This is a genomic window from Curtobacterium sp. Leaf261 (assembly GCF_001422205.1).
Classification (GTDB): Bacteria; Actinomycetota; Actinomycetes; order Actinomycetales; family Microbacteriaceae; genus Curtobacterium.
The window spans coordinates 402,079-459,749 of record NZ_LMMJ01000001.1; the positions used below are offsets into that span (position 1 = coordinate 402,079).

The 57,671-nt window shown below is 69.9% G+C and carries 53 protein-coding genes (2 of these 53 only partly in view); 23 read left to right on the forward strand and 30 right to left on the reverse strand.

The annotated features are described in order from the left end of the window. The 6 genes from ASF23_RS01770 to ASF23_RS01795 form a co-directional block, all read right to left on the reverse strand. Nucleotides 1-23: the beginning of a flagellar basal body rod protein FlgB gene (locus ASF23_RS01770; protein ID WP_055948031.1), read on the reverse strand. The gene continues 319 nt to the left of window position 1, outside the view; the window shows 23 of its 342 coding nt (coding positions 1-23); it begins with the start codon at nt 21-23; its stop codon lies off the left edge, out of view. Nucleotides 24-292: 269 nt separating this feature from the next. Beyond that, nucleotides 293-682 carry a hypothetical protein gene (locus tag ASF23_RS01775; RefSeq protein WP_156364039.1) on the reverse strand — a complete coding sequence of 130 codons (390 nt, stop codon included), beginning with the start codon at nt 680-682 and terminating at the stop codon, nt 293-295. Beyond that, entirely contained in the window at nt 672-1,172 is a 501-nt protein-coding gene (locus ASF23_RS01780; protein ID WP_055948037.1) for a flagellar export chaperone FliS, read from the reverse strand. The genes ASF23_RS01775 and ASF23_RS01780 overlap by 11 nt, the downstream gene beginning before the upstream one ends. An 11-nt stretch (nt 1,173-1,183) precedes the next feature. Next, complete coding sequence (gene fliD, locus ASF23_RS01785; RefSeq protein ID WP_055948039.1) at nt 1,184-2,584, reverse strand: flagellar filament capping protein FliD; 1,401 nt, start codon at nt 2,582-2,584, stop codon at nt 1,184-1,186. A gap of 174 nt (nt 2,585-2,758) precedes the next feature. After that, nucleotides 2,759-3,973 carry a flagellin N-terminal helical domain-containing protein gene (locus tag ASF23_RS01790; RefSeq protein WP_055948042.1) on the reverse strand — a complete coding sequence of 405 codons (1,215 nt, stop codon included), beginning with the start codon at nt 3,971-3,973 and terminating at the stop codon, nt 2,759-2,761. 130 nt (nt 3,974-4,103) lie between these two features. After that, the gene (locus ASF23_RS01795) at nt 4,104-4,925 is read right to left on the reverse strand and encodes a sigma-70 family RNA polymerase sigma factor (RefSeq protein WP_055949083.1); all 822 of its coding nucleotides are present in this window, start codon (nt 4,923-4,925) and stop codon (nt 4,104-4,106) included. A 506-nt stretch (nt 4,926-5,431) separates the two neighbouring features. On the opposite strand from ASF23_RS01795, the gene ASF23_RS01800 reads away from it, so the two are divergent. The 7 genes from ASF23_RS01800 (at nt 5,432) to ASF23_RS01830 (ending at nt 11,040) form a co-directional block, all read left to right on the forward strand. Beyond that, the gene (locus ASF23_RS01800) at nt 5,432-5,917 is read left to right on the forward strand and encodes a flagellar protein FlgN (RefSeq protein ID WP_055948045.1); all 486 of its coding nucleotides are present in this window, start codon (nt 5,432-5,434) and stop codon (nt 5,915-5,917) included. 3 nt (nt 5,918-5,920) lie between these two features. Then, entirely contained in the window at nt 5,921-7,351 is a 1,431-nt protein-coding gene (gene flgK / locus ASF23_RS01805; RefSeq protein ID WP_055948048.1) for a flagellar hook-associated protein FlgK, read from the forward strand. Nucleotides 7,352-7,353: 2 nt separating this feature from the next. After that, nucleotides 7,354-8,238 (forward strand): flagellar hook-associated protein FlgL, encoded by an 885-nt coding sequence (gene flgL, locus ASF23_RS01810; protein WP_055948051.1) that lies wholly within the window; start codon nt 7,354-7,356, stop codon nt 8,236-8,238. Further along, entirely contained in the window at nt 8,235-8,627 is a 393-nt protein-coding gene (locus ASF23_RS01815) for a flagellar assembly protein FliW (RefSeq protein ID WP_055948053.1), read from the forward strand. Before flgL ends, ASF23_RS01815 begins: the two co-directional genes overlap by 4 nt. Before the next feature lie 218 nt (nt 8,628-8,845). Continuing rightward, entirely contained in the window at nt 8,846-9,373 is a 528-nt protein-coding gene (locus ASF23_RS01820; RefSeq protein ID WP_055948056.1) for a hypothetical protein, read from the forward strand. 116 nt (nt 9,374-9,489) lie between these two features. Further along, nucleotides 9,490-10,443, forward strand: a complete 954-nt coding sequence (locus ASF23_RS01825) for a hypothetical protein (RefSeq protein ID WP_200919281.1) — start codon at nt 9,490-9,492, stop codon at nt 10,441-10,443. 3 nt (nt 10,444-10,446) lie between these two features. After that, nucleotides 10,447-11,040, forward strand: coding sequence for a TetR/AcrR family transcriptional regulator (locus tag ASF23_RS01830; RefSeq protein ID WP_055948059.1), 594 nt, complete (start codon nt 10,447-10,449; stop codon nt 11,038-11,040). A 50-nt stretch (nt 11,041-11,090) separates the two neighbouring features. On the opposite strand, the gene ASF23_RS01835 is transcribed toward ASF23_RS01830, so the two are convergent. Continuing rightward, nucleotides 11,091-12,053, reverse strand: coding sequence for a beta-ketoacyl-ACP synthase 3 (locus ASF23_RS01835; protein WP_082473704.1), 963 nt, complete (start codon nt 12,051-12,053; stop codon nt 11,091-11,093). A 127-nt stretch (nt 12,054-12,180) separates the two neighbouring features. Between ASF23_RS01835 and ASF23_RS01840 the strand changes: the two genes are divergently transcribed. Next, nucleotides 12,181-13,152: an aldo/keto reductase gene (locus ASF23_RS01840; protein ID WP_055948061.1), complete on the forward strand. Its 972-nt coding sequence runs from the start codon at nt 12,181-12,183 to the stop codon at nt 13,150-13,152. 612 nt (nt 13,153-13,764) lie between these two features. On the opposite strand, the gene ASF23_RS18080 is transcribed toward ASF23_RS01840, so the two are convergent. From ASF23_RS18080 to zapE, 7 genes are all read right to left on the reverse strand, one after another. Continuing rightward, nucleotides 13,765-14,163 (reverse strand): hypothetical protein, encoded by a 399-nt coding sequence (locus ASF23_RS18080; RefSeq protein ID WP_156364041.1) that lies wholly within the window; start codon nt 14,161-14,163, stop codon nt 13,765-13,767. Beyond that, on the reverse strand, nt 14,150-14,527 hold the full coding sequence (locus tag ASF23_RS19050) for a contact-dependent growth inhibition system immunity protein (protein ID WP_162236675.1): 378 nt from the start codon (nt 14,525-14,527) through the stop codon (nt 14,150-14,152). Before ASF23_RS19050 ends, ASF23_RS18080 begins: the two co-directional genes overlap by 14 nt. 888 nt (nt 14,528-15,415) lie before the next feature. Next, entirely contained in the window at nt 15,416-15,805 is a 390-nt protein-coding gene (locus ASF23_RS01845; RefSeq protein ID WP_055948064.1) for a hypothetical protein, read from the reverse strand. 7 nt (nt 15,806-15,812) lie between these two features. Further along, on the reverse strand, nt 15,813-16,013 hold the full coding sequence (locus ASF23_RS01850; RefSeq protein WP_055948066.1) for a hypothetical protein: 201 nt from the start codon (nt 16,011-16,013) through the stop codon (nt 15,813-15,815). Nucleotides 16,014-16,104: 91 nt separating this feature from the next. Next, nucleotides 16,105-16,770, reverse strand: coding sequence for a tyrosine-protein phosphatase (locus tag ASF23_RS01855; protein ID WP_055948069.1), 666 nt, complete (start codon nt 16,768-16,770; stop codon nt 16,105-16,107). A 131-nt stretch (nt 16,771-16,901) separates the two neighbouring features. Next, nucleotides 16,902-18,182, reverse strand: a complete 1,281-nt coding sequence (locus ASF23_RS01860) for an ammonium transporter (protein WP_082473775.1) — start codon at nt 18,180-18,182, stop codon at nt 16,902-16,904. 235 nt (nt 18,183-18,417) lie between these two features. Then, entirely contained in the window at nt 18,418-19,482 is a 1,065-nt protein-coding gene (zapE, locus tag ASF23_RS01865) for a cell division protein ZapE (RefSeq protein ID WP_055948074.1), read from the reverse strand. Between the two features lie 224 nt (nt 19,483-19,706). On the opposite strand from zapE, the gene ASF23_RS01870 reads away from it, so the two are divergent. Continuing rightward, nucleotides 19,707-20,663, forward strand: coding sequence for a sulfurtransferase (locus ASF23_RS01870; protein ID WP_055948077.1), 957 nt, complete (start codon nt 19,707-19,709; stop codon nt 20,661-20,663). Further along, nucleotides 20,660-21,130, forward strand: coding sequence for a SufE family protein (locus tag ASF23_RS01875; RefSeq protein WP_055949089.1), 471 nt, complete (start codon nt 20,660-20,662; stop codon nt 21,128-21,130). The genes ASF23_RS01870 and ASF23_RS01875 overlap by 4 nt, the downstream gene beginning before the upstream one ends. Before the next feature lie 191 nt (nt 21,131-21,321). Here ASF23_RS01875 and ASF23_RS01880 read toward each other — a convergent pair whose 3' ends face one another. Next, on the reverse strand, nt 21,322-22,497 hold the full coding sequence (locus ASF23_RS01880) for an alpha/beta hydrolase family protein (RefSeq protein WP_055948079.1): 1,176 nt from the start codon (nt 22,495-22,497) through the stop codon (nt 21,322-21,324). A gap of 133 nt (nt 22,498-22,630) precedes the next feature. Here ASF23_RS01880 and ASF23_RS01885 point away from each other — a divergent pair, with 133 nt between their 5' ends. The 4 genes from ASF23_RS01885 (at nt 22,631) to ASF23_RS01900 (ending at nt 28,175) form a co-directional block, all read left to right on the forward strand. Further along, a complete protein-coding gene (locus tag ASF23_RS01885) occupies nt 22,631-23,227 on the forward strand; it encodes a DUF3000 domain-containing protein (RefSeq protein ID WP_055948082.1) in 597 nt (198 codons plus the stop codon). 157 nt (nt 23,228-23,384) lie between these two features. After that, on the forward strand, nt 23,385-24,704 hold the full coding sequence (locus ASF23_RS01890) for an HRDC domain-containing protein (RefSeq protein WP_082473776.1): 1,320 nt from the start codon (nt 23,385-23,387) through the stop codon (nt 24,702-24,704). Between the two features lie 76 nt (nt 24,705-24,780). Beyond that, a complete protein-coding gene (locus ASF23_RS01895) occupies nt 24,781-26,028 on the forward strand; it encodes a thiolase family protein (protein WP_055948085.1) in 1,248 nt (415 codons plus the stop codon). Nucleotides 26,029-26,030: 2 nt separating this feature from the next. Continuing rightward, nucleotides 26,031-28,175, forward strand: a complete 2,145-nt coding sequence (locus tag ASF23_RS01900) for a 3-hydroxyacyl-CoA dehydrogenase NAD-binding domain-containing protein (RefSeq protein ID WP_055948088.1) — start codon at nt 26,031-26,033, stop codon at nt 28,173-28,175. A 166-nt stretch (nt 28,176-28,341) separates the two neighbouring features. On the opposite strand, the gene ASF23_RS01905 is transcribed toward ASF23_RS01900, so the two are convergent. From ASF23_RS01905 to dut, 8 genes are all read right to left on the reverse strand, one after another. After that, nucleotides 28,342-29,454, reverse strand: coding sequence for a hypothetical protein (locus ASF23_RS01905; RefSeq protein WP_055948091.1), 1,113 nt, complete (start codon nt 29,452-29,454; stop codon nt 28,342-28,344). Further along, on the reverse strand, nt 29,451-29,711 hold the full coding sequence (locus tag ASF23_RS01910) for a type II toxin-antitoxin system RelE family toxin (protein ID WP_055948094.1): 261 nt from the start codon (nt 29,709-29,711) through the stop codon (nt 29,451-29,453). Before ASF23_RS01910 ends, ASF23_RS01905 begins: the two co-directional genes overlap by 4 nt. After that, entirely contained in the window at nt 29,708-29,965 is a 258-nt protein-coding gene (locus ASF23_RS01915) for a type II toxin-antitoxin system Phd/YefM family antitoxin (RefSeq protein WP_055948097.1), read from the reverse strand. Before ASF23_RS01915 ends, ASF23_RS01910 begins: the two co-directional genes overlap by 4 nt. A gap of 232 nt (nt 29,966-30,197) precedes the next feature. Continuing rightward, nucleotides 30,198-32,186 (reverse strand): 1-deoxy-D-xylulose-5-phosphate synthase, encoded by a 1,989-nt coding sequence (gene dxs / locus ASF23_RS01920; protein WP_082473705.1) that lies wholly within the window; start codon nt 32,184-32,186, stop codon nt 30,198-30,200. Nucleotides 32,187-32,359: 173 nt separating this feature from the next. Further along, nucleotides 32,360-35,224 (reverse strand): aconitate hydratase AcnA, encoded by a 2,865-nt coding sequence (acnA, locus tag ASF23_RS01925; protein WP_055948101.1) that lies wholly within the window; start codon nt 35,222-35,224, stop codon nt 32,360-32,362. Nucleotides 35,225-35,351: 127 nt separating this feature from the next. Next, nucleotides 35,352-36,209 (reverse strand): DUF3159 domain-containing protein, encoded by an 858-nt coding sequence (locus ASF23_RS01930; protein WP_235510737.1) that lies wholly within the window; start codon nt 36,207-36,209, stop codon nt 35,352-35,354. A gap of 20 nt (nt 36,210-36,229) precedes the next feature. Further along, complete coding sequence (locus ASF23_RS01935; RefSeq protein ID WP_082473706.1) at nt 36,230-36,937, reverse strand: DUF3710 domain-containing protein; 708 nt, start codon at nt 36,935-36,937, stop codon at nt 36,230-36,232. Beyond that, a complete protein-coding gene (gene dut / locus ASF23_RS01940) occupies nt 36,934-37,446 on the reverse strand; it encodes a dUTP diphosphatase (RefSeq protein ID WP_082473707.1) in 513 nt (170 codons plus the stop codon). Before dut ends, ASF23_RS01935 begins: the two co-directional genes overlap by 4 nt. Before the next feature lie 93 nt (nt 37,447-37,539). Here dut and ASF23_RS01945 point away from each other — a divergent pair, with 93 nt between their 5' ends. Then, nucleotides 37,540-37,971, forward strand: a complete 432-nt coding sequence (locus ASF23_RS01945; protein WP_055948103.1) for a DUF3093 domain-containing protein — start codon at nt 37,540-37,542, stop codon at nt 37,969-37,971. A gap of 108 nt (nt 37,972-38,079) precedes the next feature. On the opposite strand, the gene ASF23_RS01950 is transcribed toward ASF23_RS01945, so the two are convergent. Further along, complete coding sequence (locus tag ASF23_RS01950; RefSeq protein WP_055949098.1) at nt 38,080-38,379, reverse strand: DUF4193 domain-containing protein; 300 nt, start codon at nt 38,377-38,379, stop codon at nt 38,080-38,082. Between the two features lie 257 nt (nt 38,380-38,636). Between ASF23_RS01950 and sepH the strand changes: the two genes are divergently transcribed. Further along, on the forward strand, nt 38,637-39,764 hold the full coding sequence (gene sepH / locus ASF23_RS01955; protein WP_082473708.1) for a septation protein SepH: 1,128 nt from the start codon (nt 38,637-38,639) through the stop codon (nt 39,762-39,764). Nucleotides 39,765-39,792: 28 nt separating this feature from the next. Here sepH and ASF23_RS01960 read toward each other — a convergent pair whose 3' ends face one another. Further along, nucleotides 39,793-40,938 carry an alkaline phosphatase family protein gene (locus ASF23_RS01960; RefSeq protein ID WP_055948108.1) on the reverse strand — a complete coding sequence of 382 codons (1,146 nt, stop codon included), beginning with the start codon at nt 40,936-40,938 and terminating at the stop codon, nt 39,793-39,795. A gap of 26 nt (nt 40,939-40,964) precedes the next feature. On the opposite strand from ASF23_RS01960, the gene ASF23_RS01965 reads away from it, so the two are divergent. Then, nucleotides 40,965-43,499 (forward strand): DNA gyrase/topoisomerase IV subunit A, encoded by a 2,535-nt coding sequence (locus ASF23_RS01965; RefSeq protein WP_055948111.1) that lies wholly within the window; start codon nt 40,965-40,967, stop codon nt 43,497-43,499. Between the two features lie 162 nt (nt 43,500-43,661). On the opposite strand, the gene ASF23_RS01970 is transcribed toward ASF23_RS01965, so the two are convergent. Beyond that, nucleotides 43,662-45,914, reverse strand: coding sequence for a DNA gyrase/topoisomerase IV subunit B (locus ASF23_RS01970; protein ID WP_055948114.1), 2,253 nt, complete (start codon nt 45,912-45,914; stop codon nt 43,662-43,664). Between the two features lie 258 nt (nt 45,915-46,172). Here ASF23_RS01970 and ASF23_RS01975 point away from each other — a divergent pair, with 258 nt between their 5' ends. Further along, the gene (locus ASF23_RS01975) at nt 46,173-46,400 is read left to right on the forward strand and encodes a DUF7455 domain-containing protein (protein WP_055948117.1); all 228 of its coding nucleotides are present in this window, start codon (nt 46,173-46,175) and stop codon (nt 46,398-46,400) included. A 195-nt stretch (nt 46,401-46,595) separates the two neighbouring features. Here the strand turns inward: ASF23_RS01975 and ASF23_RS01980 are convergent, their stop codons facing one another. The 4 genes from ASF23_RS01980 to ASF23_RS01995 form a co-directional block, all read right to left on the reverse strand. Further along, nucleotides 46,596-47,363: a type 1 glutamine amidotransferase gene (locus ASF23_RS01980; RefSeq protein WP_055948120.1), complete on the reverse strand. Its 768-nt coding sequence runs from the start codon at nt 47,361-47,363 to the stop codon at nt 46,596-46,598. Next, a complete protein-coding gene (locus ASF23_RS01985) occupies nt 47,360-48,640 on the reverse strand; it encodes a MurT ligase domain-containing protein (protein WP_055948123.1) in 1,281 nt (426 codons plus the stop codon). Before ASF23_RS01985 ends, ASF23_RS01980 begins: the two co-directional genes overlap by 4 nt. A 6-nt stretch (nt 48,641-48,646) precedes the next feature. Continuing rightward, nucleotides 48,647-49,981, reverse strand: coding sequence for an RNA polymerase sigma factor (locus ASF23_RS01990; protein WP_055948126.1), 1,335 nt, complete (start codon nt 49,979-49,981; stop codon nt 48,647-48,649). Nucleotides 49,982-50,479: 498 nt separating this feature from the next. Beyond that, nucleotides 50,480-51,394, reverse strand: coding sequence for a proteasome assembly chaperone family protein (locus tag ASF23_RS01995; protein WP_055948129.1), 915 nt, complete (start codon nt 51,392-51,394; stop codon nt 50,480-50,482). 84 nt (nt 51,395-51,478) lie between these two features. Here ASF23_RS01995 and ASF23_RS02000 point away from each other — a divergent pair, with 84 nt between their 5' ends. The 5 genes from ASF23_RS02000 to ASF23_RS02020 form a co-directional block, all read left to right on the forward strand. Next, nucleotides 51,479-53,080 carry a leucyl aminopeptidase gene (locus tag ASF23_RS02000; RefSeq protein ID WP_055948131.1) on the forward strand — a complete coding sequence of 534 codons (1,602 nt, stop codon included), beginning with the start codon at nt 51,479-51,481 and terminating at the stop codon, nt 53,078-53,080. Between the two features lie 168 nt (nt 53,081-53,248). Beyond that, on the forward strand, nt 53,249-54,622 hold the full coding sequence (gene lpdA / locus ASF23_RS02005) for a dihydrolipoyl dehydrogenase (protein WP_055948137.1): 1,374 nt from the start codon (nt 53,249-53,251) through the stop codon (nt 54,620-54,622). Between the two features lie 87 nt (nt 54,623-54,709). After that, entirely contained in the window at nt 54,710-56,248 is a 1,539-nt protein-coding gene (sucB, locus tag ASF23_RS02010; protein ID WP_055948139.1) for a 2-oxoglutarate dehydrogenase, E2 component, dihydrolipoamide succinyltransferase, read from the forward strand. Between the two features lie 124 nt (nt 56,249-56,372). Then, on the forward strand, nt 56,373-57,422 hold the full coding sequence (locus tag ASF23_RS02015) for a hypothetical protein (RefSeq protein ID WP_055948142.1): 1,050 nt from the start codon (nt 56,373-56,375) through the stop codon (nt 57,420-57,422). A gap of 68 nt (nt 57,423-57,490) precedes the next feature. Next, on the forward strand, nt 57,491-57,671 hold the start of the coding sequence (locus ASF23_RS02020) for a DUF4191 domain-containing protein (RefSeq protein WP_055948145.1). Its footprint extends 533 nt past the window's final position; only the first 181 of its 714 coding nucleotides appear in the window; the start codon lies at nt 57,491-57,493; its stop codon lies off the right edge, out of view.

The window sequence follows — 57,671 nt, forward strand, 5'->3', positions numbered from 1 at the left end:
GCGGTCGTCACGGATTCGAGCATGGCCAGCCGTTTCCACGTACCGACGACCGGTTCCGCGCCGCTGTCGAGCGGGGCGTGGTGGTCGCCTGGGGCGAGGGCCGATCCGTGGCCGATGACGAGCGATCCGTGCTCAGAGTGCGCTATCGGCCGGTCGTCAGGGGCTCGTTAGCGGTCGCCCCGAAGTGGGGACAGGTGCCGCGCGGACCGGTTCTGTGCCAGCGAGCGTCAACTGGCCGAGGGACTCCCTGGCGCAGTTGACGCTCCCTGGGGCACAACCGGATCGGCACTGGTCAGCCCGTGACGTCGAGGTACACCGAGCGCGACGGCTCGCGGGACTCCTCGACGCGGCCGAGTGCGCCGAGGTGTCCGAGCACGGCCCGGCGGGCCTCGTCGACGCGGGCGATCGCGTCGCGCTGGACCGCCAGGAGCCGCTCGACCCGTCCGGCGAGCGAGGACGGGAGCGGACCGAGATCGGTGGGTGTGGACCACCGGACTGGAGGGACGGGAGACGCCGCACCGGGCCTCCCGTCCGATGCGTCACCGGACTGCAGGCTGCCACCGTCGCTCCCCACGTTCGCGACGGCGTCCCGCGCCGCCTTCGGTGCGATCCCCGCCGCTGCCTCGAGCTCCGCGAGTGCCGCCTGCCAGGCGGCGAGGGTCTCCCCCGGCTCACGCGACACCGAGAGCTCCACCCTGCTGGCGGCGCTGGTCGAGGTCCGAGGCCTGGTGGCCCGGTGCGGGGATGGCCGCAGCGGCGTCGTGCCAGGCCTGCCGGAGCGGCTCCAGGATCCGGATCGTGTCACGGGTCGCGTTGACGTCGTGGTGCACGTTCGCGGTGACGAGCGACGTCGAGGCGTAGTTGTAGATGGCGAGGAGGCCCTCGCCGCCGTCCCAGAGGTCGATGCGGAGCGTGCTCGAGAGCTCGCCGACGATCGCCTGGGCGTGCATGAGCTGGTCGCGCGCGGCGGGCCAGTCGCTCCCCTCCTGCGCGGCGACGGCGCGGTGCAGGTCGAGCATGAGCCGGTCGTACAGCATGGTGACGAGCTGCGCGGGGGTCGCGGACAGCACGGCCTCGGCGTTGTACTGGGCGCGGCGCTGCGCGGTCGCGGCGGACGGTGCTGCTGCTGCGCTCCGGAACGCGGCGGCGCTCGCGAGGTCGAATGCGTTCATCGTCTCGTTCCTCAACTGCTCGTGGACAGGCCGGACAGTGCGCTGGTGAGCCAGCTGGACTGCGACTTCAGGGCGCTGAGACTGGTCTCGAGGTTCGCGTAGAGGGTCTGCAACGACGCCTTCCGCGCGGCGAGCCGGGTGTCCCAGTCGGAGATCTGTGTGCTGAGGTCCGAGACGACGGACTGCTGCCCGGTGATCGCCGTGGTGATCGAACCGGTGTACTTGTCCGACATCGCGGATGCCTTGTCGGAGACGTTCTGCGCGATCCCGGACAGCATCGACTGGACACCGGCGGGGTCGGCGGCCAGGGCCGTCTGGAACGCGTCCGAGTCGAACGTGAACGTGCCGTCCTTCTGGATCGACAGGCCGATCGACGACGGCGACCTGCCGTTCACCGGCGTGGACATCGCGGTACCGAGCTGCTGCATCGCGGACCGTGTCGTCGCGTCACCGGTCAGGGTGCCGCTCTGCGTCGACGTGACGCCCGTCGTCGAGTCCGTCGATGACGTCACCGCCGTGGCCGTGGCGAAGTAGGAGGCGACGGCGTTGAACTGGGAGACGAGGCCCGAGGCGACCGCCGCTGCGCCGCTGGTGTCGCGGGCGACGGAGACGGTCACCGGGTCGCTGCTCGTGGACTTGACGGTGACGTCGAGTCCGGGCAGCAGGTCGGCGAAGGTGTTCGACTTGCTGGTGACGACCTGCTCGGCACCCGTGCCGGCCCAGAGCGTCACCGACGCGTCGGTGCCCTTCGTGACGATGGCGGCTCCGGGTGCCGTGAGGACGTTCGTCGCGGTCCCGGCGTCCACGTCGTCCGCGGTGCCCTGGTAGACGGAGACCGCGCCGGCGGCGCCGGTCGTGGTCGAGGTGAGCTGCAGCCGGTACTGCTTCGTGCCGTCGGACGCAGTCCCCGCGGCGACCTTGACCGCGGTGACGCCGGCGGTCTTCGCGCCGTTGATCGCGCTGACGACGTCGTCGAGCGAGGTGGAGGCCGGGGTGATCGCGGTCTTCGTGCCGTCCGCACCGACGATCGTGATCGCGGGCTGCTGCGTGGCGTCCGCGTTCGCCGGCCAGGCGCTCATCGCGCTCGTGACGCCGATCTGTGCGGCGGCGGTCGAACCGACGGTGAAGGACACCGAACCGGCTGCGGCCGAGGCCTTCGCCGTCGCGGTGACGGCGGCGGAGCTGCTCGAGGCGGTGAAGAGGTTGAGCGAGGTGCTCTTGGACGCCGCCGCGGCCTTCGTGGCGAGGTTCTGGATCTGGCCGTTGATCGTCTGGAGCGACGAGATGAACGACTGGGTCGTCGTGACCTTGTTCTTGAGCAGCGTCTGCGGCTGCTGCTCGATGGTCATGAGCGAGGAGATGAGGCTCGTCGTGTCGAGTCCGCTGACGAGGCCGTCGATGGCGAGCGACATCGGGGGTTCCTGTCGGATCGGGGACGGGCGGGTGGCACGGCGCACCGCAGTGGTGCGCGCGCACAGGGGAGGTCGCCGCCGCCGGGGACACCCGAACGGTTCCCGGCGGCGACGACCGCGATGGTGCTGCGTCGTGCGGCGGGGCCGCCACGGCTGTGGCGGACCCCGGACCGACTAGCGGAGCAGCGAGAGGACGCCCTGCGTGCTCTGGTTCGCCTGCGCGAGCATCGACGTGCCGGCCTGGCTGAGGATGTTGTCGCGCGTGTACTTGACCATCTCCTCCGCCATGTCGACGTCGGTGATGCGCGAGCTGGCCGCGGTGAGGTTCTCCTTGGCCACGTTCGTCACGTTGATGGCGTGGTCGAAGCGGTTCTGGATCGCACCGAGGTTGGAGCGAGCCGACGACACGTTCTTGATCTGCTGGTCGATCGCACGGATGGCCGCCTGAGCGTGGTCCGCGCTGTCGAACTGCAGACCCGTGGTGGTGTCCCCAGGTGTGCCCGTGAGGGTGCCGGTGGTGTCCCCTGCGCCGAGCGGGCTGTCGGTGCCGACCGCGCCGCCGTTGAGCGCACGGACCGAGAAGCCCGTGGTCGCGCCGTTCGCGTCCTTCGTCGCCGTGGCGGTGAAGTTCTTCGAGAAGCTGGCGTCGGCGTTGAGCGAGGTGACGACGTCGTCCACCGAGGTGAACGTGCCGCCCGTGCCCGACCCGGTCAGCGCACCGGTGGTGATCGTCGAGCTGTCGACGACGGCGTTCCCGGCAGCGTTGCTCACGTCGGACGTGAACGTGAGCGACTTGCCCTTGAGCGCCGTGTTGATGTCGGTGCCGGCCTTGATGGTGAAGCCGGTGCCGGAGGACTGCGTCGCCCCGAGGGCGTCGACGACCTTCGACACGTTCGCACCGGACAGGTCGACAGCGATCTGGCTGTTGCTGTCACCGTTGGCGCCGACCTGGAACTTCAGGGTGCTGTTGTTGTTCAGCAGCGACGTGCCGTTGAAGTTGGTCGAGCTCGCGATGCGGCCGAGCTCCTTCTGCAGCTGGCCGACCTCGGTGGTGATGGCGGTGCGCGAGTCGGCGTTGTTCGAGTCGTTGCCGGCCTGGACGGCGAGGTCACGCATGCGCTGGAGGATCGAGTGGGTCTCGGTGAGGCCACCTTCAGCGGTCTGCACGACGGAGATGCCGTCCTGCGCGTTGCGGGCCGCGACCGTGAGGCCACCGACCTGCGACTTGAGCCCCTCGGAGATCGACAGACCGGCCGCGTCGTCGGCAGCACGGTTGATGCGGAGGCCGCTCGAGAGCTTCTCGAGGGACTTCGACAGGTCGTTCTGCGTGGAGTTGAGGTTCCGGTACGTGTTGAGTGCCGAGAGGTTGGTGTTGATGGACATACCCATGATGAATTCCTCCGTGAAATGTGGGTGTGGTGCGTCTGCCCGTCCATGGGCTGACACTGAGGACTCTCGACCGGGGGGCCGAGATCGTTAGGACTGTTGTGAAGTTTTTTCCAGCCGGCGCTGACGCCGGTCAGCCCGCGGCCGCGGCGGTGCGCGCCGTCGGCTCGTGCATCGCCTTCGCGATCCCGACCGCGGCGTTCGCGGCGACCCGGGCCAGGTAGGCGCTCCGGCGTGCCGGGGTCGTCCGCGACTGCGGCTCGACCACGGCGTCGACGTCGTCGGCGTAGTGCGTCGCGAGTCCGTCCCGGAGCAGCCGCATCGCCTCGGAGCGCTGCTGGGACACCGCGGAGTGGGTGATGCCGAGCTGCTCGGCGACCTCGGTGACGCTCGAGTCCCCGAAGTACACCGCCTCGACGATGAACCGCTGGCGCTCGGGCAGGGCGGCGACGGCCGCGCGGAGGTACCGGACACGCTCGGCGGCGATCAGGTCGTCGCCGGGGAGTGCGATCTCGGCGGCGAGCGAGTCGTGCACGACGTCGTCGATGGACCCGACCGAGCGCGCGGCGTCGGTCAGTGCGTCCGCGGCCGTCTGGCGGTCGACGCCCATGGTGTCGGCGACCTCCTGCACGGACGCGGTCCGGCCGAGCTGGGACGTCAGCGTCTCCTGCACGGCGAGCGTCTCCTTGATGCGCTTGCGGGTGCCGCGGCTGGCCCAGTCTCCGGCGCGCATGTCGTCTGCGAACGCACCCATGATGCGGGTCCTGGCGTACGCACCGAAGGGGACGCCGAGGTCGGGATCGAACGCGTCCGCCGCGGTGACGAGGGCGACGGCGCCGACCGACGCGAGGTCGTCGCGCGACAGGTGGGTGGCCCGTGCGCACACCTCGGCGACGAGGTAGCCGACGAGTGGGAGGTTCTCCACCACCATCTGGTTCCGTGCCCTGCGCTCCATGTGCTTCCCCTGGTCTGTCCGGTCGATCGACACCGGGTGCTTCCGGTGTCGTGCTCGCCCGTCCGTGGGCGCGACGGATCACCGGCGCGACTGCACGCCGAGGAGACCCCTCGAGGACCGCCCGATTCCCTCCGGGCGGTGCTTGGGCTGACCGGAACTGCGAGTCCGGGCCCGGCGGAGGGTGTCCCCCGCCTGCACAAGAAACCTATCGAGACGCTGTGCCCCGTACACCCCCCGGACCGTCCCCAGTCCGGGGGTTTCCGGGGGGTCCGGAGGGGTCCGCAGCCCCCGAGCGAGGGTCCCCCCTTCGGAGGACACCGACCCGTTTGTGCCCCGGACTGGAGGCACGGAGCACCTGGTGCGGGCGCGCTGCGTTCAGTAGGCGGTCAGGTTGGTGCGGGTGCGGCCGCTCGCACTAACGGCCACGGGGTGCCGTCCGATAGTGCTGCTCGAACGACACGACTGCAGACGCGGCAACCGCAGCGTCGACGTGGAGGGAGGAGACCTTGGGCGTGAACGAACTGTCTGCCGTGCTGTGGCGGGAGCGCGAACTGCTCGAGCTCCTGACCTTCAAGCTCGAGGAGGAGCAGCTGCTCCTCACCGCTGGGCGCTCGCGCTGGATCGACCACGCCAGCCGCGAGGTCGAGCAGGTCCTCCAGCGACTCCGGGCCGTCGGCCTCGAGCGCTCCATGGAGAGCGCCGCCGTCGCCTCGGAGTGGGGCACGCCCTCGGACGCGCCGCTCCGCGAGATCGTCGCCGCGGCCCCGGCCGGACCGTGGGGCGACATCCTCGCCGCGCACCTCGGCGCCATGCTCGAACTCACCACCCAGATCGCCGGGCTCCGCGACGAGAACGAGCGCTTCCTCCGCGCCGCCGCCCGGGCGACCCAGGAGACGCTCGCCGGCTCCGTCGGGGACACCGCGACGTACGACGGACGCGGTGCCGCGGGCCCGGCGCTCGCGGGTGCGCGCATCTTCGACGGGAACCTCTAGACCATGGTCAGCACCTTCGGCAGCCTCGCCACCGCCGCCTCGGGCCTCGGTGCCGCGCGCGCCGGACTCGACGTCGTCGGCCAGAACATCGCGAACGCCGGGACCACCGGGTACACGCGGCAGCGCGTCACGCAGTCGTCGATCCCCCCGGTCGCGCAGACCGGCTGGCTGCACGGCACCAACGCGCTCGTCGGCCAGGGCGTCTCGGTGGACGGCATCGCCCGCCTCGGGAACATGACCCTCGATGCGCAGGTGCGGGCCTCGTCCGCCGCCTCCGGGTACGCGACCGCACGGTCGACCGCCCTCTCGAACCTCGAGACCTCCCTCAATGAACCGGGCACCAACGGTCTGTCCGCGCGACTGGACACGATGTGGTCGGCCTGGACGGGCCTCCAGAACGATCCCGCCGATCCGGCGTCGGCCGGTGTCGTGCTCAGCACGGCCGCCCAGGTCGCGACCACCCTGCAGACCGGGTCGCAGGCGATCGACACGCAGTGGACGTCCGCCAGGCAGTCCGTGGACGCCTCGGTCGCCGAGCTGAACAGCAGTGCCGCGCAGGTCGCCGACCTCAACGCGCAGATCCGCACCACCAGGGCCGCCGGCGGTTCGGTGAACGAGCTGACCGACAAGCGCGACCTGCTCGCGCAGCGGATCTCGACGCTGTCCGGTGCGACGGTCCGCGGCAACGACGACGGCACCATCGACGTCGTCGTCGGCGGGAACGCGCTCGTCAGCGGGATCTCCGCCCGGTCGATCGCCGTCTCCGGCGCGAACCGCCTGCAGGACGCCGCCGGCTCCCCCGTCGCGCTGTCCTGGGTCGGCGGATCCGGCTCGGCCGTGTCCCTCGACGGGGGCAGCATCGCCGGGACCCTGTCGATGATCGCCCCCGCGAACGCCAGCGGCACGGGCGGGGCACTGGCCGAGGCGTCGGCGGGGTACGACCGCGTCGCGACCACCCTCGCGGCGCAGGTGAACGCCCTGCACCAGACCGGCTACACCTCCACGGGTGCGACCGGCGTCGACTTCTTCGGGTTCACCCCCGGCGTCCCCGCGGCACAGGGCCTCACGGTGCTCGCCACCGACGCGTCCGGGCTCGCGACACGGGACGCGGCCGGCAACTACTCCGGGAAGGTGGCGGACGCCATCGGGCAGCTCACCACGAGCACGACCGGCGCGGACACTGCCTGGTCGAACCTCGTCACCGGGGTCGGCACCATCGCGAAGGCCTCGGCGAACGCGACGACGCTCACCGGGCTCGCGGCGTCGAGCGCCGCGACGCAGCAGCAGTCCGGCGCGGGTGTCGACCTCGACGAGGAGAACGTCAACCTGCTCACCTACCAGCACGCGTACCAGGGCGCCGCACGGGTGCTCACCGCCGTCGACGAGATGCTCGACACGCTCATCAACCACGTCGGACTCGTCGGGAGGGGCTGACCATGATCACCAGGGTGACCACGCAGATGACCATGTCCGCGGCCCAGACGCGGCTGCAGGCGGGCGCGGCGAAGCTCGCGCAGCTCACCGACCAGGCGACGTCGCTGAAGAACATCACGGTGCCGTCGGACGACCCGGTCGGCACCGGTCGGGCGATCGCGGTCCGCGGCGAGCAGGCGCAGAACGCGCAGTACGCCAGGAACACCGACAGCGGTGCCGGGTGGCTCGACACCACCGACTCGACGCTCGCCGGCGTCTACTCGGTCATGAACACCTTCCGCGACCTCACCGTCCAGGGCGCGAACGACGGGACACTCGGCCCGACGGACCGCGACGCCATCGTCACGCAGCTCCAGGGACTCAAGCAGAGCCTCCTGCAGGACGCGAACACGTCGTACGCCGGACGGCCGGTGTTCGCGGGCAGCACCAACGCCTCGGCCGCCTACGCGGACGACTTCACCTGGAACGGCACCGCTGACTCGACCGTGACGCGGCGGATCGCCTCCGGCACCACCGTGCGGGTCGACACCGACGGCAGCGCGGTGTTCGGCACGGGCGCCGACTCGGTGTTCTCCCTCATCGACAACGTCGTCAGCGACCTCCAGAAGGGTGTGAACGTGAACCCGAGGATCACCGAGATCGACAGTCGGCTCGGAGCCATCCGCGGCGTCCAGGCAGACGTCGGGACCCGGCACGCGGCCGTCCTCTCGGCCAAGCAGACGCTCGCGTCGCAGAAGGTCGACCTCGAGGGGCAGCGCTCCCAGATCGAGGACAAGGACGTCGCGAGTGCGATCCTGGACCTGCAGATCCAACAGACCAACTACCAGGCAGCACTCGCCGTCACGGCGAAGACGCTGCAGCCGACCCTGATGGACTACCTCCGATGAGCATCGACCTCGCGTTCGCGATCGCCCCGTTCGGCCTCGAGCCGATCGCGCAGTTCACCCTGGCCGAGGTCCCGGGTGCCTCGGGGCTCTTCTCCCTCGCGGGAACCGGCACGACGGCCTCCGGCACCACCGACCCGCGGCTGTTCGTGCTCGACGCCGCCGAGCACCTGCCCGACTACGCTCCCGTGGTGTCCGACGAGCAGACCACGCTCCTCGACCTGCGGGACGCCTCCGAGGCGATGCTGCTCGTCGTGGCGAACCCCGCGGAGTCCGGCACGACGGTGAACCTGCTCGCGCCGATCGTCGTGAACGCGCGTACCGGCGTCGGCGCGCAGCTGATCCTCGAGGACCAGGACTTCCCGCTCCGGGCCGTGCTCGCCCGGAGCTGACGGGGCGCGGTGCCCGGCGCCGCGCTGCGCCCGGCGCCGCGCCCGCCCGACGCTGGTCCTCGGGGTGAGAAGTGTCCATCTGTCGGGTGCCGGCCCGCACCCGACAGTTCGGCACGTCTCACCCGCGAGGACGACGCCCGCCCGCACCGCACCGCGTCCACGAGCGTCCCGTCCACGAGCATCCCGTCTGCGAGCATCCCGTCTGCGACACTGGCGGGATGAGCGACTCCGAGGTCCTGTTCATCGGCGGCCGGTCCGGGGTCGGCAAGACCTCGGCCGCTGCCGCGCTGCACGTGCTGCTCACGTCGCTCGACGTCCGCCACGCCGTGATCGAGGGTGACACCCTCGACCTCGCACACCCCGCCCCGTGGGCCGAGGGCCATGCGCTCGCAGAGCAGAACCTCGCCGCGATCTGGGCGAACTACCGGGCGCTCGGGTACCGCCGGCTCGTCTACACGAACACCGTGTCCGTCCTGGAGGCCCGGCACCTGTCCGCCGCGATGGGTGACGACCCGAGGGTGGTCGCGGTGCTGCTGCACGCGGACGACACGACCACGGCGGCACGACTGGCCGGTCGGGAGCACGGACCGGAGCTCGAACGCTCGATCGCGAAGAGCGCTGCCGCGGCCCGGCACCTGGAGTCCGCGGCGGACGGGGACGTCGACCGGCTCGACACCGCCGGTCGGACACCGGAGCAGGTCGCCGAGGCCCTCCTGGCCCGTGCGGGCTGGACCGAGCGTCCCTGACGGACCCGAGGACGAACGCGACGACGGACACGCGGACAGACGCGAGCACGGACGCGACGATGGACGCACCGCGCACGACGCATGTCGCTCGCATCCCCCCGGCGTATGGTGCACGAATGGCGAAACGCGGCAAGTCCGACGACGGCCGGGCGATCATCCCGCTCCCTCAGCAGCCCGTCGTCCTCCCGTCCACCGATGGCAGCTACCCCGGCAACGGGTCCGGCGACCCCGGCCGACAGGCCCAGACCCGGAACGACGACGGCACCCCCGACAAGCTCCCCGGATGGGCAGGCGCCCTCGACCGGGTCATCGGTGTGCAGCGTCCGGCGGTCGTCGCGAACGTGAACCGCCTTCGCCGAGCACACCCGGACGCCTCCCCGGCGGACATCATCCGCATCCTCGAGCGGCACTACCTGACCGCGGTCTCGTCAGGCGGGGCGGCCGTCGGAGCGAGCGCCGTCATCCCCGGTGTGGGCTTCGCCACGAGTCTCGGCCTGACCGGGGTCGAGACGATCGGCTTCCTCGAGACGAGTGCCCTGTTCGCGCAGTCCGTGACCGAGGTCCACGGCATCGCGGTCACCGACCCCGACCGCGCCCGCACCCTCGTGATGGCGATGATCCTCGGCGCCCCGGGGACCTCGCTCGTCAAGCAGCTCGCAGCACAGGCCGGCGGAGGGCCCGGTCGCAGTGCGTTCTGGGGCGAGATGGTCACCTCGAGCATTCCTCGCTCGGCGATGAGCGGGATCACGAGCAAGCTCCGCGACACCTTCATCAAGCGCTTCGCGGCCCGCCAGGGGGCGAGCGTCCTCGGCCGTGCAGTGCCGTTCGGCATCGGCGCGGTGATCGGCGGTATCGGCAACCACGCCCTCGGCCGGAAGATCATCGACGCATCGCGGACCGCCTTCGGACCCCCGCCCGGCGCCTTCCCGTTCCCCGTCGAGCCGAAGCAGACACGGGCACAGAAGCGCATCGAGCAGCACGACACCGACGCACAGGCACCTAAGCGCCGCGCACTCCCCTGGCGTCGGTCCCGCGAGGACGGCGGGACCGACGACACGCAGGGCGCGTGATCGATGCCCAAGCTCGTCGACCATGACGCCCGCCGCCAGGAGATCATCGACGCGACCTGGCGCCTCGTCGCCCGGAACGGCATCCGCGCGACGACGATGCGCGAGATCGCGCGCGAGTCGGGCGTCGGCAACGGGAGCCTGACGCCGTACTTCGCGAACAAGGAGGAGATCCTCACCGCGACGTTCCAGTACGTGTTCACGCTCGCCGACGGACACATCAGCGAGCTCGTGGGCGACAAGACCGGGCTCGCCGCGCTCGGTGCGACGTTCATGGCGCAGTCCGTCCGGACCGAGGAACAGATGCGGATCGCGCGGATCATCGTGCCGTTCTTCGACATGGCGACGAACGACCCCGCCCTCGCAGCGCTGCACCAGGAGATGCTCGTACCGTGGCGCCGCGCCTACTCCGAGCACCTCCGCACGGCGATGGACAGCGGCGAGGCACGAGCGGACCTCGACGTCGAGGGGGTCGTCGACGAACTGATCGTCCTCGTCACGGGCATCCAGGTTCTCGCGCTGCTGCGGTCGTACCCGGACGCCCAGGAGCGTCACGACCGGGTCCTCGACCAGATCATCGGGCGGTTGCGCGCCGCCTGACCGAGGACGGTGTCAGCTGGCACCGTGCCTCCAGTCCGGATGCGGTCGCGTCAGCGACGCGTCGGCGTCGTCACCACCTGGCCGGCGTGCGTGAACCCGCCGCCGAAGCCGAAGAGCAGGGCCGGTACACCCTCGGGCAGGTCACCCCGGGCCCACGCCTTGGACAGGCCGAGCGGGACGCTCGCGGCCGAGGTGTTCCCCGACTCGACGACGTCGGCGAGCACGAACCGGTCCCCCGCACCGAGCGCTTTGGCGAGGGGCTCGACGATGCGGAGGTTCGCCTGGTGGAACGCGAACACCTGGATGTCGTCCATCGTCAGCCCGGCCTTCTCGACGACGGCACGGGCATGTCCCTCGGCCTCTGTGATCGCCCAGCGGTAGATCGACCGGCCCTCCTGCGAGAACCGCTCCGGGTCCCCCTCGACCAGGACGGCGTTCAGCAGGTGCGGGACGCTCCCCCACGACACGGGTCCGATCTCGGGCGTCTCGCTCCGCTGGATGACCGCTGCGCCGGCACCGTCGCCGATCAGGACGCAGGTCGAACGGTCCGTCCAGTCGACGATCCCGGAGATCAGTTCGGATCCGATCACCAGGCTCGTGGTGGCGGAGCCGGTGCGGATCGACATGTCGGCGAGTGCGACCGCGGACTCGAAGCCACTGCACGCGGTGTTGACGTCGATCGGCATGGGCGTCCGCATGTCGAGTCCGACCGCGACGCGACCGGCCGAGTACGGTGCGCGATCGCGGTGGCTCGTCGACGCGACGATGACCTGGTCGACCTCGCCCGGGTCGACCCCGGCGTCCGCGAGGGCCGCCCGGCCCGCCTCGATCGCCATGCTCGTGACGCTGTCCGACTCGCTGCCGATGTGGCGCGTGCGGATGCCGGTACGGGTCCGGATCCACTCGTCGTTCGTGTCGACGATCTCTGCGAGGTCGTCGTTCGTCATCACGCGCTCTGGCTGGTGATGCCCGAACCCGATGATGCGGCTGCCCGGGGCTCCCTGGATCTTCACCCGAGCGACGTTACCGGCTGACCGGGAACCGCATCCTCACGACCCCTCCAACGATGACCATGGCAACTTGTCGAGTCTGTTGCCATCGCCTGAGCGGGTGCCCTCGGGCGAGGCGTAGACCGGAGGCATGGAATACACACACCTCGGCAGGACAGGGCTGTCCGTCTCCCGCGCGGTCCTCGGCACGATGAACTTCGGGCCCCAGACCAGTGAGGACGACTCGCACGCGATCATGGACCGGGCGCACGAGCTCGGGGTCAACTTCTTCGACACCGCGAACGGCTACGGCGGATCGGTCGGCAAGGGCGCGACCGAGGAGATCATCGGACGCTGGTTCGCCAAGGGCGGTGGACGTCGTGAGAAGACCGTCCTCGCCACGAAGGTCTACGGCGACATGCTCGACTGGCCGAACGGCGGCAAGTTGTCCGCGGTCAACATCCGCCAGTCGCTCGACGCATCCCTCCGTCGCCTCCAGACCGACCACATCGACCTGTACCAGATGCACCACGTCGACCGGGACACCCCCTGGGACGAGATCTGGCAGGCCATGGAGCTCGCCGTCCAGCAGGGCAAGATCCTCTATGTCGGTTCCTCGAACTTCGCCGGGTGGCACATCGCCCAGGCGCAGGAGGCAGCGCGCAGCCGCCACTTCCTCGGGCTCGTCAGCGAGCAGTCGATCTACAACCTCGTCGTCCGTGACGTCGAGCGCGAGGTCCTGCCTTCCGCGCAGCACTACGGCCTCGGCATGATCCCGTGGTCGCCGCTGCAGGGCGGACTCCTCGGCGGCATCATCGAGAAGACCGAGGAAGGTTCGCGCCGACTCGAGGGCCGGAGCGCGGAGTACGTCGACAGCCACCGCGACCAGCTGACCGCGTACGAGGGGTTCGCGAAGGAGCTCGGGCACACCCCGGGCGAGCTCGCCCTCGCATGGCTGCTGCACCAGCCGGGTGTCACGGGGCCGATCACCGGGCCGCGGACGATGGAGCAGTGGGAGTCCGCCGTTCGCTCGGTCGACATCCACCTCGAGCAGTCCGCACTCGACAAGCTCGACGAGATCTTCCCGGGGCACAAGACCTCGCCGGAGGACTTCGCCTGGTAGGTCCGGGCGGGGTCTGACTCTCCCGACCCGCTTGACCTGCTGCTGAACCCGTTCTGCCCCTGCGAGCGACAACACCCCGACGGACTCCCTGTCGCAGTTGTCGCTCGTAGGGGCAGAACTCATTGGCTGCGGGCGGCACCCCGGTCCGCCGAGAACATCAGGAGTCGGATGCGTCTGCGGCCAGCCAGTTCGCAGCGATCACGCTGTGAGCACGGAGCCACGCGGATCTCATCGATTCATCGACGACGAGCCCAGATGGGGTGAACGCATCCGGACCGGCGATCCTCACGAGAACGGAGTTGGGCGGGCGGCGTTGGCTGGGTATCCGGTTCCCAACCGCGAAGCGCAGCTGAATGGTGTCCGGCCGAAATTCTTGCTCGAGGTCGATGTGATGACCCCAGGCCGGGTCCGGCTCACCCAGGTGCCTGGACACGCTCCGCCGGACGAGTACTTCGAGTTGGCTGGCGTTCAACGCCGTCACGTCCGTCCGGTCGCTCCTGTTCCACCAGACTGCGCCGAACGGGTGACCGATTCGGGAGGGCCCGTCGATCCTACGAGCCCCAAACAGACGCGATTACGTGATGCGCGCGTCGCCAGTGATCCACCAATTGCTCATCGAACACTGTCGCCGGTCAGGAGCACGCTGTTCGAAGCCGCTCGTCGACTCGCCACTGTCGAGCCCGCCGACACCTGTAGCTCGACCGAAAGAGCATCTGACTGAGACACCGCGAGAACACGGTACCCCCACCCTGGATCCGCCTGCCCACTGACCCTGACCATGTTCTGCGACACAATTCCTGTCAACGTATCGAGCGACGGTGTCTTGGTGACACCATCGCCACACACGTACTTCCAGTCCCCCGAGAACGGCTCCCCGATCGACCGGAGTTCCGATACGGTCTGGAGGAGTCTCGTGGCGATCTGGTACGGATTCTCGGCTTCGGGCCCCCAGTCGATTCGTATGCTCGAATCCGTGACCGGCACGCCAAGCCTCGTTTCAATGAAATTCATCTGGCACGTCGTTGTCCTTCGAAAACGGTATGCCCCCGTGCTCGGACGACCGCTCGGTATCTGCCGCTCTCCTACGTGCGACCCGCATCGCTCCACATGCCACTTCGCGAACATGTTCCAGCCACTGTCGGTCCGTCAAACCGAGACGAACTGGACTCACGTTGGAGTGGGTGACAGCGATCAAATTTCGTAACCCGAATTCATCTCGGGACGACAAGACCCCAACGATGTCAGTGTCAAGTTGCGCGATCGCACCGGGAGACGAGCCTGAGACCCACTCATCGAGGACCGACTCGGCCGTTGGGTAGTCTTCTTCCCAGAGTTGATAATAGGCGTCGAGCAAATCCGCGAGAGCCGGTATCATAGAGTAAATCGAGATAAATCAACATTACAACAGTGGCCATCAGCCTACGAGCGACCTACGACCGCGCCAGCGTCCAGGGAGAGCCGCGACGGGATGCGACGAAACCACCGAGGAGTATTTACGATTCCTTGAGAGCCCCGACCAACCTGAGGTCTTCGGCTACGGAAGAAATTCGCGTCCACTCAAAGGAGGGGGAGTCCTGGCCATTCACAGTCAGGATCACTCCGTGCCTCCAGCTGGACACAGTCAAATCTGCTGGTTCCTTCAACGAGCTCTCATCCAGCTGTTCACGACGCAGGAGTGTCACAGCCCCGATTTTGGGATAGGGCGATCGCCGACCCTGAGCGTTTGATGCGGACCGCGAATAAATTCCGCCGTCGCGAGCATCGAGCTCGTCGCCGAGCTTCCGCAAAATCTCACCACCTCGAGCACCCAGAGTGTCATCGAGACGGCACTCGCCCGCGAAGTCAACGTCCTCGACCGATACCACGATCGAATTCGGGACAGCCTTTGACGGGTGCTGCTGACCAAGATGCATCTGGATCCGAGCACGAGAACGCCCCACGAACGGACCCACCAGGTGAACACGGAAACCCAACGCTTGGAGCGCCGATCCGTCCTCATTCTTCGAGACGTGCGGTTGAATGAGTTCCCGAATGGCTTCGTCTGTGATCACGGGCATGTCCAGCCGCACAGGCTCAGAATCGTCCTCTGACAGTATCGACCACGGACTGGAGAATATACCGCCGAGCGCGCCCACATTTCGAAGGACCTCGCGGAAGTCCCGCGCTGATACATCCTGGTCCGGAAGAGCTGGTCCGAGTCGAATTCTCAAGAACGCGTCACCAGACACCCAAAAATATCCTGCACCCACTGCCCTACCCTTTCTCAGTCAGGCATTGTCCGGATGAACACATCGACTGGCAGATCATTCTCGTCGACGTAGACTTCCACAAATTTGGCAAACCGGGGGTCTGTCACCACCCACTCTAACCGACCACCCCCGAGTTTTTCGATGACGGCGAGCTGGCGGTTCATCTGGTCCTGCATCTTCAACAGCACCTGAGAATCCTTCTGAGCGAGCCGCTCGATTGACCATCCGTGGAACTTGTACCAGATGGACTGATTCCCCTTCACCTCCGTGAAAACTGACTCCCCACGTTCGACGCGATACCCGTCAAATTCGGCCGCCGTTCCATCGTCGGCTCGGACGATGAGTTCCGGTACTAGCCCGTCCGGAAGACGTTCAATACCCGTGAAGTGCTGCTGCTCCGCCATTCCCGCATCACCTCGGGCCCGTAGCTCCCACACGGCCGTCGCTTGCGTGGTGGACGCGACTGACCGCGGCGGCCTCCCGGAGCAGGCCGGCGCGGGGCGTCGACCAGTCCACGACGGCGGCGTCGGTCTCACTCACGACGAACCCCGCACCGTGCGCGTGCACGAGCGGGTGCTCGACAACACCCGCGTCCCCCGACGACTCACCCATGCCGCAACGGTAGTGGCCCGCCGTGCCCGGAAGCGATCGCGGGCGCGATGCCACGGAGGGGAGCGCGATGCCGGAGAAGGCGACGCTGCAGCTAGAGCCGGTCGACCTCGCGGTCACTGAGCCCGATCCAGCGGAGGTAGCCGCGGACGGAGCCGTACCGCTCCTCGACCTGCTCGACCACGTGCACGGCGACCTCGGGCACGCACCGCTGCATGAGCAGGGTGAACGCAGCGTCCTCGGCGCTCGACTGCTCGGCGACGGCACGCTCGCGCTCGAACCGCTCCGCGAGGGCGGGCGCGGTGGCCGCGTAGTCCGCACCGATGCGCGCGAGGTCCGCACCCCAGAGCCGCGCGAGCAGTGCACTCACCACGCCGGTGCGGTCCTTGCCGGCCGAACAGCAGACGAGCACGTCGCCGTGGGTCTCGGAGAGCGCTCGGAACACGCGGGCGATAGTGTTGCGGTGTCGGACGAGCCAGTCGAGGTACTGCTCCTCGAGGGGCACCGTGAAGTCGGCCGTCTCGACCTGCGTCGGGTCGAACAGCGGCACGGAGTGGTAGCCGTCGACGCCGCGGAGCGGGTGTGGGACGGCCTCGATCTCGTCGTCACGGCGCAGGTCCACGACGGTCTCGACTGATCCCGGGTACGCGCTCGCCTCGACCTCGGGCTCGGTGTTCGAGCGGAACACCGTCCGCGGCCGATCGGCCTGGAACCCGGTGCCCCCGACCTCGCGGAGGTTCGTCAACGTCGACGTCGTCATGCGGCTCAGTCTCCCACCGTGCACGCCCGGACAGCGAAACACCGCCCTGCCGACGAGACACCGCCCATGAGGACGGTGTGTCGTGCGGAGAGCGGTGTTCCGCGGAACGGGGCCGGGCCCGAGCCCGGAGACTAGCGCCGCGCGCCAGCCCCGACCGGGGAGTTGTCGGCCTCCTCGAAGAGGACGTAGCCCTCCTCGCCGTGGACGGCGGTGTCGATGCCGGCGACCTCGTCCTCGGTCTTCACGCGGAAGCCCATGGTCTTCTCGATGGCGAACCCGATCACGAAGGCCAGGACGAACGAGTAGACGAGGACGGTCACCGCAGCGAGTGCCTGCACGCCGAGCTGGCGGAAGCCGGCGCCGTAGATGAGGCCCGTGTCGTTGGCGAAGAACCCGAGGAACAATGTTCCGGTGATGCCGCCGACCAAGTGGACACCGACGACGTCCAGCGAGTCGTCGAACCCGAGACGGTACTTCCAGTCGATCGCGAAGCAGCAGAGGATCCCGGCAACGAACCCGAGGAGGATGCCCCACCCGGGCGTCAGGTTGGCGCACGCGGGGGTGATCGCGACGAGCCCGGTGACGGCACCCGACGCGGCACCTATCGAGGTGGCCTTGCCGTCACGGATCTTCTCGATGAGCAGCCAGCCGAGGATCGCGGCCGCCGGAGCAGCGAGCGTGTTCACCCAGGCGATCGATGCGATGCCGTCGGCGTTCCCCTCGGATCCGGCGTTGAACCCGAACCAGCCGAACCAGAGGATGCCGGCACCGAGGAGCACGAAGGGCGGGTTGTGCGGCTTGTGCGCACCCTTGGCGAACCCGACGCGTCGACCGAGGACGATGGCCAGTGCGAGCCCCGCGGCCCCGGCATTGATGTGGACGGCTGTACCACCGGCGAAGTCGATGACCCCGAGCTTGACGATCCAGCCATCGGTGAGGTTGAAGACCCACGACGCGACCGGGAAGTAGCAGACCGTCACCCAGATGCCCGCGAAGACCATCCACGCACCGAACTTGGCACGGTCGGCGATGGCGCCGGAGATGAGGGCGACCGTGATGATCGCGAACGTCGCCTGGAACCCGGCGAACGCCATGAGCGGGTAGGAGGCGTCGAGCGTGCTCGCCCGGGCCTGCTCGAACAGCTGCCCGAGACCGATGAGGTTCCAGTCGATGCTGAACAGGCCGGTCTTGCCGACGATGTTCGTCCCGTCGCCGGCCGTAGCGAACGAGATCGCGTACCCGTAGAGCACCCAGAGGACGCTGACGAGCCCGATCGCGCCGAAGGACATCATCATCATGCTGATGACGCTCTTCGCCTTGACGAGTCCGCCGTAGAAGAAGGCGAGGCCCGGGGTCATGAACAGCACCAGGGCCGCCATGATCAGTATGAATGCGGTCTGACCGTGATCGATCATCTGTACACCTCTCGGTAGCGCTGCTGAGGACACGTCGGGCGGCGCTGCTGCGTGCGACTCTGGACGCGTCCCGCCTCGGGTGCACCCAGTGTTGCGAGGTGACGTTTCGCTCCGGCACTCGGGAGGTTTCGGCGATGTAACACGATTCGTCCGGATGTAAACGTCGTGTTTCGTCAGTTCGCCAAACGCCTGCGGAAGCGCTCCGCAGCGCCAGTCCGCGCGTGTGAGGGTGTCAGTCCGCGCGCGTGAGGGCGACGACGCGGCTCGCGGCACGGAGGTACTTCTTCCGGTACCCCCCGGACAGCATGGACTCGGGGTACACCTGGTCGAGCGGCGTCCCCGAGGCGACGATCCGCACCTGTCCGTCGTAGAGCCGGTCCACGAGCGCGACCCAGCGGAGCGCGTCGGTCTGGTCGGTGAACGCCGCCACGTCGTCGAGCCCGACCGCGTCGAGGCCCTCGACGACGGCGACGTAGCGCGACGGGTGCACCGTCGCCAGGTGGTCGATGACGGACCGGAAGCCATCGCGCGTGACGTGTGCCGTGCCTCCAGGCCGATCCGCGCTGTCCGGCGAGCCGGACGTGACCCCGGTCGCGACCACCGTCTCGAGGACCGCCCCGACGTCGTCGACCGTCACCGCGGACTCCTCCGTCGACCGACGGCGGAAGTCGAGCCCGTCGATCCGCATCGTGTCGAAGCGGTCGGACATCGCCTGGATCTCGCGCAGGAAGTCCTGCGCCGCGAAGCGCCCCTCGCCGAGTGCGCCGGGCGGGGTGTTCGACGTCGCCGCGAACCGGGTGCCCCCGTCCGACAGCTCCTTGATGAGCCGTGTCATCATCATCGTGTCGCCCGGGTCGTCGAGCTCGAACTCGTCGATGCACACCAGCGCGGTCCCGCGGAGCAGGTCGACGGCCCCGGCGAACCCGAGTGCCCCGACGAGCGCGGTGTACTCGATGAAGGTGCCGAACGTCCTCCGTCCCGATGCCGCGTGGTACGCCGCGGCGAGCAGGTGGGTCTTGCCGACACCGAACCCGCCGTCGAGGTACACGCCGGACGTGGCCGACGCGTCCGGGGCCTTCCGCCGCCCGAACAGCCCGCGCTTGGCGGCAGGACGGGCCGCGACGAACGCCGCGACGGCGTCCCGCACCTCGGCCTGCGACGGGAAGTCCGGATCTGGGCGGTACGACGCGAACGACGCGCCCTCGAACTGGCGGGGCGGGACGAGCGCCGCCGCCATCTGCTCGGGGGTGACGCTCGGGTCCCGGTCGACGAGGTGCGGGAACGTGGCGTCGGTCATCCGGGCGGCCTTCGTGATCGGGAGTGCAGAGCGAGCGGGAACGGGACAGCGAGCGGTGGGAACACGGACGCGGTGGGTCACGTTGCAGCGGGCACACGGTGCGTCCGCGTACCGTTGCCATGGCGCCGCAGAGGATCGTCGTGCAGCACGGGTCCGCGTGACCCGGCAACCGCGTCCTCGGCAACTCTAGACGTGCGCCGACGTCATCCCAGCAGGAGGTACCCATGACCGCCCCGGTCGACCCGTCCGACAAGTTCGCCGCGTACGCACACCCCGAACGCCTCGTCTCCACCGAGTGGCTCGCCGAGCAGATCGACGCCGGTGCCACCGCGCCCGCCGACGGTGCCGCCACCCCGCGGATCGTCGTGGTCGAGTCCGACGAGGACGTCCTGCTCTACGAGACTGGTCACATCCCGGGCAGCGTGAAGATCGACTGGCACACCGACCTCAACGACCCGGTGCAGCGCGACTACATCGACGGCGAGGCGTTCGCCCGACTGCTCGGCGGCAAGGGCATCGGCCGCGACACCACCGTCGTCGTGTACGGGGACAAGAACAACTGGTGGGCCGCGTACGCGCTCTGGGTGTTCTCGCTGTTCGGCCACGAGGACGTCCGACTCCTCGACGGCGGCCGCGCCAAGTGGGTCGCCGAGGACCGTGCGTTCACGACGGACGCCAGCAGCGTCGTCCCGGTCGAGTACCCGGTGGTCGAGCGCGTCGACACCGCCATCCGGGCCTTCAAGGAGGACGTCGTCGCCGGGCTCGGCTCCGCCCCGCTCATCGACGTCCGGAGCGCCCCGGAGTACTCGGGCGAGCGCACCACAGCACCGGACTACCCGGAGGAGGGTGCGCTCCGCGCCGGGCACATCCCGACCGCGGTGAACATCCCGTGGGCGACCGCTGCGGCACCGGACGGCACGTTCAAGTCGCGGGCCGAGCTCGACGCGATCTACCGCGAGGGCGCCGGCATCGCCGACGACGACGCGGTCGTGGCGTACTGCCGGATCGGCGAGCGGTCGAGTCACACGTGGTTCGTGCTGCAGCACCTGCTCGGCCTCGGCGACGTCAAGAACTACGACGGCTCGTGGACCGAGTGGGGATCCGCGGTGCGGGTGCCGATCGCGACGGGCACGGAACCCGGTGCGGCGCCGGGAACCGCATCGACCTCTGCGGCTCGATGACCGAGTCCCAGCCCGAGACCCAGCCACAGGCGCTGCCCGGGTCCCTCGCCGAGTTCCGCGACGACTTCCTCGCGCTCGGTGTGCCGGACCGGCTGCAGCTGCTCCTCGAGTTCTCGAACGAGCTCCCAGCGCTGCCGACGGAGTACGCCGACCACCCGGACCTCCTCGAACGGGTCGAGGAGTGCCAGTCCCCCGTGTTCATCTTCGTGACGGTCGGCGCAGACGGCGACGCACCCGACGTCGTCCGGATGCACGCGACCGCACCCCGGGAGTCGCCGACCACGCGCGGGTTCGCGAGCATCCTCGCGCAGGGCCTGAGCGGCCTCACCGTCACCGAGGTCCTCGGCGTGCCGTCCGACTACCCGCTGACGCTGGGGCTGAGCGAGGCGGTCAGCCCCCTCCGCATCCGCGGCATGGTGGGCATGCTCGGCCGGGTGCAGCGGCAGGTGCGCGCGAAGACGGCCTGACGGCCCACGGCCCACCGGACTGGAGGGACGGTGCCAGCTGGCACCGTCCCTCCAGTCCGTCCCCTGCCTGCCTGCCTGCCCAGCCCCCGGCTGTGTCGGTTTCCGGCCAGACCGACCGATTCGCGCGCGTTCCGCCCGCATCTCGTCGGTTTGCGGCCGAACCGACAGCCGGGAGCGCACACGAGTGCCGCTCAGCGGCGCACGCGCGGCCGCACCACCTCGTTCAGCCACGCCGTGATCTTGGCGTCGAACCACCCGGCATCGTGGTTCCAGAGCTTGGTGTGTCTGGCGTCGGTGGCGACCTCGAGACGGACGATGTCCGGTCGGGCGGTCGCCAGGTCGTGCGAGGCCGAGCTCGGCACGAACCCGTCGTCGTCGCTGTGCAGGACGAGGACCGGGACGTGGAGTTCACCCGCGCGGGCAACCATGTCGAGCTCGCGCAGGTCGATCATCCGGCGCGCACCGGACACCCGGTGCAGCACCGGCGTCCGCAGCAGCCGCTCGACGGCCGGCCGGACGAACCGCGGGAGGCGGAGCACCTCGCTCTGCGACCGGAGCACGGCGTCCCAGTCGACCACGGGCGACTCGAGCACGACACCGTCGACCACGTCGACGAACGCCGAGCGGACCATGGTCTGCAGGACGACCGCGCCCCCCATCGACCAGCCCATCAGGACCACACTCGTCGCCCCCTGCCCCACGACCCAGCGGAGGGCGGCGTCGGTGTCCTCCCACTCGGTCGTCCCGAGGCCGTAGCGCCCGTCGTCGGTTCGCGGGGCGACGCCGTCGTTCCGCCACGACGACAGCAGCACCGAGTACCCGGCGGCCCGGAAGACCGGGAGCGCTCGGATCGTCTCGGCGCGCGTGACCCCGCGACCGTGCACGAGGACCGCCCAGGGCGCACCGGGGTCGTCGGCACGGACGACCCAGGCGGGCGCCGGACCGATCGGCGTGGGGATGTCGACGTCCTCGACCGGGACACCCAGCTCGTCCGGCGTCAGGTAGAACCAGCCACCCCAGCGACCGCGGACGGCGCCGCGCGGGTCGCCCCGATCGATCCCGATGATGCGCCGTGTGACCGTCCGCTCGGTCATGCCGAGGACGTCACCCACGCGCATGTGCCCGGAACCGGCGCCGAACCAGAGGCTGTACCGGCCGTCGAGCTCGGTGTCCGCCGAGCGCTGCAGCGTCACCGTCGCCGCATCGACGTCCACGGCCTGGATCCGGACCCGCTCGACCCTGCGGTGGTCCGGGGTGACGACGACCCTGGCCATGGCGGTGACGAGTCCGCCGACCGCGGCACCGCCGACCGCGATGACGCCGACCCCGATCCCGGTGAGCAGACGGGCGGTGGTGGATCGGTGCATGGGCTCCCCAGGGACGGCGGGTCTGTCGTCCGGCTCGTGCCGGTGGTCCGGCTCGTGATGGTGTGGTCCGGCTCTTGGCGGTGGTCGGCGTGCCGCCCGTCCGCACAGATCGGTCGGAGCCTAGTCTGCAATCGTGTCCGACACCCAAGAAGCGAGCCAGGAGCCCGAGGCGTTCGCCCGACTCCGTGCGTTCGTGTCCGAGGCGGCGACCCGACCGGAGACCACCGTCACCGAGATCCCGTCCCCGAGCCGCATCGCACCGTTCTCGCTCGCGCTGGCGGCGGACGTCTCCGGTGTCGCGCACGGCGTCGACTCGGACCTGGGCACCGGACGGTTCATCGCCCTCTACGACCCGGAGGAACCCGACGAGTGGAACGGGCCGTTCCGCATCGTGACGTTCGCCCAGGCTCCGCTCGAGCCGGAGATCGGCGTCGACGAGTTCGTCGCCGATGTCACGTGGAGCTGGCTCGTGGACGCCCTCGCGGCGCACGGTGCGACCTACTCGCACGCGTCCGGCACGGCCACCAAGATCATCTCCCGCGGCTACGGCGAGCTGAGCGCACAGGGCGACGGTGCCCAGCTCGAACTCCGTGCGTCGTGGACCCCGACCGACGACGACCTGACGGCACACGTCGAGGCCTGGCAGGACATCGTCGCGATGCTCGCCGGTCTCCCGCCCGCTGCCGACGGCGTCACGCTCCTCGCGCCCCGGAGGCTCGCCCGTGACTGACCCGAACACCACGCCCACCTCGGCCACCTCGGCCACCTCGGCGGAGCAGGCCGACGGCCGTCCGGCACGGTCCCGCTCCCGGCGTGTGAGCCGCGCTGCCGGACCGGGCACCCAGGGACGACCGGGCAACCCGGCCAAGGTCGCCGAGCCGTCGCCGATGACCGCTGACGGCCATCCCCGCGTCGCTCCACCGGCCCGTCCCGACCCGACGCCCGAGCCGGCCGCGGAGCCGGGGGTCGAGGACACCCACGTCACGGTCGGGGCGATCGAGGACCGCGAGGCCTACCTCACCGCCGTCGCAGCGATCGCAGCGGGTCACGGTCCGGTCGCCGTCGACGCCGAGCGCGCGAGCGGCTACCGGTACTCGCAGCGCGCCTACCTCATCCAGGTCTTCCGGCGCGGCGCCGGTGTGTTCCTCTTCGACCCGATCGCCCTCACGGCGGCGACCCCGTCCGGGGAGCCGGCGGACGCGTTCGTCGAACTGCAGGACGCGATCGGCGACGAGGAGTGGGTGTTCCACGCCGCGAGCCAGGACCTTGCGTGCCTCGATGAGCTCGGCCTCGTCCCGGACCGGATCTTCGACACCGAGCTCGGCGCACGGATCGCCGGGCTCCCCCGGGTCGGCCTCGGCGCGGTCGTCGAGGAGCTGCTCGGGGTCCACCTCGCCAAGGAGCACTCCGCCGCCGACTGGTCGACGCGGCCGCTCCCCCAGGCGTGGCTCGTGTACGCCGCACTCGACGTGGAACTGCTCATCGACCTCCGCGACGCGATGGCCGCGCGGCTCGACGCCGCCGGCAAGAACCGGATGGCGTCCGAGGAGTTCGATGCCGTCCTGCACCGCGCACCGAAGCCCCCGAAGGCCGAGCCGTGGCGCCGACTCTCCGGCATGCACACGCTCCGCGGCCAGCGCGCGCTGGCGATCGCCCGGTCGATGTGGTTCGCCAGGGACGCGTTCGCGCAGGAGACCGACATCGCACCGGGGCGCACCGTCCCGGACGCTGCGATCGTCGCCGCTGCCGCCGCGAACCCCGCGTCGCGCAAGGAGCTCTCGAGCATCAAGTCGTTCACCGGCCGGGCGAGCCGCTCCGAGATCGACCGCTGGTGGGCTGCGCTCGAGGAGGGGCGCCAGACCACCGACCTGCCGAGCCTCCGCAGCACCGGTGAGCCGACCCTGCCGCCGCCACGCGCCTGGATCGACCGCAACCCACCCGCCGACCGTCGGTACAAGGCGGCCCGGGCGGCGATCGCGACGCGCGCCGACGAGATCGACGTGCCGGTCGAGAACCTCCTGACGCCGGACACCCTGCGGACCGTCTCGTGGGACCCGCCGACCGAGCTGACGGACGAGGCCGTGGCCGCGGCCCTGACCGCGCTCGGCGCCCGTCCGTGGCAGGTCGAGGAGACGTCATCGAGGATCGCGGCGGCGTTTGTCGCAGCGGAACAGCCGGACGCGCCGGAGCCCGAGCAGACGTCGTAGGTTCCCTGCAACCGATTGCTGCCGTCCAGCCGCCGTCGATAGCGTCACCCGTGATCGAGGAAGATCTGGAGGCACTGTGACCAAGGCATCAGACGTCGTTTTCGTTGACGGCGTACGCACCCCGTTCGGACGAGCCGGCGAGAAGGGGGTGTTCTGGAACACCCGGGCCGACGACCTCGCCACGCATGCGATGCGCGGCCTGCTGGACCGGAACGCGTCGCTCGACGGTGCCGCCGTGGACGACGTCGCCGTCGCCGCGACGACGCAGCAGGGTGACCAGGGTCTGACGCTCGGCCGGACCGTGGGGATGCTCGCGGGCCTCCCGTCATCGGTGCCCGGGTACGCGATCGACCGGATGTGCGCCGGTGCCATGACGAGCGTCACCACGCTCGCAGGCGCGATCGCCTTCGGTGCGGCCGACGTCGCCATCGCCGGCGGTGTCGAGCACATGGGGCGTCACCCGATGGGGTTCGGCGCCGACCCGAACCCGCGGTTCCTCGCCGAGCGCATGGTCGCCGGCGACGCCCTCGTGATGGGCAACACCGCCGAGCGCCTCCACGACCGCTTCCCCGCGATCACGAAGGACCGCACCGACGCCTTCGCCGTCCGGTCACAGCAGCGGTACCAGGCGGCGTGGGAGGCCGGCAAGCACCAGCCGGACATCATCCCGGTCGCGACCGCGACGGACAGCGGATGGGACGTCATCGACAGCGACGAACCACCGCGACCCGGCACCACCCTGGAGGGCCTGGCTGCGTTGAAGACGCCGTTCCGGTCCCATGGACGGGTCACCGCCGGCAACGCAGCGGGACTCAACGACGGGTCGACGATGGCGCTGCTCGCGTCGACGGCCGGGGCCGCGCAGCACGGACTCGGTGTCAAGATGCGGATGGTGTCGTTCGCGTTCGCGGGCGTCGACCCGGAGGTCATGGGCGTCGGCCCGGTGCCGGCGACCGACAAGGCCCTCGCGAAGGCGGGGCTGACGATCGACGACATCGGGCTGTTCGAGATCAACGAGGCGTTCGCGGTGCAGGTGCTCGCGTTCCTCGACAACTACGGCATCCCCGAGGACTCCACGGACGTCAACCCGTGGGGTGGCGCGATCGCCGTCGGGCACCCGCTCGCCTCGTCCGGGGTCCGACTCATGTCGCAGCTCGCGGCGGAGTTCGCCGAGCGTCCCGACGTGGAGTACGGCATCACGACGATGTGCATCGGCCTCGGCCAGGGCGGCACCGTCATCTGGGAGAACCCCCACTACTCACGGAGTGCAGCACGCGCCGCGCGTTCCGTGCGTCCGGCACGTTCGTCGCGGAAGGCGGCTTGACCATGACCGACACCACCACCACGGCGTCCGATCGCCTCGAGGAGCTCTCCGCCGACGAGGTCGTCACGAACGCCTTCGTCAAGCACGTCCCGCTCCCGTCCGGCGGCTCGCTCGCGCTCATCACCCTCGACAACGGCAAGGACTACAAGCGCCCGAACACCCTCGGTCCGCGATCGCTCCGCGCCCTGTCGGACGCTCTGGACGAGGTCCGGGCCGCGGCGTCGCGTGGCGAGATCCGCGCGGCGGCGATCACCGGCAAGCAGTACTGCTTGGCGGCCGGTGCCGACCTCTCCCAGGCGTCGCAGGTCCCCGACCGTGACACCGCACTGGCACTGGCTCGGCTCGGCCACGCGACGCTCCGCAAGCTCGGTGACCTGGGCGTGCCGTCGTTCGCGTTCGTGAACGGCATGGCGCTCGGCGGCGGGCTCGAGGTGGCGCTGCACTGCACCTACCGGGCCTTCTCGTCCGCGGCCGCGGGGATCGGCCTCCCCGAGGTGTTCCTCGGGATCATCCCTGGTTGGGGCGGTGCGACGCTGCTCCCCCGGCTGATCGGACCGGAACGCGCGCTCAAGGTCATCGTGGAGAACCCGTTGAAGAACAACCGCCTGATGACCGGGCCGCAGGCGGTGGAGCTCGGAGTGGGCGACGAGCTGATCGCGTCGGCGATGTTCATCCCTGACGCCGTCAAGTGGGCCGACCGTGTCCTCGGCGGTGCGACGACGGTCAAGCGACCGTACGAGCCCGGCATCGCGCAGAAGGCCACCTGGTCCACGGTCGTCAAGGTCGCCAGGTCGCAGGTCACCGACAAGATCGGCACCGTCCCGAAGTCACCGTTCCGCGCTCTCGACCTCGTCGCCGGCGCACGCTCCGGGTCGCTCGACGACCGGTTCGCCGACGAGGACGAGGCCCTCGCGGACCTCATCACGGGCGACCAGTTCGCCGCGTCGATGTACGCGTTCGACCTCGTGCAGAAGCGCGCGAAGCGACCCGTCGGTGCGCCGGATGTCGAGCCGCGGAAGATCACCAAGGTCGGTGTCCTCGGTGCCGGGCTCATGGCCTCGCAGTTCGCGGAGCTCTTCGCTCGGCGGCTCGGCGTCCCCGTGGTGATCACCGACCTCGACCAGGACCGCGTCGACGCCGGGGTCGCGCGCATCCACGCCTCGATCGACGCCCTGCTCGCCAAGGGCCGGACGAACCCGGACGACGCGAACCGCTTCAAGGCGCTCGTGTCCGGGTCCGTGTCGCTCGAACCGTTCGCCGACGCCGACTGGGTGATCGAGGCGGTGTTCGAGGAGCTCTCCGTCAAGCGGGAGGTCCTGGCCCGCGTCGAGAAGGTGATCGCGCCGGACGCGATCCTCGCGACGAACACCTCGTCACTGTCCGTCGATGCGATGGCATCCGCGCTGACCTCGCCCGAACGGCTGGTCGGGTTCCACTTCTTCAACCCGGTGGCCGTGATGCCCTTGGTCGAGGTGGTGCGTGGCGCGGCGACCTCGGACGAGGCCGTGTCGACCGCGCTCTCCGTCGCGAAGCTCCTGAAGAAGACCGCGATCATCACCGCCGACCGTCCGGGCTTCGTCGTGAACCGGGTGCTCGCCCGGGTCCTCGGCGAGGCGATGCGGGGCGTCGAGGAGGGCACGCCGTTCGAGGTCGTCGCCGAGGGTGCGGCCCCGCTCGGCCTGCCGATGTCCCCGTTCGAGCTGCTCGAGCTCGTCGGGCTCCCTGTCGGCGCGCACGTCCTGGACTCGCACCACGAGGCGTTCCCGGACCGCTACCACCCGGGCGACGGGCTGAAGCGGCTCGCGTCGTTCGGACACATCCTGACGCGCGACAAGAAGGGCCGGGCCACGGGCTACGACCCCGCCGCAGTGAAGCTCGTCGCACCCCCGAAGAAGGACGCCGCACCGGTCGATGCTGCCGAGATCCAGCGCCGCTTCGAGGACGGCCTCGCCGACGAGCTCCGACGGATGCTCGACGAGGGAGTCGTCTCCGCGGTCGAGGACATCGACCTCGGGATGATCCTCGGCGCGGGCTACCCGTTCCACTCCGGCGGGATCAGCCCCTACCTCGACCGCACGGGAGCGTCCGAGCGCGCCGCAGGCGGCCCGTTCCACGACCCGAGGGTGGTCGGCCCCGAGTCGCGCTGACGCGCTCCCGTCGAGAAGTGCCCATCTGTCGGGTCGAGCGAGCCACCCGACAGATGGGCACTTCTCGTCGGTCTGAAGGCCCGCCCCGCGCCCGCCCCACCGGCCAGCGCCTGAGCAGCATCAGCCCCGTCGGCTTTCGGAAGGACGACAGGGACGAACGCGACTGCTATCTCCGAGCACCCGGGGCGGACCGTGCACAACAGGGACACCGTACGGTCTCGACCTCAGCCGTCAGACACGCCAACTTCACCTGAACATCGCGGTAGATTTTGTCAGCTCGCCCGGCGTTCGCAGCGTTGATGATCGTAGCGATCCGGAGTGCCAATGGCGACGCCGAGGCCGACACAAGCCATCGCACGCGACTTCCAGCCAAGATGACTGGAATACCCACCGCGGACAGGCAGGCCGAGGCGACCGCGCCCCGATCGGCGCTGAACTCGGTCGCACTCAGCAGCACGCCCAGCAGGACGCACGGGGCGCACAGGATCGCGCAGACCGTGCCCCAGCGACCGCACATCAACCGCGCCAACACCACGGTTCCGACGCCAACGAAGGACAAGGTGGACATCATTGCCAGTGCGACAGCAATCCTCCACCAGCTCGAGACGGGGATGAGTGGCGCATCGAACGCGGCGACGGCAATCGAGATGAGTATCGGTGTCAACACGCACACGACCTCCCAAGCCCCAGCTCGGAGGCCGAGCCACCCTCTGAGCGATCTGATCCGAATGGATCGTTCCTGTGCTCGAGATATCGAACGCCGAGCCTCTGCGAGTCGATCCGAGAGACGAACAAGGGAGTACGAACCCAGCTGAACGGTGAGCCCGAAGGCGAGGGCTAGCTCAGGCACGACGATGAACAGCCTCGACGCATCCTGGCCACACAGAACCGTTTCAACCAGAATGGTGCTGCCCAACGCCATGACCACTGATGTCGACAACTGGGCAATCAAGCCCAGCAGGACACGAACTTGCGCGACCTCGTCAGACGTTCCTGAGATCTGCCGCCCGACAACTGCCACGTAGAATCCGGTCAGCATCGCGATGTGGGTGCCGATCAGCGCGTCGAAACTCGTCGCCGTGGCTTGCCCCACCGACGCGATTGCAGGCAGATTCGGCACTGCCCGCGCCATGAGGTCTTCGGGCTCGACTATCGTGGTCGTTCTCAGCATGCCGGTAACCGCGTAGATGAGCAGCGCGGCGCCCACGGTGGCAACGAGCACCTCGGTCACGACGACGCCCATCCGACGGCGCTCCTCGGTCAGGCCGTCATCCGTCACCGGTACACCTCCCGCCGATGCGCGACGCGGATGACCGTGACGATCATAACGGCATCAGCGACGTCGTAGATGACGCGGTGGTCGCCGACGCAGAGCCGCCAGGCGGATCGGGTGCCCACGAGCTTCTTCGCTCCATGGGGGTGTGGGTCGGTGGAGAGCAGTTCGATGGCGTCGAGCAAGTGAGTCCGGAGGGTCTTCGGGAGCTTCCGGATCTCTCTCGCTGCAGCAGAGGTGAACTCGACGGAGTAGCTGCTCACTCCTCGCTTCGGAGGTCGGCGAGGCTGATGCGGGAACCGTCATCGGCGGCCTTGCCAGCGTTGTACGCGGCGAGGTCAGCGGCGTTCTCGAGCCGTTCCAGCAGCTCGAGGTCTTCTGTACCGATGACGACGGCCGCGACCTTGCCGTTCCGCGTGACGGCGATGCGCTCGTGTCCGAAGCCCGCGCGGCCCATGACGCTCGCGAGGTCGGCTCGGAGCTCTCGCGTGGAGACACTCGCACTGATGCTGTTCATGTGTACACAGTAGCGCGTTGGTACCTTTTCCGTCCGTAGCCGCCCAGCATCGGCCTTCGCGCTGCGCATGAGAAGTGCCCATCTGTCGAGTGGTGCAGGCCACCCGACAGATGGGCACTTCTCGTTCGGAGAGGCGGAGGCAGCGTTAGCTCGCACGGACGCCGACAGACCGGTTCGGGACATCGGGGCAGTGAACGAATCGGGACCGGTGTCCCGAACCGGTCGGTGCTGGTCAGCCCCGCTGCGCGTTCGACGACGCGCGAGCAGCGTCACCACCCGCACCACCCGCACCACCCGCAGCACCGGACGGCGCCGGCTTCGCCTTCGGCAACTTCGTCCCGACGACCTGGTCGATGACGTCGCGGGCGATCGCCTGCGCAGACAGCCCGACGTCCGCGAGGATCTGGGACCGCGACGCGTGGTCGATGAACTCGTCGGGGAGCCCGAGCTCGTTCACTCCGGTGTCCACACCCGCCGCGCGGAGGTCCTGCCGCAGCCGGGTCCCGATGCCACCGACGCGGACACCGTCCTCGATCGTGATGACGAGCCGGTGGTCGCGAGCAAGGTCGACGAGGGACGCCGCGATCGGCACCACCCAGCGGGGGTCGACGACGGTCGCGCTGATCCCCTGCGCGTCGAGCAGGGTCGCGACCTCGAGCGCCGTCGGGACCATCGACCCGACGGCGACGATGAGGACGTCACCCGCGCCGGACGCATCGACGGCGTCGCGGAGCACGTCCACACCGTCGTCGAGTCGTCGCACGGCGTCGATGTCCGGGCCGACCGACCCCTTCGAGTAGCGGAGCACGGTCGGTCCGTCGTCGACGGCCACGGCCTCGGCGAGCTCTTCGCGGAGCGTCGCAGCATCGCGGGGCGCGGCCAGCCGGATCCCGGGCACGACCTGCAGGATCGCGAGGTCCCACATCCCGTGGTGGGACGGTCCGTCGGGCCCGGTCACCCCGGCACGGTCGAGCACGAACGTGACACCGGCTCTGTGCAGCGCGACGTCCATGAGCACCTGGTCGAAGGCACGGTTGACGAAGGTCGCGTACAGCGCCACGACGGGGTGCAGGCCACCGAACGCCAGGCCCGCGGCGGTCGTCACGGCGTGTTGCTCGGCGATCCCGACGTCGTAGACACGCTCCGGGTGCCGCTCCTGGAACCGGTGCAGACCGGTCGGCCGGAGCATGGCCGCTGTGATCGCCACGATCCGCTCGTCGGCATCCCCGAGGGTCGCGAGCGCCTCCGCGAACACCCCGGTCCACGTCGGGCCGCCGGACGCGTCGAGCGACTCGCCCGTCTCCGGGTCGATGTGCCCGACGGCGTGGAACATGTCGGCCGTGTCGCGGAGCGCCGGCTCGAAGCCGTGGCCCTTCTCCGTGATCACATGCACGATCGTCGGCGCGCCGTAGTCCTTGGCCTGACGGAACGCGGCTTCGAGGGCCCTCTCGTCGTGGCCGTCGACCGGTCCGATGTACTTGATGTCGAGGTTCGAGTACAGCGCCTCGTTGTTCGTGAAGCGGGACAGGAACCCGTGCATCCCCCCGCGGAGACCGCGGTAGACCGCACGCCCCGGATGCCCGAAGTGGTTCGCGAAGGCCTGCGTCCGCTCGAACATCTCGCGGTACTCCCGGCGGGTCCGTACCTGGTTCAGGAACCGTGCCATGCCACCGATCGTCGGCGCGTACGAGCGCCCGTTGTCGTTCACGACGATGACGAGGCGTCGGTCGTTGTCGTCGGAGATGTTGTTGAGCGCCTCCCACGTCATCCCGCCGGTGAGTGCCCCGTCCCCGACGACCGCGACGACGGTCCGGTCGGCCTGCCCGGTGAGCTGGTAGGCACGCGAGATGCCGTCAGCCCAGGAGAGGGAGGACGACGCGTGCGAGGACTCGACGATGTCGTGCTCGGACTCACGCCGCTGCGGGTAGCCGGCGAGACCACCGCGCTCCCGGAGGTGCGAGAAGTCCTGCCGTCCGGTGACGAGCTTGTGCACGTAGGACTGGTGTCCGGTGTCGAACACGAAGGGGTCCCGCGGCGAGTCGAACACACGGTGCATCGCGAGCGTCAGCTCGACGACACCGAGGTTCGGACCGAGGTGTCCGCCCGTCTTGGCGACCGAGGCGACCAGGAACCGGCGGATCTCCGCGGCCAGTTCGGTCATCTGCGCGTCCGAGAGACGCTTGAGGTCATGCGGCGACCGGATGTTCGAGAGCAGACTCACGGACGCTCCTTTCGTGCTGCCGGAAGGTTCAGTGTATGCGCGCAACCGACGCGCAGGCCGGAGGCGCCGTCCGGCCCGCCACGCGTGTTGCGGACCGGGACGAGATGACGGACGGGAGGCACGGTGCCAGCTGGCACCGTGCCTCCCGTCCGTCAGATGGGGACGTCAGTCACTCACACCAGCGACCGCAGCACGTACTGCAGGATGCCGCCGTTGCGGTAGTAGTCCGCCTCCCCGGGGGTGTCGATGCGCACCACGGCGTCGAACTCGATGGTCGACTTGCCGGCCGGCGAGTGGTCCGTCGGTGCGGCGCTCACGTGCACAGTCTTCGGCGTCGACCCGTCGTTGAGCACGTCGAGCCCGGTGATGGACACGACCTCCGTGCCGTCGAGTCCGAGCGAGTCCGCAGTCTCGCCCGCGGGGAACTGCAGCGGGACGACACCCATGCCGATCAGGTTCGACCGGTGGATCCGCTCGAAGCTCTCGGTGATGACCGCCTTCACGCCGAGCAGGTTCGTGCCCTTGGCCGCCCAGTCACGGGACGAGCCGGAGCCGTACTCCTTGCCACCGAAGATCACGAGCGGGGTGCCGACTGCCTGGTAGTGCTCCGAGGCGTCGTAGATGAACGCCTGGTCGCCGTCCGTGGTCGTGAAGTCACGGGTGTAGCCGCCCTCGACCCCGGCGCCACCGTTCTCGCTCGCGAGGAGCTGGTTGCGGAGCCGGATGTTGGCGAACGTGCCGCGGATCATGACCTCGTGGTTGCCGCGACGCGACCCGTAGGAGTTGAAGTCCTTGCGGTCGACCCCGTGCTCGGCGAGGTACTGCCCCGCGGGGCTGTCCGCCTTGATCGACCCGGCGGGCGAGATGTGGTCCGTGGTGACCGAGTCGCCGAGCTTCGCGAGGACCCGCGCGCCGGTGATGTCCGTGACCGGGGACGTCTCGATCGTCAGGCCCTCGAAGTACGGGGGCTTCCGCACGTAGGTGGAGTCCTCGGCCCACTCGAACGTGTCTCCGACCGGGGTGGGCAGCGACTTCCAGCGGTCGTCCCCCTCGAACACCGAGGCGTACTCGTGCGTGAACATGCCGGTGTCGATCGACGAGTCGATGACCTCCTGCACCTCGCCGGCGTCCGGCCAGATGTCCTTCAGGTAGACGTCGTTGCCGGAGCCGTCCTGGCCGAGTGCGTCGTTGTCGAAGTCGAAGTGCATCGACCCGGCGAGTGCGTACGCGATGACGAGGGGCGGCGACGCCAGGTAGTTCATCTTGACGTCCGGGTTGATGCGGCCTTCGAAGTTCCGGTTGCCGGAGAGGACCGCGGTCACCGCGAGGTCGTTGTCCTGCACGGCCTGCGAGATCTCGTCGGGCAGCGGGCCCGAGTTGCCGATGCAGGTGGTGCAGCCGTAGCCGACGGTGTAGAAGCCGAGGTCCTCGAGGTACCCGGTCAGACCGGCCTTCGCGTAGTAGTCCGTCACGACCTTCGAGCCGGGCGCCAGGGTGGTCTTGACCCACGGCTTGCTTTTCAGGCCCTTCTGCGACGCGTTGCGGGCGAGGAGCCCGGCCGCGAGCATGACCGACGGGTTCGACGTGTTCGTGCACGAGGTGATCGCTGCGATCGCGACCGCACCGTGGTCGATCGTGAACGGATCGCCGTCGGCGAGGGCGACCTGGACCGGCTTGGAGGCCGTGCTCGGCGCGCTCGACGCGAAGTGGGCGGCGTGCGCGGGCTTGGCCGACTCGGTGTCCGAGAGGGTCTCCTCGTCACCGGGGGACGCGGCCACCGGGTCGGACGCAGGGAAGGTGTCGGCGATCGCCTGGTCTTCCTCGCTGTGATCCGCGCTGGTGTAGTTCTCGAGGTCGACCTCGAACTGGCCCTTCGCGTGGTCGAGCTCGATGCGGTCCTGCGGGCGCTTCGGGCCGGCGATCGACGGCACGACGGTACCGAGGTCGAGCTCGAGGTACTCGGAGTAGTTCGGCTCGACGGACGCGTCGTGCCAGAGGCCCTGCAGCTTGGCGTAGGCCTCGACCAGCGCGATCTGCGCGTCGTCGCGACCCGTGAGCCGGAGGTAGTCGAGCGTGACGTCGTCGACCGGGAAGATCGCGGCCGTCGAACCGAACTCCGGGCTCATGTTGCCGATCGTGGCGCGGTTCGCGAGCGGCACGGCGGCGACGCCCTTGCCGTAGAACTCGACGAACTTGCCGACGACGCCGTGCTTCCGGAGCATCTGCGTGATCGTCAGCACGACGTCGGTCGCGGTGACGCCGGCCGGGATCGACCCGGAGAGCTTGAACCCGACGACCTTGGGGATGAGCATCGACACGGGCTGGCCGAGCATGGCCGCCTCGGCCTCGATCCCGCCGACGCCCCAGCCGAGCACGCCGAGGCCGTTCACCATGGTGGTGTGGGAGTCGGTGCCGACCAGGGTGTCCGGGTAGGCGAAGAGCTCGCCGCCGATCTGCCGGGTGTACGTGACGCGGGCCAGGTACTCGATGTTGACCTGGTGCACGATGCCGGTGCCCGGCGGGACGACCTTGAAGTCCTCGAACGCGGTCTGGCCCCAGCGGAGGAACTGGTAGCGCTCCCCGTTCCGCTCGTACTCGATGTCGGTGTTCCGCTGCAGTGCGTCCGACGAGCCGAAGAGGTCGGCGATGACGGAGTGGTCGATCACGAGCTCGGCGGGTGCGAGCGGGTTGATCTTGCGCGGGTCGCCGCCGATGTCGGCCATCGCCTCGCGCATGGTGGCGAGGTCGACGATGCACGGGACCCCGGTGAAGTCCTGCATCACCACGCGGGCCGGCGTGAACTGGATCTCGGTGTCGGGCTCGGCCGACGGCTGCCACGAGCCGAGGGCCCGGATCTGGGACTCGGTGACGTTCGCGCCGTCCTCGGTCCTGAGCAGGTTCTCGAGCAGCACCTTGAGGCTGTACGGGAGCGTCTCGTGGCCGGGGACGGTGTCGATGCGGTGCACCGCGTACTCGACGTCCCCGACGGTCAGCGTGTCCTTCGAACCGAAACTGTTCGGATGTTCTTCTGCAGCCACCGTGCCGCCTCCTTGCTGATCGGGATGCCCTCATCTTCGTGGGCCGTGGATGGTCCCACCAGCAAGGCAAGCCTAAGCCGGACGAGGCGAACCCGCCCGGCAAACTATCTTGATGTCGAGATAGATCCTACACCGCTCGCGGCTCGTCCGAGCCGTTGTCCACAGGCGAGTCCTGCCCGGGGACGACCGCGTCGGACGCGTCCTCCGGTGCCGACGAGCGGAACACCGTCCGGACGAGCAGCCAGGTGACCCAGAGGAGCGCTGCGTAGAGGGGCACACCGGTGATGAGCTTGATGCCGGCGAGCAGTTCGACCTCGGCCGCGAGGTAGAGCGGGATCTCAATGGCGAGCCGGAGCGCGAACAGCCCGGCCCACAGCCACGTCGCGACCGTCAGGACGCGGCGCTTGGCGGCGTCCTCCCGCCAGTCGTCGCCGTCCGGCAGCAGCACTCCGACGACGACGCCGATGAGGGGCCGCCGGATGACCAGGCTCGCGAGCACGACGACGAGGCAGACGATGTTGATGACGATGCCCGGGACGAAGTTGCTCTCCGCCTTCCCCGTGATGAGCGACAGCCCGGCCGAGATCGCGACGCCGAGGATCCCGGCGAGCGACGTGGCGAGGGACTGGCGCTGCAGGAGCCGGATCGCGACGAACACGAACGCGACGACGACCGGGATCACGACACTCGGGACGAGTTCGTGCGTGATCGCGTAGACCACGAGGAACGCGAACCCGGGCAGGATCGACTCGGCGAGCCCCCTGACGCCACCGACCGCGGTCAGCAGGGCCCGGCCGGACGGCGCCTCACCCGGGGCGACCTGTGCGATCCCGGCGCGCTGGACCGCGTCGCGCAGCTGCGCACCGATCGACAGCGGCTCCTCGCGCTCCGACGCGAGCGGATCCGCTCCGGGACGCTCCGCCGCGAGCGGATCCGCTCCGGGACGCTCCGCGTCGAGGTCGTGACGTTCGTCGTCGACTGGCACCGTGCCTCCAGGCTGTCGGCTCAGACGCCGGAGGTCGGCGTCGACTTCGGCATGTGCAGCGGGATGAGGTCGCGCGGGGGCATCGGGGTCGTGCCGCGCACCACGACGACGCTCCGGAAGAGCTCCTCGATGTCGTCGGCGGCACTCGGGTCCTCGGCCGCCCGGCCGGCGATCACGCCGCGCAGGAACCACCGGGGGCCATCGACGCCGATGAACCGTGCCGGACGGGTGCTGTCGGTGACGCCGTCGTCGCCGACCACCGGGACGGATGCGTGCAGTTCGGGGCCGAAGGGGCCGTCGACCTCATCCGCGACGCCGCCCTGGCGCTGGATCTGCTCGGCGATCTGCTCGCGGATCTCGTGCCAGAGACCGGTCGACCGCGGTGCGGCGAACGGCTGGACCTGCAGCGTGGAGTCCTCGTAGTCGAGGCCGACGGCGACGACACGCTGGGTCTCCTCCTCGACCTCGAGGCGCAGGTGCAGTCCTTCGCGCGGCAGGATCTTCACGCCGCCGAGGTCGACGTACGGACGGACCGGATTCGCCTCGTTCTCGTCGAGCGGACCGTTCTCCTCGCGGTCCTCCGGCGCCGACTTGTCGGTCGGCAGGAGCGCGATCGCGTCGTCGAGCTCGGCGTCCGCCTCGGTCGCGATCTCGACCTCCGGGGTGGTCTCGACGAGCTCCACCTCGTCAGCGGGCTCCGTGCCCTTCTTGCCTCTGCCGATCCTCATGCGGGGTTCCCTTCCAGGTCTGGGGTGACGTCGTGGTCCTCGGTCGGGCCGGCTGCGACCGTGCGCACGGGCTCGGCGGCGTAGCCGGAGGAACCGAAGCCGCCCTCGCCCCGCACACTGTCCGGGAGCTCGTCCACGGCCACGAAACGGACGGCGGGGACCGGCATCACGATCATCTGTGCGATGCGGTCGCCCGCGGTGATCGTGTAGGCCTCGGACGCATCCGTGTTCAGCAGGGCGACCTTGACCTCGCCGCGGTAGCCGGAGTCGATCGTGCCGGGTGCGTTGACGATGGTGATGCCGTGCTTGGCGGCGAGACCGCTCCGGGGCACGACGAACGCGGCGTACCCGTCCGGCAGCGCGATGCGGAGGCCCGTCCCGACGAGGCGACGTTCGCCCGGTTCGAGGACGACCGACTCGGTCGACACGAGATCGGCGCCGGCGTCGCCGGGATGGGCGTGGCCGGGGGCGTTCTCCCCGGTCCAGAACACGTCGACGGCAGCAGTCACGTGACGAGGGTAGTGCACCGCGCATGAGGGTCCGGCTGGCCTCTCCGACCGAGCACGCAGGTCGGTGCCGTGCAGTCGTGATCGAATAGGAGCGTGACCGTGTACCGCGAACGCCTCTGGGCTCCCTGGACGCTCTACCTCGCCACTGCCCTCGTGATCCCGGCGAGCCTGCTGGTCTTCCTGCCGATCAACGTGACGGTCGGCGTGATCGTCGCGATCGGCATGTACGCGGCCGCGGTCGCGCTGCTCATCGTGCTCGCCCCGGTCGTCGAGGTGACGGACACCGAGTTCCGCGCCGGGCGCGCCCGACTGCCCCGCTCGGCCGTCGGGGACGTCACGGGGTTCGTCGGGGCCGCTGCGACCACCCAGCGCGGCCCGGCGCTCGATGCCAGGGCATGGATCCTCTTCCGCGGGTACGTCCGCGACGTCGTCCGCGTGCAGGTCGCCGACGCCGCGGACCCGACGCCGTACTGGCTCGTGTCCGTCCGGCACCCGGAGAAGGTGGTCGAGGCGCTCAGCGCCTGACGGCCCAGCCGGTCCGGACGGGAGGCACGGTGCCGGTCGACGACGAACGGCGCCGGTCCCGGAGATGGGGACCGACGCCGTCGTGTCGTGCGTGATGCAGCGGGTCGCTCAGAGCGAGGCGCACTCCACGCAGATCGGGCCGAGCTTCGTCTCGTGGTCCAGCTGCGAGCGGTGCTTCACGAGGAAGCACTCGACGCAGGTGAACTCGTCGACCTGGGGCGGGAGGACCACGACGTCGAGGTCGACGTCCGAGAGGTCCTGCCCGGCGAGTTCGAAGCTGCCGGGGTTGTCGGCGTCGTCGACGTCCACGACCCCCGACATCTTGTCGGGAACGCGCTCCTTCAGTGCCTCGATCGACTCGGAGTCCGAGTCGTCGTTCTTCCGAGGGGCGTCATAGTCGGTGGCCATGCCCATCCGTTTCTGGTTGGAAAGAAGTCGTTGCCGGGATCGGCGGCGACAGTTTGCATCACCGTGGCCGCTTTCGCAAACCGGGTCCGTGATCGGATGATCGACGGCTGGTGCTGGCTGTGCAACCTGATGACCGGCCTGCCTATTCCCGGCTCCGGATCGGCGCCCATCCGCGCGGCGCGCCCACGATCTCCCAGTGATCGCGCCCTCGGTGATGCACACTTCCGAACGGTACGCACGCAGCGGAAGGCGGACATATGCAAGACGTGAGAGTCATCGGGGTGGAAGCCGGAGCGCTTCTGCTCGCGACCGACCAGGGAGCCGAGTTCCGGCTCGCCGTGACCTCGACCCTCCCCGGTCAGGTGCGGCAGGCGAACCCGGACGGAACACCGCAGAAGCGCGTGTCCCCGAAGGACGTCCAGGCGAAGATCCGCGGCGGGTTCAGCGCCGAGCAGGTCGCCGAGGTCATGGACGTCGAGGTCGACTACGTGCGCCGGTTCGAGGGACCGGTCCTCGCTGAGCGCTCCTTCATGCTCGACGCCGCGCAGCGCGTGCCCGTCACGCCGCGTCGCGCAGCCCGCCTCGGCGAGGGTGCCCGCGCGAGCGACGAGGCCATGCCGATGACGTTCGGCGAGGCCATCGGGGACCGCCTGACCGCTGGCGACGCCGCTGACGTCCGCTGGTCGAGCTGGAAGCACCCGGAGAACGGCTGGCAGGTCCAGGTCGCGTTCCTCGCCGACGAGGTCGAGCACACCGCACAGTGGAAGTTCGACCAGAAGACGTCGACGCTCGTCGCCGAGAACGGCGACGCGCACCGCCTGTCGCACGACGACGATGACGAGGGTCTGACCCCGCGACTCCGAGCCGTCGAACTCGGACCCGACGACACCGACTCGACACGGTTCGACTCGGGGGCCTTCCGCGTCGACGGACCCGAGGACGGCGAGCGGACCGAGCGCGCGCTCGACCCGGAGCTCCCCACCGAACGCCAGTTCCTGCGTGCACCGCTCCCCCGCATCGGCACCGCCGCGATCGAGGACCGCGAACCCGGCAACGAGACGGCGGACCTCCTGGAGGCCCTCCGACGTCGACGGGGCGAGCGCGAGTCCGTCACGCTCAGCGAGCAGGGCTCCGACGGCGCGATGACGAGCGACCGGATCGACGGCCGCCGCGGATCCGTCACGGTCGTGGACATCCCGCTCGACATGGGCGAGGACGACGACGACCTGGAGCGCGACCGTGCGGACGCACGTCCGACGGCGGTCCCGGACGCCGAGCAGTCCGGTCAGGAGAGCCGCTCCGAGCGGAAGAAGCGGGCGCGGCGGTCGATGCCGAGCTGGGACGAGATCGTGTTCGGTACGCGTTCGGACGACGACCTGGTCTGAGTCCAGGCGCTGCCTGACCCGACCGGGATCAGGCGGCGAACGCACCCGCGAGGACGAGCGGGACGAAGGTCTCCTCGTCGGACAGTCCGCCGTGCTGGCCGATCATCCGCTTCGGCTCACCACGCAGGTCACGATCGTCGTTGAACGCCCACGATCCCCGCGCGACGATGACGACGTCGCCGATGCGCGGCAGCACGGCGTCGTCCACGGCGCCGAACCACCCCGCGTCGACCGCCTCGGCCCGGCTCGCCACCCAGGCACGTCTGCCGAGCCACGTCCGCCAGGCGGTCACCTGCTCGGCCGTGTCCGTGCCGGGTGCGAGCGTCAGCTGGCGGCACCGGGGATCGCCGGCCACACCCACGACCGGTTCCAGCAGCGCTGCGTCGAGGGACACGTTCGACGTATCCGGGACGTCGAGGATGCCGTGGTCCGCCGTGACGAGCACGCCGACGTCCGCCGGCACCGCGGCCGCGAGGCGTGCGAGTTCCGCGTCGAGGACCTCGAGGGTGCCCGTCCACCGGTCCGAGCGCCACCCGTGCTTGTGCGCGATGCTGTCGAGCTCGGGCACGTAGAGGTAGACGAGCGACTGCGACGCCCCGGAGACCTCGGCGACCGCGGCGTCGACTCGGGCAGCGATGCTGTCGGCGTCCACGTAGGTCCCGCCGCCGAGCACCTCCTGCGTCATCCCGGAGGAGTGGTACCTCGCCGGACCGACCGTCCGCGCCGCGACCCCGGAACGCTCCGCGGCCGTGAACAGCGTCGGCCGGAGCAGCCACCCCGCGGGGACCTGGTCGTCCCATCCGCCGAGCAGGTTGATCACGGTGCCCGAGGCCGGCTCGTACCCGCTGTAGCCGACGACGCCGTGCTGCCCGGGGTCGGCGCCCGTCGTCAGCGTCGTGATGGCGGCCGCGGTCGTCGTCGGGAACCCGCTCCGCAGCCGACGCCGCGAGGCCGCGAGGAACCGGGCGTGGCCTGCGCTCGCGGCGAGGGCGCTCGCACCGAGGCCGTCGACCAGCACGACGATCGCCGAGCGGACGGGACGAAGGGTGATCCGTGCCTCCCGGCCGAGCGCAGCGACCGCGAGGTCGACGTGACCCATCGCGGTCAGGCAACCCGGCAGGACGTCGGCGAGGTTCGCGGTGTCGACCGGCACGGTCGGTACGATCGAGGGCATCGAGCACAGTCTTCCAGAAAGGTGCCATGGCACGCACGGACACAGTCGGCCTCCCCGACGGTGAGCGCATCGAGGACGTCGACGTCTCCGAGGAGATGCAGGGATCGTTCCTCGAGTACGCGTACTCGGTCATCTACTCCAGGGCACTGCCGGACGCCCGAGACGGCCTGAAGCCCGTCCAGCGACGCATCCTCTACCAGATGTCCGAGATGGGGCTCCGGCCGGACCGCGGACACGTCAAGTCGGCCCGCGTCACGGGCGAGGTGATGGGCAAGCTCCACCCGCACGGCGACGGCGCGATCTACGACGCGCTCGTCCGCCTCGCGCAGGACTTCACGATGCGCGTGCCACTCGTCGACGGGCACGGCAACTTCGGGTCGCTCGACGACGGACCCGCCGCCGCGCGGTACACCGAGGCACGCCTGGCTGAGCCGTCGATGGCGATGACCGAGGGCCTCGGCGAGGACGTCGTCGACTTCGTGCCGAACTACGACGCCCAGCTCATGCAGCCGGGTGTGCTGCCCGCGGCGTTCCCGAACCTGCTCGTCAACGGCGCCTCCGGGATCGCGGTCGGCATGGCCACGAACATGGCACCGCACAACCTCGGCGAGGTCATCGAGGCGGCGAAGCACCTCCTCCAGCACCCCGACGCGACGCTCGAGGAGCTCATGGAGTTCGTGCCGGGGCCAGACCTGCCGTCCGGCGGCACCATCGTCGGGCTCTCCGGCGTCCGCGATGCGTACACGACCGGGCGTGGGACGTTCCGCACCCGAGCGAAGGTCAGCGTCGAGAGCATCACACCCCGGAAGTCCGGGCTCGTGGTGACGGAGCTGCCGTACCTCGTCGGCCCGGAGCGGATCATCGAGAAGATCAAGGACGGCGTCCAGAACAAGAAGCTGTCCGGCATCTCGGACGTCAACGACCTCACGGACCGGAACCACGGGCTGCAGCTCGTGATCGGCATCAAGACCGGCTTCAACCCCTCCGCGGTGCTCGAGCAGCTGTACAAGCACACCCCGCTCGAGGACGGCTTCGGCATCAACAACGTCGCACTCGTCGACGGCAGACCCCAGACGCTCGGGCTCAAGGAGCTCCTCGAGGTCTACGTCGCGCACCGCCTGTCCGTGGTGACCCGGCGTTCCCAGTACCGGCTCGCCCGCCGGCGTGAGCGACTGCACCTCGTCGAGGGGCTGCTCATCGCGATCCTCGACATCGACGAGGTCATCGAGGTCATCCGCTCGTCCGACGACTCGGACGCGGCTCGCCGTCGGCTCATGGAGGTGTTCGACCTCTCCGAGCTCCAGGCCGAGTACATCCTCGAGCTCCGGCTCCGCCGCCTCACCAAGTTCTCCCGGATGGAGCTCGAGGGCGAGCGCGACGAACTCCTGCGAGCCATCGCGGCGCTCGAGGAGCTCCTGTCCTCGGACGCGCGCCTCCGGACCCAGGTCGCGACCGAGCTGACCGACGTGTCGGACCGCTTCGCGACACCGCGGCGAACCCTGCTCACCGAGGCCGATGCCCCCGTCCGCGGTGGCAGGAAGGCCGCCGTGGAGCTGGAGATCGTGGACGCGCCGACCCGGGTGCTCCTGTCGACGACGGGCCGCATGGTCCGGGTCGACGTCGCAGCGGTCACGGACGGGTCCGACCGGGTCGCGCGCACGCCCCGGCGTTCCAAGCACGACGCCGTCCGGTCCGCTGTGGCGACCACCGTGCGGGCCTCCGTCGGGGCGCTGACGAACCGGGGGCGCGTCGTCCGGTTCTCCCCCGTCGACGTCCCCGCGGTCCCGCCCGCGTCCGTCCGGCTCGATGCCGGGGTCCGGGTCCGCGACTACCTCGGGCTGCCGTCCGGCGAGACCGTCGTCGCGCTCGTCGACCTCGAGTCGGAGCACTCGCTCGCGATCGGCACGAAGCAGGGAGTCGTCAAGCGCGTCGTCGCACGATCCTGGCCGGACAAGCCCGACGTCGTCGCGATCGGTCTGAAGGACCTGGGGCCGAAGGACCGCGACGAGGTCATCGGCGCCACACAGGGCCCGGAGACCGACGACGTCGTGTTCATCACCTCGAACGCGCAGTTGCTCCGCTTCCCCGCTGCCGGGGTCCGTCCGCAGGGGCTCCCGGCCGGCGGGGTCGCGGGTGTCGCTCTCGCCGGGGGTGCGTCCGCGATCTGGTTCGGCACCGTCGCACCCGGCACCGACGTCGTGGTCACCACCGTGTCGGTGTCGTCGTCGACGCTCGTCGGCACCGACCCCGGGCGGGCGAAGGTGTCGGCACTCTCCGAGTTCCCCGCGAAGGGTCGGGCCACGATGGGCGTCCGGGCGCACGCGTTCCTGAAGGGCGAGGACGCGCTCTCCGTCGCCTGGGCGGGCATCGCTCCCCCGCATGCGGTCGGGCCCGACGGCGCGGCTCGGACGCTGCCGGACTGGCTGTCGAAGCGCGACGGCTCCGGGAGTCCGCTCGAGAACCTCGTCGGGAGCATCGGCGCAGCGCCGTCGGCCTCGACGCTGCACGTGCCGGACGCCGAGCCGGGGGCGGACGGCGACACCCCGGCGGCCCTGGAGTAGCGCGACCGACCGGGCTCTCGGGCGCGGCAGCCCGGGGCCTGCCGCGAGAAGTGCCCAACTGTCGGGTGCAGGAACCGACCCGACAGTTGGCCACTTCTCACGCGCCGGCGGAGGGCGCGCACGGGCCGACCGCGCTCCGGCGGACGGCGCGCCCGGCCCGCGCTACGTGTCGATGCGGTTCTGGTCGAGGCCCTGCCCCGCGAGGATGAACTCCTTGCGCGGCGCCACGTCGTTCCCCATCAGGAGCTCGAACACCCGCGCCGCGTTCTCGGCATCGGACACCCGGACCCGACGGAGCGTCCGATGCGCACGGTCCATGGTCGTCTCCGCGAGCTGGTCGGCGTCCATCTCCCCGAGGCCCTTGTACCGCTGGATCGGCTCCTGGTACTTCTTGCCGGCCTTGTCGAGCTTCTTCAGCACGGCCTGCAGCTCCTGCTCCGAGTACGTGTAGATCATGTCGTTCGGCTTGCCACGGTTGATCGCGATGACCCGGTGCAGCGGCGGGACCGCGGCGAACACCCGGCCCTCCTCGATCATCGGACGCATGTACCGGAAGAACAGGGTCAGGAGCAGGGTCCGGATGTGCGCGCCGTCGACATCGGCGTCGCTCATGATGATGATCTTGCCGTAGCGGGCCTGGTCGAGCTCGAACGACCGACCGGAACCCGCGCCGATGACCTGGATGATCGAAGCGCACTCGGCGTTGCTGAGCATGTCGCTCACGGACGCCTTCTGGACGTTGAGGATCTTCCCGCGGATCGGCAGCAGTGCCTGGTACTCACTCGTCCGCGCGAGCTTCGCGGTGCCGAGCGCCGAGTCGCCCTCGACGATGAACAGCTCGGTCGACGCGACGTCGTTCGAGCGACAGTCCGCGAGCTTCGTGGGGAGCGATGAGTTCTCGAGCGCGTTCTTCCGCCGCTGCGTCTCCTTGTGCGCCCGCGCCGAGATCCGGGACTTCATCTCCGCGACGACCTTCTCGAGGAGGGTCGCCGACTGCGCCTTCTCGGTCCGCTGCGTCGACGTGAGGATCTCGGTGAGCCGCGCCGAGACCACGTTCGCGACGATCTGCCGGACCGCCGGCGTCCCGAGGATCTCTTTCGTCTGCCCCTCGAACTGCGGCTCCGGGAGGCGGACGGTCAGCACGGCCGTCATCCCGGCGAGCACGTCGTCCTTGTCGATCTTGTCGGTGCCGACCTTGAGCTTCCGGGCGTTCGCGTCGACCTGTGCACGGACGGCCTTCATGATGCCGGTCTCGAAGCCGGTCTGGTGCGTGCCGCCCTTCGGCGTCGCGATGATGTTGACGAAGCTCCGGAACACCGTCTCGTAGCCGCCACCCCATCGGAGCGCGAGGTCCACCTCGCACGACCGCTCGACCTCGGTGGACACCATGTGCCCCTTGTCGTCGAGCACCGGCACCGTCTCGGTGAAGGTCCCGGTCCCCTGGATCCGCCAGACGTCGGTGATCGCGGTGTCGGGGGCGAGGTGCTCGACGAACTCGCTGATCCCGCCGTCGTACCGGAACCGCTCGACGACCGGCCCTCCGGGAGTCGTCGGCGCAACCGCTGTGCCGAGCGCCTCGGGCCCGGTCGCGCCGTCCTCCGCCTCGATCTGGCCCGTCGCGTCGTCCGCGTCCCCACCATCGGACGGGAGGCCCGTGGCGGCCCCGCCCCGTCCCTCCAGTCCGAGCGCGGCCACGGACCGCGCAGCCGCAGCGATCGACGCGGTGCGGTCGTCGGTGATCGTGATGCCGAGCCCGGGGACCAGGAACGCCGTCTGCCTGGCGCGGTTCGTCAGACCGTCGATGCTGAAGGCGGCGTCCTTCGTGAAGATCTGGCGGTCGGCCCAGTAGCGGATGCGCGACCCGGTGACGCCCCGCTTGACCTTGCCGACCACGCGGAGCTCGCTCCCCGAGGTGAACGGCGCGAACGGCGCGTCCGGACCGATGCCGTCGGCGTCGTCGAACACACCGGGCTCCCCGCGGTGGAACGACATGGCGTACGTCTTGCCGCCGCGGTCGACCTCGACGTCGAGGCGCTCGGACAGGGCGTTCACGACGGACGCACCGACCCCGTGCAGGCCACCAGACGCGGCGTAGGAACCCGACCCGAACTTGCCGCCGGCGTGGAGCTTCGTGAAGACGACCTCGACCCCGGTGAGGCCGGTCTTCGGCTCGATGTCCACCGGGATCCCACGGCCGGTGTCCCCGACCTCGACCGAGCCGTCGTCGTGCAGGCGGACCGTGATCTCGTCGCCGTTGCCCGAGAGCGCCTCGTCGACGGAGTTGTCGATGATCTCCCAGAGGCAGTGCATGAGTCCACGCGAGTCGGTGGACCCGATGTACATGCCCGGACGCTTGCGCACGGCCTCGAGGCCCTCGAGCACGGAGAGGTGGCGGGCGGAATAGTCGGAACTCACCTCCCGAGCGTAACGAGCCGGGCTGACAGCGCCGGGGTGCCACCCCGTGTGAGAGCCGCCCGAGCGCATCGGGGCACGACGGGGCACGTCGGGGCACGACGCCGACGCGTCGCCGAGGCTGTGAGCACCCCGGGACTGGGGGCACCGAGTCCGCGCTGAGCGAAACGGGTCGCTCACGATGCACGGTTCCCAGCCACGGCGTGTTCAAATGGTGGACACCACCACCGGCACCGCCTCCGATCACTGAGGAGCACAGCAATGACCCAGACCGTGCAGGACCTCTCCATCGACGAAACCAGCAGCAACCAGCTCTCCGCAGCAGACCGCTGCGACAGCTGCGGTGCGCAGGCCTACATCCGCGCCACCATGGCCAGCGGCGAGCTGTTCTTCTGTGCACACCACGGTGCCCAGTTCAAGGACAAGCTCGCGGCGACCGCCATCGAGTGGCACGACGAGACGAGCAAGCTGTACAACGACGCACGCTGAGCGTCTGCGCGACATCAGGCGGCCGGGTCCCTTCGGGGCCCGGCCGCTTCGTCGTTGCGGGAAGCGGACACCCTGCCGAACGGGTTCTGTACCGGTCTGGAGGCACGACCCGACCGGTCTGGAGGCGCGACCCGCCCTTGCCAGAGCAGGCCGCGCCTCCAGGCTGGTCCGGTCCGCACTCGCGGGCGGGAGGCGTCAGATGCGCTTGAAGGCCTTGTCGACGTAGCGCTCGATCGTGGCGCGCGCCTTGGCCGCGTACTCGTCCACGGTGCGGGTGCGTGCCGCGTCAGGCAGGTAGTCGACGCCGAGTCGTGCCGTCGCCGCACGGAGCACCGCATCGGTCAGGTGGGGGTTCAGCGGGAGGAGCGGCCCCTGGGTGTGGGTGCCGAACGACACACCGGCGACCGATCCCTCGGTCGAGGACCCGTCCTGATTGCCACCGCCCGAGACGACGTCCGCGAAGACCGCCGACGCGTCCGCGTTCTCGATGCGGGTGGCGTGGTCCTCGAACCCGGCGACCCGACGAGCATCGCCGAGGCCCGGGTACCGCGACTCGAGCAGGAAGTAGTTGACCCGACGCTCGGCGCCCCGGATCGCCCGTGCGTCGAACACCCCGAAGCCCGTGACGGGGGCACCATCGCTCGGGACCACCTCGTTCGTGGCGAGGTCGTATCCGCCGCCGAGTGCGACGACGGGCACCCCGTCGTCGCGCATCGCGCGGAGGGCCGGCGCGATCCGTGCGGGATCGGTGCCGAGCGAGCGCATCGCGCTCAGCGGGCCGTTGCCGATCACGACGACGTCCGCGCCCGCAGGAACCGCGTCACCGGGTGCGTAGGTCAGCACCTCGGTCGGCAGATCCGCCGCGGCCGCGCGCGCCACGATGGCCGTCACGTTGCCACGGTCCCCGGACACGCCGAGCTGCCGTGGGTACACGTGCAGGATCCTCAGCCGATCGGCGCTCATGCCGTCTTCTCCAGATCGGGGTGGCCGAGGGCCTTCCGCGCGATCATCATGATCTCGTAGTTGACGATGAAGTTCTTCGTGCCGCGGTCGGTCCGCCCCAGTTCCTGCATCGCCCGGATCGCCTTCTCGACGTCAGGCTCGACGAGGCCGATGCGCACACCGGCGTGCTCGAGTGCGAGCGCGATCTGCCATGCCTTGTCCCCGGACACGACGTCGACGTGGTCGAGACCGGAGAAGTCGATGTCGTAGATCCACGAGATGTCCGGCGTGCCCTCGTCGATCGCCATGAGCACCTGCTCGGGCGCGGTGTCGAACGCATCGAGGTTCAGCTGCAGGCTCGCGGCGTTCTTGAACATCGTGAACTCGGCCGACTCGTCGCCGATCGGCAGACGCTCACCGCGGCCGTACGCCGGTTTCATGCTGCGGAACGCGTCCGTCACCGAGGCTGCGCGGAACTGGTCGCCCAGTGCAGCACTCGCCGTGGCGGCTGCGGCGGCGGCGTCCACCGCGTAGTGCAGACCCCTGGCCGGGAGCCGCACGGGGATGTCCGTGCCGCCGAACCGGATGACCGCTCCGTCGCCGCGGTGTTCGACGATCTCGGCGTCCGCCGCGGTGGTGGGCGGGGTGTCGGTGTCGGCCGTCCGGTCAGGGCCGGCGAAGTCGTCCGCGTTCTGCAGGCCGTTCGGTGCGGCCGAGACGATCGCGGCGCTCGCACCGAAGCGCAGCACCCGCTGACCGGCGGAACCGACGTACGCGTCGAGGAACTGGTCGTCGTGGTTGGTGACGACGTTCGCGGTGCTCGTCGCCGCAGTGTCGAGCATCATCGTCGCCACGCGTTCGGTCTCGAAGAACCGGTACAGCTGGTCCACCTGGACGTTCAGCATCGTGACCGTCGAGGGGTGCAGGATCCCGGAGAGCTCGACCGCGAACGCCTCGTCGACCTCGAGGATGCCGATGTCGGCCTTGAGCCTGCCGGTGAGCCCGACCTCGGACAGCAGCGCCGACGCGATCCCCTGCGGCAGGTTCGCGCCGGACGGGTTGGTGAACACCCGGAGTCCGTGCGCCCGCATGATGTCGGAGATCATGTGGGTCGTCGTCGACTTGCCGTTGGAGCCGAGCACGAAGACGATCCCGTTCGGGAACTGCTTCGTGACGTGCTGCAGGAAGTCCGGCACGAGCTTCATGACGATGTAGCCCGGGTACGCGGATCCCCCGCCCCTCGCTCGTGCAAGGGCGCGGAGGACCCGCCCGATCAGGATCGGGACGATGAAACGCATGCCGGCTTACTCGAGGTAGTCGCGGAGCGACTGCGAGCGTGACGGGTGGCGCAGCTTGGCCATGGTCTTCGACTCGATCTGGCGGATGCGCTCACGCGTCACGCCGAACGTGTCACCGATCTGGTCGAGGGTCTTCGGCATGCCGTCCCCGAGGCCGAAACGCATCCGGATGACCCCGGCCTCACGCTCGGACAGGGAGTCGAGCAGGCTCTCGAGCTGCTTCTGGAGCATCGTGAAGCCGACCGCGTCCGCCGGCACGACGGCCTCGGTGTCCTCGATGAGGTCACCGAACTCGCTGTCGCCGTCCTCGCCGAGCGGGGTGTGCAGCGAGATCGGCTCGCGACCGTACTTCTGGACCTCGACGACCTTCTCGGGCGTCATGTCGAGCTCGCGCGCCAGCTCTTCCGGCGTGGGCTCGCGACCGAGGTCCTGCAGCATCTGACGCTGGACACGAGCGAGCTTGTTGATGACCTCGACCATGTGCACCGGGATGCGGATCGTGCGCGCCTGGTCGGCCATGGCACGCGTGATCGCCTGGCGGATCCACCACGTCGCGTACGTGGAGAACTTGAAGCCCTTCGTGTAGTCGAACTTCTCGACGGCACGGATGAGACCGAGGTTGCCCTCCTGGATCAGGTCCAGGAACTGCATGCCACGGCCGGTGTAGCGCTTGGCGAGGGAGACCACGAGGCGGAGGTTCGCACCGAGCAGGTGCGACTTGGCACGCTGACCGTCGCGCGCGACCCACTTGAGCTCGCGCTCCTCCTGCTTGGAGAGGCCCGTCACGTGGGAGAGCTTGTCCTCGGCGAAGAGCCCGGCCTCGATGCGCATCGCGAGCTCGACCTCCTCTGCGGCGTTGAGGAGGGCGACCTTGCCGATCTGCTTCAGGTAGTCCTTGACCGGGTCGGCCGTGGCGCCCGTGATGGTCGTCGAGTAGACCGGGACCTCGTCGTCGTCCGCCTGGGAGATGACGAGCGCGCCGGCGGCCACAGCGGCTGCGGCGTCGGGCTTGGTGTCTGCGGAGTCGTCCGCGTCGTCGCTGTCGTCCGCATCGACGGGTTCGACGGGCGTCTCGTCCTCGTCGGTGTCGTCGGACTTCTTGCCGCGGGTCGCCTTCTTGACGGGGGCGGCCTTGGCGGTGGCCGTCTTGGCGGCGGTCTTCCGCGGTGCGGCCTTCTTCGGTGCGGCCTTCTTCGTGGCGGCACTGTCCGTGGGGGATGCCTCAGCCGTGCTCGTGGCAGCTGTGCTCGTGGCAGCTGTACTTGTGTCCGTCTCGGCGGACGAAGCCTGCTGTGCCGTGGTGTCCTTGGTGGGATCGATCGTCGTGCTCCGGGCAGCCATTGCGATCACCTCTCTGGTCGTGTCACCTTCTCGGGGAGTGACGCCCCTGCGGATCCGGCCCCCACGTCACCGGATCCGATCGGCCGGGGTTCGGTCGATCGGGTGTTCCGGGCAGCATGAGGACCCATGTCAAGTCCCTGCGATCGGCGCGGTCGAATGACCGGTAGATACACGGGGCCCGAACGGGTCCATGGTCCATTATTGCACGTCTTGCTGCGACCACGTGCACCGCGGCCACATCCGCCACCGTCGAGGTGCACCGACCGGCTCCACGACGGACCGACGCCGCGGCCGACCGGGTCGCCGATGGCACCCGGTTCCGTCCGTGACACCTGCTTCCGGACTGGAGGATCGTCACCTGCCCGCCCCGTCGTCGCAGCACGCCGGATGCGCGCGCGGGTCCCGCGACTCGACGGGTGCGGCGGTCGTGCACCGCGCCTCCCGTCCGGATCGTGTTCCGTGACCGGCACGGGTCCGCGCCGCGGTCCGCCCGTGGGCTCAGTCGCCGTCGTCCGCGCCGCGGTCCGCCAGGAACCGCTCCAGCTCCGCGGCGATGGCGTCCGCCGTCGGCACCTGGCCGTCGACTCCGGTGAGCGGTGACGCGATCGGGTTGCCCGCCATGTAGGTGTCGTGGCGTTCCTCGAGCGCGGACACCAGGTTGCCGAGCTCCTCGTTCCCGCCCACCTGCTCGTCGACGCGGGCGAGGAAGTCGCGGCCCTCTTCCCGCAGCTGATCGGTCGGGAAGATCAGACCGGTGGCAGCGGCGACACCCGAGAGCGCCGCGACCGCAGCGTCCGGGTACTCGGTGTCCGAGAGGTAGTGCGGCACGAGGAGCACCAACCCGGTGACCTCACGCCCCTCCTCACTGAGGCGGTGCTCCACGAGGTGCAGCACGTTCGCCGGGGCCTGGGTCTGCGGCTTCCACACGCTCATCGACTCGACGAGGTCCGGCCGCGTCCCGCTGACGGTGATGCCGATGGGGCGCGTGTGCGGGACGGGCATCGGGATCGACTGGATCCACGTGGTGTCGGCGACCTGGAGGTCCTCCGCCAGGTCCACGACGGCCGCGACGAAGCGGTTCCACTGGAAGTCGGGCTCGTACCCGGAGAGGAAGAGGAAGGGCTGCCCGAGCTCGTCGTGCACGATCCGGAGGGTGAGCCGTGCCGGGGCGACCTCGCTGATGTGGTCGCGGTCGAACGTGATCACCGGGCGACGCGCTCGGTAGTCCAGCAGGATGTCCGGGTCGAACTCCGCGACGAGCGTGGTGTCCGACGCTCCGAGGAGTGACTCGGTGACCTGCGCGACCGCTCCCCCGGCGTCGGCGAACCCCGTCAGTGCCGCCACCAGGTGCAGCCCCGGAGGCGTCTCGGAGGCCGCGGCATCGAGTGCGTAGAGGTCGTCGGGATGGTTCATCGTTGCAATGCTAGGCGAGCGCGCACGGCCGGAGGCGCCACGGGGTCGCGCCGACAGCGAACACACGCTGGATAGGCTTGCCGCATGGTCCGACCGACGCTCAACACCTCCACCGACCGCCCCTCCGCCATCGAGGCCGACGTCCTCGTCCTCGGGGTCCGCCCCGGTGTCGACGGGGCACCCGCGACCGTCGCCGACCCCGCCCTCGGGGACGATCTCGGCATCGGTGACCTCGGCCTGGAGGACCTCGACCTCGCCGCCCTCGGCGCGAAGGGCGCGAAGGACCAGCTCGTGCGGATCCCGGCACCGGGGATCGCCGCGCGCAGCATCGCGCTCGTCGGGCTCGGTCCCGGCACCGACGCCGCGACCATGCGGAGCGCCGCCGGCAGTGCGGTCCGCCAGCTGTCCGACGCGGCGTCGATCGTGTTCGCGCTCCCCCTCGACTCCGCCGAGCTGGTCGACGCAGCCCTCGAGGGTGCCGCGCTCGGCTCCTACAGCTTCACCCGGCACCGGGGCACCGGCACCACCGGACCGGCCCGTGGCGACCAGCGGATCACCCTCCTGACCCGAACGGACGCGTCTCGGATGACGGGTACCTCCGGGACCCCGGACGCCGGCGGTGCCGCAGGCGCGGCTGACGCGGTCGGCGTCGGCGCGGCTGCCGCGGTCGGCGTCGGCGCGGCAGTCCGGCCGATGATCGTCGCCGACGCCGTCGCGCTCGTCCGCGACCTCGTCAACACCGCCGCCGCCGACATGGCGCCGGAGGACGTCGCGGCCGCCGCGGTGGACGCCGCCGTCGGGTTGCCGCTCACGGTCGAGGTCCTCGATGAGGCCGCACTCGAGGAACAGGGGTTCGGCGGCATCATCGGCGTCGGACGCGGCTCGGTCCGGCCTCCCCGTCTCGTGGTCGTCCGCTACGCACCGGAGGCCGCGACGAAGCACCTCGCGCTCGTCGGCAAGGGCATCACGTTCGACTCCGGCGGGCTGTCGCTGAAGCCCGCTGCGTCGATGAACGGCATGAAGGACGACATGACGGGTGCGGCCACGGTCCTCGCCGCGACGGTCGCCGCCGCCCGGCTCGGTCTCGACGTCCGCGTCACGGCATGGCTCTGCCTCGCCGAGAACATGCCGTCCGGGTCCGCGACCCGGCCCGGTGACGTCCTGACACTCAAGAACGGAAAGACCGTCGAGGTCACGAACACCGACGCCGAGGGCCGTCTCGTCCTCGGGGACGGTCTCGTCGCCGCATCGCTCGAACAGCCGGACGCGATCGTCGACGTCGCGACGCTCACCGGGGCACAGGTCGTCGCACTCGGTGACCGCACGACCGGGCTGATGGGCTCTGACGCGCTCGTCGACCAGGTGCGCACGGTCGCTGCGTCCGTCGCGGAGCTCGTCTGGCCGATGCCCCTCCCCGAGGAACTCGACGCCAGGCTCGCGAGCGAGGTTGCCGACATGGTGAACGCGACCCCGGGAGCGCCCGCCGCCGGGATGCTGCTCGCGGGCAAGTTCCTCGAGCGCTACGTGGGTGTCGACGCCCAGGGGGCCACGATCCCCTGGGCGCACCTCGACATCGCCGGACCGTCCGAGAACAAGGGCGGCGGGTACGGATGGCTCGGCAAGGGTCCGACCGGTGTCATGACGCGGACACTCATCGCACTCGCAGAAGAGCTCCAGTCCAAGTAGTAGGGTCGAGCAGGCGAGTGCGATCGACACGATCCCTCGCCGAGACACTGACGGGACGGGACCGGAACCAGGTGGTCCGACCGTCGGACGTCGCGGACCGTGTCGTCCGAGACAGTGACGTCCACGAGGACCCGATCGGTCCTGAAACGCACGAGGGAGTTGCACCAGGTGACGGAACAGACCTATGACGTCGTGGTCCTCGGAGGCGGGAGCGGTGGCTACGCCGCAGCCCTCCGGGCCGCCGAACTCGGGATGAGCGTCGCGCTCGTCGAGGGCGACAAGCTCGGCGGGACGTGTCTGCACCGCGGGTGCATCCCCACGAAGGCGCTGCTGCATGCCGCGGAGATCGCCGACGGCGCGCGGGACGCTGCGAAGTACGGCGTGATGGCCGAACTCACCGGGATCGACATGCCGAAGGTCATCGAGTACCGCGAAGGCATCGTCAGCTCCAAGTACAAGGGCCTGCAGGGGCTCATCAAGGCCCGCAAGATCGACGTCATCGAGGGCTGGGGTCGACTGACCTCCCCGACGACAGTCCAGGTCGGCGACCGCACGGTCACCGGCGGCAAGGTCGTGCTGGCGACCGGGTCGACGTCGAGGAGCCTCCCGGGGCTCGAGATCGGCGGTCGGGTCATCACCTCCGAGACCGCACTGCAGATGGACTACGTGCCGAACAAGGTCGCGATCCTCGGCGGTGGCGTGATCGGGGTCGAGTTCGCCAGCGTCTGGAAGTCGTTCGGGGTCGACGTCACGATCATCGAGGCGCTCCCCCACCTCGTCCCGAACGAGGACGAGTCGATGTCCAAGCAGCTCGAGCGCGCCTTCCGCAAGCGCGGCATCGAGTTCTCGCTCGGTGTCCGGTTCCAGGGTGTCGAGCAGTCCGACAACGGTGTGCACATCACGCTCGAGGACGGCAAGACCTACGACGCCGACATCCTGCTCGTCGCGGTCGGCCGCGGCCCCGTGACGCAGAACCTCGGGTACGAAGAGGTCGGCATCACGCTCGACCGCGGCTTCGTGATCACGGACGAGCGTCTCGCGACGAACATCCCCGGCGTCTACGCCGTCGGCGACATCGTCCCCGGACTGCAGCTCGCACACCGCGGGTTCCAGCAGGGGATCTTCGTGGCCGAAGAGATCGCCGGGCTCTCGCCGGTCATCGTCGAGGACAAGAACATCCCCAAGGTCACCTACTCCGACCCTGAGGTCGCGTCGGTCGGTCTCTCGCAGGCCAAGGCCGAGGCCGAGTACGGCGCCGACAAGGTCGATTCCTACGACTACAGCCTCGCAGGCAATGGCAAGAGCCACATCATCGGTACCGCGGGGTCCATCAAGGTCGTCCGTGTCATCGACGGCCCGGTCGTCGGCGTGCACATGATCGGCGCCCGCGTCGGTGAGCTCATCGGCGAAGCGCAGCTGGCCGTCAACTGGGAGGCATACCCGGAGGACATCGCGCCGCTGGTCCACGCGCACCCGACGCAGAACGAGGCACTCGGCGAGGCCTTCCTGCACCTGGCGGGCAAGCCGCTCCACGCGCTCTGATCCTGCACCGGATCGAACCGCGCGGATGAGCTCGCGCACCACCGACACCACCACCCCGAACACATCCTGCGAATAGGAGCCCACCTGATGAGCGAATCCGTCAACCTCCCGGCGCTCGGCGAGAGCGTCACCGAGGGCACGGTGACCCGATGGCTGAAGAACGTCGGGGACCGCGTCGAGGTCGACGAGCCGCTGCTCGAGGTCTCGACCGACAAGGTCGACACTGAGATCCCCTCCCCCGTCGCCGGCGTGATCGAGGAGATCCTGGTCGCCGAGGACGAGACCGTCGAGGTCGGGACCGCCCTCGTCAAGATCGGCGACGGCTCCGACCAGGGCGGCTCGTCCGAGCCCGAGGCCCCCGCCGAGCAGGACGAGGCCCCGGCCGAGCAGTCCGTGTCGTCCGACGACGAGAATGCCGCTGTCGCGGACGCAGAGGAGCCCGAGGCGGCTCCGAGCACCGAGCAGAACGAAGAGACACCGGCACCGGCACCGGCTGCTCCGTCGGCGCCCGCCGCTCAGCCGATGCCGGCTGCGCAGCAGGCCCCGGCGGCACCGCCCGCCGCGGCTCCGGCTCCGGCCGCCGCACCGGTTCCGCCGCCGCCTGTCGCTGCTCCCGCAGCGGCCCCTGCTGCGGCTGCACCCGCGGCAGCCTCGGCCCCGGCGTCGGCACCGTCCGCGACCGTCCCGAACCCCACGACCAGCGCAGCGGTCTCCGGGTACGTCACGCCGCTCGTCCGGAAGCTCGCGAACGAGAAGGGCGTCGACCTGTCGTCCGTCACCGGCTCCGGCGTCGGGGGGCGCATCCGCAAGGAGGACGTGCTCGAGGCCGCCGACAAGGCTGCCTCGGCGAGCACCCCTGCGTCGACGCCCGCGTCCGCCACGAGCGGACCGTTCGTCGCCGAGGTCTCGGCGCTCCGTGGGACGCGCGAGAAGATGTCCCGCCTGCGCAAGGTCGTCGCCGAGCGTGCCGTGCAGTCCATGCAGTCGACCGCGCAGCTGACCAGTGTCGTCGAGGTGGACGTGACGAAGGTCGCCCAGTTCCGCGACGCACACAAGGCCGAGTTCCAGGAGAAGACCGGAGCGAAGCTCAGCTTCTTGCCGTTCTTCGCACTTGCCGCTTCGGAGGCGCTCAAGGCCCACCCGAAGCTGAACGCGACGGTCGACGGCGACGAGATCGTGTACCCGCCGAGCGAGAACCTCGCGATCGCGGTCGACACCGAACGTGGTCTGCTCACCCCGGTCATCCGTGACGCGGCCGAGCTCGACCTCGCGGGGTTCGCGACGAACATCGCCGACCTCGCCGGACGGACGCGGGACAACCAGCTGAAGCCCGACGAGCTCTCGGGCGGTACGTTCACGCTGACCAACACCGGCTCGCGCGGCGCACTGTTCGACACACCGGTCGTGTTCCTGCCGCAGTCCGCGATCCTCGGCACCGGCATTGTGTTCAAGAAGCCCGCGGTGGTCAAGGTCGACGGACAGGAGGCGATCGCGATCCGTTCGTCGGTCTACCTCGCGCTGTCCTACGACCACCGGATCATCGACGGTGCCGACGCGGCTCGGTACCTGGTCGCCGTGAAGAACCGTCTCGAGGAAGGGAACTTCGGCCCGAACCTCGGGTACTGACGCTCCCACTCCTGAGTCAGGGACAGCGGTGATGCCGCTCGACCCGACTCCGGCAGCCCCGGACCTCATCTCGAGGTCCGGGGCTGCTTCCGTGTCGGCGTCCGGTCTTCCGAGCAGCAGGAGCATGGCAGCGATCGCGCTGCCAGCGACGATGAGCCCGGTCAGCGCCTGCCGCGCGGGGATCCGGCGCCCGCCGAGCACGGGGATCCCCGATGCCGAGATGTCGGCGAGGGCCGCCGCGATGCTCCCGACGATCGCAGAGCCGCGCCCGGTGGTCGCGGAACCACCCCCGGGGCGCGGTGTCCCGCCCGGCGCTGCTCCGGTCCCCGCCGTCGTGCGCGGCCCCGCCGAGGCACGCGGCCCAGCGGCCGCACGCACCCGGCTCGCCCTGCCGGTTCCGACCATGGCGCCCGCCCCGGCGGACGGGTCAGCAGACACACCCCACGGGCCCCCGCTCGACGCGCTCGGCCAGCGGACCGGTCTCGGCGGTCCCGCCCCGATGACCGCACGTTCGAGGTCGTCGAGCTCCGGCGCGCTGACCGGCCCGCGGTCCGCGCTCCCACGCACGTCGTCGAGCAGTTCCAGCACGGTCGACACCGCCGCGTCCTGCGCATCGGCGCGGTCCCAGACGACCCGGCACACGGTCAAGACCGTCCGGATCGGGTCGGTCGCCGTCCTGCCCGCCGAGCACGCTCCCCCGGGAGGCGTGTCGACGACCAGGACCGCGCCGTCCGGTCGGACGACGACGCCGTCGATGTCGAGGGCCCCGAACAGCACCGATCCGTCGAGCACCGAGCGCACCAGACCGAGGAGCGGGATCGTGAGCGTCACCGCCACCCCGGAGGACAGCGACCCGAGCCGGTCGAGCGCCTCGACCATGGGCAGTCCCGTGACCTCGGACAGGCGGACGCTCGGCAGGTCGTCGTCCGCCCTGCGGACCTTCGCGACGGCGACCACGTGCGGCGAAGGCGCGGCGCCCCGCGCGAGCGTCCACTCCACGAAGGCATCGACGTCCTCTGTCCGCTCGCAGCGCGTCCACGGGTGTTGCCCGTCCGGTTCCGTGTCCATGGCGACGAGTGTCGCGGAGCCGCACCGGGCCTCCAGTCCGACTCGTGCCACCTGTGGACAGCGCGCCGACTCAGGACGATGTGGACGGCGGGAGAACGGCGTGTGACGGCAGCTCATCCACAGGCCCCTGACCGGAGGCGCCCGGAGGGGCGCACAGGACGTATCCTTGGTGGCATGGCACGTAGCAAGACTTCCGAGACCACGGCGAAGGAGCCCGGGCGCCTCAAGCAGATGTACCAGGTCTTCACCATGACCCGGCGCGAAGACCCGACCTCGATCGGGTGGTTCGCACTCGCGTTCGGTGTGCCGGTGATCGCCGGAGTCCTCCTCGCACTGCTCCTCCCGAACCAGAGCA

Bases quoted from the DNA above. Each gene is read 5' to 3' on its own strand.
- ASF23_RS01780 (WP_055948037.1), bottom strand. From the start codon at position 1,172: ATGAACGCATTCGACCTCGCGAGCGCCGCCGCGTTCCGGAGCGCAGCA.
- fliD (WP_055948039.1), bottom strand. From the start codon at position 2,584: ATGTCGCTCGCCATCGACGGCCTCGTCAGCGGACTCGACACGACGAGC.
- ASF23_RS01790 (WP_055948042.1), bottom strand. From the start codon at position 3,973: ATGGGTATGTCCATCAACACCAACCTCTCGGCACTCAACACGTACCGG.
- ASF23_RS01795 (WP_055949083.1), bottom strand. From the start codon at position 4,925: ATGGAGCGCAGGGCACGGAACCAGATGGTGGTGGAGAACCTCCCACTC.
- flgK (WP_055948048.1), top strand. From the start codon at position 5,921: ATGGTCAGCACCTTCGGCAGCCTCGCCACCGCCGCCTCGGGCCTCGGT.
- flgL (WP_055948051.1), top strand. From the start codon at position 7,354: ATGATCACCAGGGTGACCACGCAGATGACCATGTCCGCGGCCCAGACG.
- ASF23_RS01815 (WP_055948053.1), top strand. From the start codon at position 8,235: ATGAGCATCGACCTCGCGTTCGCGATCGCCCCGTTCGGCCTCGAGCCG.
- ASF23_RS01820 (WP_055948056.1), top strand. From the start codon at position 8,846: ATGAGCGACTCCGAGGTCCTGTTCATCGGCGGCCGGTCCGGGGTCGGC.
- ASF23_RS01825 (WP_200919281.1), top strand. From the start codon at position 9,490: ATGGCGAAACGCGGCAAGTCCGACGACGGCCGGGCGATCATCCCGCTC.
- ASF23_RS01830 (WP_055948059.1), top strand. From the start codon at position 10,447: ATGCCCAAGCTCGTCGACCATGACGCCCGCCGCCAGGAGATCATCGAC.
- ASF23_RS01840 (WP_055948061.1), top strand. From the start codon at position 12,181: ATGGAATACACACACCTCGGCAGGACAGGGCTGTCCGTCTCCCGCGCG.
- ASF23_RS18080 (WP_156364041.1), bottom strand. From the start codon at position 14,163: ATGAATTTCATTGAAACGAGGCTTGGCGTGCCGGTCACGGATTCGAGC.
- ASF23_RS19050 (WP_162236675.1), bottom strand. From the start codon at position 14,527: ATGATACCGGCTCTCGCGGATTTGCTCGACGCCTATTATCAACTCTGG.
- ASF23_RS01845 (WP_055948064.1), bottom strand. From the start codon at position 15,805: ATGGCGGAGCAGCAGCACTTCACGGGTATTGAACGTCTTCCGGACGGG.
- ASF23_RS01850 (WP_055948066.1), bottom strand. From the start codon at position 16,013: ATGGGTGAGTCGTCGGGGGACGCGGGTGTTGTCGAGCACCCGCTCGTG.
- ASF23_RS01855 (WP_055948069.1), bottom strand. From the start codon at position 16,770: ATGACGACGTCGACGTTGACGAACCTCCGCGAGGTCGGGGGCACCGGG.
- zapE (WP_055948074.1), bottom strand. From the start codon at position 19,482: ATGACCGACGCCACGTTCCCGCACCTCGTCGACCGGGACCCGAGCGTC.
- ASF23_RS01870 (WP_055948077.1), top strand. From the start codon at position 19,707: ATGACCGCCCCGGTCGACCCGTCCGACAAGTTCGCCGCGTACGCACAC.
- ASF23_RS01875 (WP_055949089.1), top strand. From the start codon at position 20,660: ATGACCGAGTCCCAGCCCGAGACCCAGCCACAGGCGCTGCCCGGGTCC.
- ASF23_RS01880 (WP_055948079.1), bottom strand. From the start codon at position 22,497: ATGCACCGATCCACCACCGCCCGTCTGCTCACCGGGATCGGGGTCGGC.
- ASF23_RS01890 (WP_082473776.1), top strand. From the start codon at position 23,385: ATGACCGCTGACGGCCATCCCCGCGTCGCTCCACCGGCCCGTCCCGAC.
- ASF23_RS01900 (WP_055948088.1), top strand. From the start codon at position 26,031: ATGACCGACACCACCACCACGGCGTCCGATCGCCTCGAGGAGCTCTCC.
- ASF23_RS01915 (WP_055948097.1), bottom strand. From the start codon at position 29,965: ATGAACAGCATCAGTGCGAGTGTCTCCACGCGAGAGCTCCGAGCCGAC.
- ASF23_RS01935 (WP_082473706.1), bottom strand. From the start codon at position 36,937: ATGAGGATCGGCAGAGGCAAGAAGGGCACGGAGCCCGCTGACGAGGTG.
- ASF23_RS01950 (WP_055949098.1), bottom strand. From the start codon at position 38,379: ATGGCCACCGACTATGACGCCCCTCGGAAGAACGACGACTCGGACTCC.
- sepH (WP_082473708.1), top strand. From the start codon at position 38,637: ATGCAAGACGTGAGAGTCATCGGGGTGGAAGCCGGAGCGCTTCTGCTC.
- ASF23_RS01960 (WP_055948108.1), bottom strand. From the start codon at position 40,938: ATGCCCTCGATCGTACCGACCGTGCCGGTCGACACCGCGAACCTCGCC.
- ASF23_RS01965 (WP_055948111.1), top strand. From the start codon at position 40,965: ATGGCACGCACGGACACAGTCGGCCTCCCCGACGGTGAGCGCATCGAG.
- ASF23_RS01975 (WP_055948117.1), top strand. From the start codon at position 46,173: ATGACCCAGACCGTGCAGGACCTCTCCATCGACGAAACCAGCAGCAAC.
- ASF23_RS01980 (WP_055948120.1), bottom strand. From the start codon at position 47,363: ATGAGCGCCGATCGGCTGAGGATCCTGCACGTGTACCCACGGCAGCTC.
- ASF23_RS01985 (WP_055948123.1), bottom strand. From the start codon at position 48,640: ATGCGTTTCATCGTCCCGATCCTGATCGGGCGGGTCCTCCGCGCCCTT.
- ASF23_RS01990 (WP_055948126.1), bottom strand. From the start codon at position 49,981: ATGGCTGCCCGGAGCACGACGATCGATCCCACCAAGGACACCACGGCA.
- ASF23_RS01995 (WP_055948129.1), bottom strand. From the start codon at position 51,394: ATGAACCATCCCGACGACCTCTACGCACTCGATGCCGCGGCCTCCGAG.
- ASF23_RS02000 (WP_055948131.1), top strand. From the start codon at position 51,479: ATGGTCCGACCGACGCTCAACACCTCCACCGACCGCCCCTCCGCCATC.
- sucB (WP_055948139.1), top strand. From the start codon at position 54,710: ATGAGCGAATCCGTCAACCTCCCGGCGCTCGGCGAGAGCGTCACCGAG.
- ASF23_RS02015 (WP_055948142.1), top strand. From the start codon at position 56,373: ATGGCAGCGATCGCGCTGCCAGCGACGATGAGCCCGGTCAGCGCCTGC.